The sequence below is a fragment of the Rhizobium phaseoli genome (assembly GCF_003985125.1).
GTDB lineage: Bacteria > Pseudomonadota > Alphaproteobacteria > Rhizobiales > Rhizobiaceae > Rhizobium > Rhizobium phaseoli.
This window is the reverse complement of record NZ_ML133567.1, coordinates 338,171-393,567: the sequence shown is the minus strand read 5'-3', so window position 1 is coordinate 393,567 and position 55,397 is coordinate 338,171. Positions and strand designations below refer to the sequence as shown.

The following is a 55,397-nucleotide window of genomic DNA, read 5'->3' as shown; positions in this document are numbered from 1 at the left end:
GGCGATCGACGATCTGATCCGTGCGCCCTGGATTGGTGAAGTCCGAGCTGTGCTTTCAGGCTATTTCGGCAATGCCGCCCAGGCGCGCTCCGTCGCCCGGCTGATCGCTGCGCTCCGGCAAAACAATCCCGAACTGCTCTATGTCTGCGATCCCGTGATGGGTGACCTCGGTGGCCTCTACGTGCCGGAAGCCACTGCCGAGGCCATTCGTGACCATCTCATCCCGCTCGCCTCGGTGGCGACGCCGAACCGCTACGAGCTCGCCTGGCTGTCGGGAGCAGCGCTCGACGACAACAGTGCGATCATGGAGGCGGCGCTGGCGCTCGGGCCGTCGCGCATGCTCGTCACCTCGGCGGTGCCGATGATGGCGGGTGGCACCGGCAACCTCTACCTTTCCGGCCGTCACGCGCTTCTTGCCGAGCACCGCGTCGTCGACAATCCGCCGAATGGTCTCGGCGACCTGCTGGCTGCGGTTTTCCTGTCGCGCCTGCTGTTCGGCCTCGAGGATGAAAAGGCCTTGCAGCTTGCCACTGCCAGCGTGTTCGAAGTGCTGGCGCGAGCCGTCAAGCGCGGCAGCAACGAGTTGATGCTGGCAAGCGACGCGTCCAGTCTTTCGACGCCGATGGCCATGGTGCAGATGCGCCGGCTCGTGCATCCGGCGCAGCGACGGAAAAAATGATGCATCTACCAGGATGCTCATTTTGCGGTGCAGCAGTTGATCTTGTCTTCGGCCCGCGCTAATCCAGAAGCATGCAGCGTTTTCCAAACACCCTTCTGGACGGTTATCGCAACTTTATGAACGGGCGTTATGCCGATGCCCGCGACCGGTATCGGCAACTCGCCGAAAACGGCCAGAGCCCGAGCACGTTGGTGATTGCCTGTTCGGATTCACGTGCGGCTCCCGAGCTGATTTTCGATGCCGGTCCGGGCGAGCTGTTCGTTATCCGCAACGTCGCCAATATGGTGCCGCCCTACGAGCCGGACGGTCACTTCCATTCGACATCGGCGGCGCTTGAATTTGCGGTACAGGCACTGAAGGTCACGGATATCGTCGTGATGGGTCACGGCCGCTGCGGCGGCATCCGTGCCGCACTCGATCCCAATGCCGAGCCATTGTCACCGGGCGATTTCATCGGCCGGTGGATGTCGCTGGTCAAGCCGGCCGCCGAGCAGATCCAGAGCAATGACGTGATGACGGCGGCCGAGCGGCAGACGGCGCTGGAACGTGTTTCTATCCGCAACTCGATCGACAATCTCAGAAGCTTTCCCAATATCAAGGCGCAAGAGGAAGCGGGAGATCTTCATCTCCACGGCGCCTGGTTCGACATATCGACGGGTGAACTCTGGGTTATGGACGCCGAGACGCGTGACTTCATTCGTCCCGAGATCTGAGGACCGACGGGTTTATCAGTTTTTTAAGGATTGTTGTTAAGCTGCCGGAATTGGTCGCGCACGACCGACGTCTTGATCACCGTGGCGATTGGCGATGAAGTTCGAAACCATCAAAAAGGTTATCCTGGCGGCTATCATGCTGCCCTTCGTGTTCATGCTGATCGAAGGCGTCGTCGTCATCCGGACTTCGCTGACGCAATACAGGAACCTCGAGAAAGACCGACAATTCGCTGACGTGCTTGCCCGCGGTGGGTCCATCGCCGCAACCGAGATCCTCAGCGAAATTGGTGCCACGCGCGAATATCTGGCTTATCCCAGCAGCCGGACTGTAATCGACATGCAGCGAAGCCGGGCGACACTCGATGACGAACGTCGGGCCTTCTATGCCAGCCTGCCTGCCCGCAATGTGCTCGACGAAGGGCTCGTCGACGAATTATCTGCTCTCAGCCTCGCCTATAGCCGCATCGTCGCCGCCCGAAGTGCGGTCGACCAAGGCCGATATAATAACGGCAGCGATCCGGGTTCCATCTATTGGTACGCGGCCCTCAAGCAGCTTGCCGTCGTCGATGCTCTCTCCCCGCTGATCAACGATCCTGTGCTGCTCGAGAAATCGAACCAGCTGATGGGCATCATGCTGACCTACTACGGCGAAAGGCTGATCACCGGCATCGGCACCCGTTACCTCGACCGCGGCCCTTTGGCCAGATTTCCGGTGGAGTTGTTCGTGCAGGGAAAAGTGATGATCGGCGAGGGCATGGATCACATGGTCTTCCACTCCGCGACGCCGATCGAGCGCGATATCGTCAGCTATCTCGGTCGCAGCAGCCAGGTGAAGGCGAATGCCATCACCGATGCGATCCTCGCCGGATCGCGGCCGACGCGCGCAGTACATGACGTCTGGGCCGCGGCGCAGAACGAGCGCATGAGTTTCCTGCAGCAGAAGATGATCGAGGCCGCCAGAGACATTCATGACACCGGCGAGAACTTTTCGACGCGTTCGCACCTGCACCTGACGCGGATTCTGGCGCTGTGTGCTGGTCTGCTGATCCTCGCCACTTTGGTGTTGGTGCTGGCGGCACGCGGTCTGCGCCTGATCGACCGGCTGACGCAAGATCGCGAGGCGCTGGTAGGGGAGTTGCGCAACGCTGCCCAGACCGACCTCTTGACCGGCCTGTACAACAGGCGCGGCTTCGAGGTCGCCGCGTCGGCGCTTCTTACCCAGGCCGAACACGGATCGCGCTGGATATCCGTCGTGCTGTTCGATCTCGATCATTTCAAGAAGATCAACGATCTCAACGGTCATGACGCCGGCGACGCCGTGCTTCGCCATGTCGCGGGCGTCGCGCGCGAGAATTTCCGTTCCTTCGATTTGCTGGTGCGTCACGGCGGCGAGGAGTTCCTGGCGCTTCTGCCGGATTCGACGCCAGACGACGCTGCAGTCGTCGCCGAGCGAGTGCGGCTGGCGATCGAGCTGGCGGAAATCGCTTTACCGAGCGGCGAGCGGCTCAAGGTCACGGCGAGTTTCGGATGTGCCGGCCGGGCAAACGACGGCGCAAGCCGGAACTTCGAGGATCTTGTCAAACGCGCAGATCTGGCGCTTTACGCCGCCAAGGCCTCCGGCCGCAACTGCGTCGTTTCGGGGCCGGTCGTCCCGGCTCCGCCGCAGGAGGAGCGCCGCAAGGCGGCTTCTGGCGGTGGTTTCGATTCCCGCCTATGAAAAACGCCGCATATTGCAGCGGCGTTTCGCTGGGCCGTTGTCTATGCAGGCTTATCTGCCGCCGTCGATCTGCTGGCCGATATAGGCAATCGCCTGCTGATAGACGCTGGCAGCGTTCCAGCCCTGGATGGCAACGAAATTCGGCTCTCCCGGCTGATAGCCGGCGCCGGCCCGCCAGCCATGGCCCTTGAGAAAATTGGCGGTCGAGGCCAGCGCATCGGCGCGGGAACCGACCATGTCGACACGACCGTCACCATCGCCGTCGGCGCCGAACCGCACGACGTTCCTCGGCAGGAACTGCGTCTGGCCGATTTCACCATGGGCGGCGCCCTTGGCCTGCGGGCTCAGATAACCTTCGGAGACGAGCTGGAGCGCGGCATAGAGCTGGTCGGTGAAATAATCCGAACGACGGCAGTCATAGGCAAGGGTCGAAACAGCCGACAGCGTGTGCTGATTACCCATATAGCTGCCAAAACCGGTCTCCATGCCCCAGATGGCGATCAGCGGGCCGGCGGGAACGCCGAAGCGACGCTCGATCGAGGCAAAAAGCGCCTGGTTGGCCGCCTTCATCGAACGGCCGCGGGAAATGACGGCGGCACCACCGCGCTTCTGCATGAAGGCGTCGAAGGACAGCTTGAAGCTTTTCTGGCCGCGGTCGGCGGCAATCGTCGGCTTGTTGTAGTTAACGTTGGCGAAGGCACGGTTGAGCACCGACTGGCTGACGCCGTTCGCGGCTGCCGTCTGTTTGAAATCGGCGACCCAGGCGTCGAAGCCGGCACTGGTATTGCCACATTGCGGTCCTTGCGCGAACGCCGGAACCGCATGGAGGACGCCGATTGCCGCAGCGGCCGCCAGAAACAACTTTGTCATGCGCATTGAGAAACCCCGCTCTCGATCTGCATAGCTTTTAGGCGGGCAAGAGAATGCCAGTCACCCGCGATTTTGTCACGATCACCTTTTAGCGAACGCTTACACAGCTGTATTTGCTTGGAAAAGCCCCGCTCATCGAGCAGGGGCTTTAACAGCTTATGGTTTACAAATGGTATCAGGCGGCCTGCTTGCGCGGCTTGACCAGGCCACGATTGACCAGCAGCTCGGCGATCTGAATGGCGTTCAGCGCCGCGCCCTTGCGCAGGTTGTCGGAAACCACCCACATATTGAGGCCGTTTTCGACCGTCGCATCCTCGCGGATGCGCGAAATATAGGTCGCGTCCTCGCCGGCGGATTCGTAGGGCGTGATGTAGCCGCCGTTCTCGCGCTTGTCGATGACGAGGCAGCCCGGTGCATCGCGCAGGATGTCGCGGGCCTGGTCGGCGGTGATTTCGTTTTCGAATTCGATGTTGACCGATTCCGAATGGCCGATGAAAACAGGTACGCGCACCGCGGTGCAGGTCACCTTGATCTTCGGGTCGAGCATCTTCTTGGTCTCGGCCAGCACCTTCCACTCTTCCTTGGTGTAGCCATCTTCCATGAAGCTGTCGATGTGCGGGATGACGTTGAAGGCGATGCGCTTGGTGAACTTCTTGTTCTCGATCGGATCGGCGACGAAGACGGCGCGGGTCTGGTTGAAGAGTTCGTCCATGCCGTCCTTGCCGGCGCCGGAGACCGACTGGTAGGTCGAGACGACGACGCGCTTGATCTTGGCGAAGTCATGCAGCGGCTTCAGCGCCACTACCAGCTGGGCGGTCGAGCAGTTCGGATTGGCGATGATGTTGCGCTTGGTGAACTGGCTGATGGCATCCGGGTTCACTTCCGGCACGATCAGCGGCACGTCGGCGTCGTAGCGCCAGGCCGAGGAATTGTCGATGACGACGCAGCCCTGCTGGCCGATCTTCGGCGAAAACTTCTTGGAAACCTCGCCGCCGGCCGACATCAGGCAGATGTCGGTGTCGGAGAAATCGTAGTTCTCCAAATTGGAGACCTTCAATGTCCGGTCACCGAACGACACCTCGGTGCCCTGCGAACGTGCCGAGGCGAGTGCCACGACCTCATCGGCGGGAAAGCCTCGTTCGGAGAGGATGTTGAGCATCTCCCGACCGACATTTCCGGTCGCTCCCGCAACTGCTACTTTGAAACCCATTTCTCAAGCTCTCTTTCTCTTCTCTCCTCTTGTCCGGTGAGGGGGAAAGGCGCGACGGATCGCGTCTTCCTGTCCCCAGCCGAGCCGGGGAGAGAGCGGCAGGCCAGAGACGTCAGACGGTTTTCGTCGTCGTTTTGGCCTTGGTTTTGGCAGAAACCGGAACGGCAATATCCACCCCGGCAACTCGTGCCCGGTCATTGCATGCGGCAATGGCGTGTTCGTCGTGAACCATGGAGATTCCTTTTCCGCTGTTGCTCTTAGAAGGTTTTCCACAGGAGTCAAGGTTTTTGCGTCGGCGCTCGCAGGCGGAAGGAGCGATGTCGTCCTGCGGCGTTTTGTCATGCCGCTGTCATCACCCGGGGGTATCCCGGCTCGGTTGTTAATATCTGCACCGAAAACGGGGGTTTTCCATGCGTATGCTTCTCGCCGCCTTTGCGGCCACCACCATTCTCGCCGGCGCCGCTCAGGCGACGACGGTCTACCCGCTTGATCGCGCGACGATCCTCGCCGGCTCGCCGTTCGACTTCAAGGTCGAGCTCGACAAGCAGGTTAAGCCGGAAGACGTGAAGATCACCGTCAACGGCCAGGATTACAAGACCGTCCTCGGTGGCGAAGCGCAGTTCATCGAATTGGAAAAGGGCAAGGAAGACAAGCCCCTCGGTTCCGCTCTGCTGCTGCGCGGCCTGAAGATTTCCGCTCCCGGCGCCTACAAGGTCGAGGTCGCTGCCGGTGACGCAACGAAGTCCGTCACCTGGAACGTTTACGAAACCGCCGGCCAGCCCAAGGCCAAGAACATCATCTTCCTGCTCGGCGACGGCCTTTCCGTCGCCCATCGCACTGCCGCCCGCATCATGTCCAAGGGCATGACCGAAGGCAAAGCGAATGGCCGTCTGAACATGGACGATCTCGATCATATGGCCTTCATCGGCGTGTCGTCGACGAACGCCGTTGCCACGGACTCGGCCAACACCATGTCGGCCTACATGACGGGCCACAAGACGGCCGTCAACGCGCTCGGCGTTTATGCGGACCGCACGCCGGCCTCGCTCGATGATCCGCGCGTCGAAACCATTGCAGAAGCCGTTCGCCGCATGACCAAGAAGTCGATCGGCATCGTCGCGACGGCTGAAGTCGAGGACGCCACGCCGGCTGCCGTTGTCTCTCACACCCGCAACCGCAACGACAAGGCGGACGTGGTCGGCATGCTGCTCGAGGTCAAGCCGGAAGTCCTGCTCGGCGGCGGCTCGGCCTATTTCCTCGGCAAGGAAGTCGCCGGTTCCAAGCGCAAGGACAACCAGGATTACATCAAGCTGTTCCAGGATGCCGGCTACAAACTTGCGACCGACAAGAACGAGCTTGCCGCCAATGCATCGGTTGATGGCAATCTGCTCGGCCTCTTCCACACCGGCAACATGGACGTCACGCTCGATCGCGAATTCCTGAAGAAAGGCACCGTCGACAAGTTCCCGAACCAGCCGGGTCTCGTCGACATGACCAAGGTTGCGCTCGAGCGCCTCGCGAAGAATCCGGATGGTTTCTTCCTGATGGTCGAAGGTTCCTCGATCGACAAGATGTCGCATCCGCTCGATTGGGATCGCGCCGTCTTTGAAACCATCGAATTCGACCAGGCGATCGGCGTTGCCCGTGAATTCCAGAAGGCGCATCCGGATACGCTGATCGTCGTCACAGGCGACCACACGCACGGCGTCTCCATCATCGGCACCGTCGATGACGAGAAGCCCGGCACGGAAATGCGCGAAAAGGTCGGGACCTATGCCGAAGCCGGCTTCCCGAACTACAAGGACGAAAACGGCGACGGTTACCCCGATAAGGTCGATGTCAGCCGCCGCCTCTTCCTCGCCGCCAATAACGGCCCGGATCATTACGAGACCTTCCGCCCGAAGCTCGACGGTCCGTTCGTTCCGGCCGTACAGAACGAGAAGAAGGAATATGTCGCCAACGAGCAGTATAAGGATGTTCCCGGCGCGGTCTTCGTTCAGGGTAATCTCCCGAAGAGCAGCGAGAGCGGCGTCCACGCCGTCGACGACGTCGTTCTGCAATCGGCCGGCCCGGGCGCTGAAGGCTTCCATGGCTACATGGAACAGAGCGATGTCTATCGCGTGCTTGCCGACACCTTCGCTCTCGGCGCCAAGCAGACGAACTAATCTCTAGATGCGGATGATCTTAGGCCGGATCGGCCTAAAATCTGAATCCGCATCTAATCAAAAAAATAGAGCATGATGTTGTCCGAAAACCGCTCACACTTTTCGGCATCATGCTCTGGCCGATCCCGCAAGACCGCTTGCCGGCCTTGCGTCTTTTGTCGATCATGGTCCCGGCCGTTCAGCGGCTGGGATTTGTTTCCCGGAGGTCGCCATGGACATATTAACTTCGCTGCATCTCAGCCGCCGCCGGCTGATCGGCGCTGCCGTTGCGCTTCCCTTCGCCGCTTCGATCGCTCGCGCCGCCGACGCTTCGCTGAGCTTCGACGAACTCTACGGCAAATTCGGCGTGCTCGGCCTCGAATTCTCCGACAAGGTGAAGCGTCTTGCCGGCCGGGAAATCAGTATGAGGGGTTTTATGGCGCCACCCCTCAAGGCCGAGGCGCAGTTCTTCGTGCTCACCGAAGTGCCGATGTCGCTCTGCCCCTTCTGCTCCTCGGACGCGGACTGGCCCGACAATATCGTCGTCGTCTATCTCGGCGAAAAGCAGACCTTCGTTCAGCCGCGCCAAACGATCGAAGTGCGCGGCACGCTGGAATATGGTTCCTGGACGGATCCGGAAACCGGCTTCGTCAGCCTGCTGCGCATCCGCCAGGCCGAATATTTCGCCGTGTGAATCCGACATGCTCGCGCTCGATATCGAAAACCTTGACGTTACCTTCCCGGGTCTCGCCTCGCCGGCGCTGGCGATCGGCCGCCTGTCGATCGATGCCGGCAGCAGGGTCGCGATCACCGGGGCGTCCGGCTCCGGGAAGAGCACCTTCGTCAATATCGTTGCCGGCCTGGAGCGGACGCGCCGGGGCCGCATCCGCTGGAACGGCGAGGATATCGCCGCTTTTTCGGAAAGCCGGCGCGACCGGTTCCGCGCCGCCAATATCGGCCTGGTGATGCAGGAGTTTCATCTTTTCTCGGGCCTGTCGGCACTTGAAAACGTGCTCCTGCCCGCCCGGCTTGCCGGCGCCGCCACGGCCGCTCTCATCGAGCGGGCGCATTCGCTTTTGAACACGGTCGGCCTGTCCCGCCCCGGCCAGACGATCGAGACCATGTCGCGTGGCGAAATGCAGCGCGTGGCGATCGCCCGTGCGCTGCTGCGCAAACCCGGCGTCATCATCGCCGACGAGCCGACCGCAAGTCTGGACGCCGAAAGCGGCGAGGCTGTGGGCGATCTCATCCTCGATCTTGCCGTTGCCGAAGGCAGCACGCTGATCATCGTTTCGCACGATCAGCGCCTCGCGGGCCGCCTCGACCGGCGCATCATCTTCGGCTCCGGCCGGATCAAAGAGGATTCCGCTGCGACGGCGGGGGAAGCTGCATGATCCGCTTCATCCTTGCCGATCTTCGCCGCCTCTGGGCGGGATCGCTGGTCGTCGTGCTGCTGGTGGCGCTTGCGACCGCGCTCGGCGTTTCCGTCGTCCTGCAGGAGCGGGCGCTTCGGCTCGGCAGCGCGCGCGCCGCCGACAAGTTCGACCTTGTCATCGGCGCCGGCGGCAGCGAGACGCAACTCGTGCTGTCCTCCGTTTTCCTGCAGCCCTCGCCCCTGCCGCTGATGCCGGGCGAGGTGCTGGCCAGGCTTGCCGCCGATCCGCGTGTCGATTGGGCGGCGCCGATCGGCTTCGGCGATTCTTTCTCCGGCTATCCGATCGTCGGCACGACGGTGATGCTGGCAGACAAATTGTCCGGCGGCTTTGCCGAGGGCAAGGTTTTCGCGCATGAGGGAGAGGCGGTGATCGGCTCCGCGGTCAGGCTCTCGCTCGGCGATGAAATCAAGCCGATGCATGGTTCGGCCGAAGAAGGGGGCGAGACCCATACCGAACTCGTCTATCATGTCGCCGGCCGCCTGCGGCCGACGGGCACGGCCTGGGACCGGGCCATTCTCGTTCCCATCCAGGCCGTCTGGCATATTCACGGGCTGGAGGCGAATGAGCGTTCGGAGGGCGCCGAGGCGGCCGGGCACGATCACGCTCGGGACGGCGTCGATCACGACGAGCACGAGCATCACGGCAAGCTCGACCCGGATGCCGCGCTCAACGAGACCTGGACGGCAGATACGCCGGGCCTTCCGGCCATTCTCGTCAAGCCGAAGACGATCGCCGCCGCCTATAAGCTCCGACAGGACTACCGCAGCGGCAATACTGTCGCCGTCTTTCCCGGCGAAGTGCTGACCAATCTCTATGCCACGCTCGGCGACGCCAAGCAGATTCTCGTGGCGGTCGCTTCCGGCGCGCAAGCGCTCGTCGCAGCCTCGCTGGTGCTCGTCACGGTCATCCACATCGGCCAGCGCCGCCGCCAAATCGGCGCGCTCAGAGCTTTCGGCGCGCCGCGCGGAGCGATCTTCGGCATCGTCTTCCTGGAATTCTTTTTCCTGGTGGCGGTCGGCATCGCACTTGGATTCGCACTCGGTTTTGCTGCAGCGCTGATCTTGTCCGGCCTATTCTCCGAGACGAGCGGCATCGCCATGCCGGTCGGATTTTCCGGCGAAGATGCTGGACTTGCGGCCGTGCTGCTTGCCTTTGCCGCCATTCTCGCCGCATTGCCGGCGGTGCTTGCCTATCGGCAATCGCCGGCCCAGGCGCTGAGAGCCTAGCAGTTCCACCGTCACGGCCTGAAGACCCTCTGAAATTCTATTGCCGGAAGAGGGGCCGGCCGGCAGCCGGACCGGCAAGACAAAGCCTGCCGTCATTAGACTAAAGTCATAATCCCAAAGCATCCCTCTTTTTGATCTGCCGTTTCTGGCACACTCTCGTCAGGCGTGTCGCGGCCAGGGGTATGCTTGAGGAGAGCAGGCCGCGCGCGTTGCTCATCACTCTGTGGAGGACAGACAATGGCAAATGTCGCAAGCATCGACGGCGCGAAGGCCGGTCCGATGACCGGCGAGGAGAAGAAGGTCATCTTCGCCTCTTCGCTCGGCACCGTTTTCGAATGGTATGATTTCTATCTCTACGGTTCGCTCGCCACCTATATCGGCGCGACCTACTTCACCCAATATCCCGAGGCGACGCGCAACATCTTCACGCTGCTCGCCTTTGCCGCCGGCTTTCTGGTGCGTCCCTTCGGTGCGCTGGTGTTCGGTCGTCTCGGTGATCTCGTCGGCCGCAAATACACCTTCCTGGTGACGATCCTGATCATGGGCATGTCGACCTTCCTCGTTGGTATCCTGCCGGGAGCCGCCAGCATCGGCATCGCCGCTCCGATCATCCTGATCGGTCTGCGCCTGCTGCAGGGATTGGCGCTCGGTGGTGAATATGGCGGTGCGGCAACCTATGTCGCCGAACATGCGCCGAACGGCCGGCGCGGCTATTTCACCTCCTGGATTCAGACGACGGCAACGCTCGGCCTGTTCCTGTCGCTGATCGTCATCATCCTGGTTCAGTCGCTGATGGGGCCGGTGCAATTCGCTGCCTGGGGCTGGCGCATCCCGTTCCTGGTGTCGGTCGTGCTGCTCGGTATTTCGGTCTGGATTCGCCTGAAGATGAACGAATCGCCGGCGTTCCAGCGCATGAAGGCAGAAGGCAAGGGCTCCAAGGCGCCGCTGACCGAAGCGTTCGGGCAGTGGAAGAACGCCAAGATCGCACTCATCGCGCTGCTCGGCGCCACCATGGGCCAGGCGGTCGTCTGGTATGGCGGCCAGTTCTATGCGCTGTTCTTCCTGCAGAACGTGCTGAAGGTCGACCTCTTCTCGGCCAATGTCATGGTCGCTATTGCGCTCTTCCTCGGCACGCCATTCTTCGTCATCTTCGGCGGCCTCTCCGATAGGATCGGCCGCAAGCCGATCATCATGGCGGGCCTTCTCATCGCGGCGGTGACCTATAATCCGCTGTTCAAGGCGATGACCTGGACGGCAAACCCGGCACTTGCCGAAGCGCAGGCCTCGATCCGCGCAACGGTCACGGCCGATCCGGCGGACTGCAAGTTCCAGTTCAACCCGACGGGCACGGCGAAATTCACCAGCTCCTGCGACGTGGCGACGGCGTTCCTGACCAAGAACTCGGTGCCTTATGACGTCGTGCCCGGCCCCGCCGGACAGCCGGCGACGGTGAAAGTCGGTAACGCGACGGTTTCGAGCTTCGACGCCGCTGCTGCGGGCGACAAAGCGAAGGGCATGACCGCCGCCTTCGAAAAGAGCATCAACATCGCTCTTCACGATGCCGGCTACCCGCTGAAGCGCGGCGTCGCCAAGGTGCCGGATGCCAAGCTCGATGCCTTTATCGCCGCCAATCCGGAACTGGCGCTCAATGCCGAGGCCGTGCGCGCCGGCGAGAAGGAAACCATGCCGGCAGCCAAGCTGGTCGAAGGCAAGCTGCTGACGGCGGATGAGGCCAATGGCGTCACCGACATGGCGGTCTACAACATCGCCAACGGCGGCACCTTCGCCATGGTTGCCGACCCGGCCCGCGTCAACTGGATCGGTACGATCGCCATCCTGTTCGTCCTGGTGATCTATGTGACGATGGTCTATGGCCCGATCGCGGCACTGCTGGTCGAGCTCTTCCCGACCCGCATCCGCTACACCGGCATGTCGCTGCCCTATCACATCGGCAACGGCTGGTTCGGCGGATTGCTGCCGGCGACGGCCTTTGCGATGAGCGCTGCGGCAGGCGATATCTATTACGGTCTCTGGTATCCGATCGTCTTTGCGGCGATCACCCTGGTGATCGGCCTGATCTTCCTGCCGGAAACGAAGAACAGGGATATCCACGCGATGGATTGATCCGCCGCAGGTGAGACGCTTGAATAAACAGCCCGGCGCTCACAAGGCGCCGGGCTTTTCCATGTCAGGGAAAAGCCGTTTTGCGATCGGCCAGCCGTCCGGCGCCAGCTTGAAGAGCAGGCCGCAACGGGCATAGACGATCGCCGTCAGCAACGAGAACCAGCCGCCGAACGCAAGACCGGCGATGACATCGCTCGGATAATGGGCGCCGACCATGACGCGCGTCATGCCGAGCCAGACGGCGCAGGCGATGAACAGGACGCGGTAACGCGGGAGCAGCAGGGCGGAGGCGGCGAAGAAGGCGCCAACCGTGGTGGAATGGCCGGAGGGAAAACTTTCGAAAGCGGCATGGCCTGAAAAAGGCGTGAAGGAAAACATGCCCAAATCGTGGAAATGATCGGGACGCGCCCTGCCGATCGCCCGCTTCAGCAGATTGGCGAGGAGACCTGAGAGGACCACGGTGGTGAAGAGATAGGCGCCGATCCAGCTGACATAGAGCGCCTGAGCCCTGGAGCGTGCCGTCTTCAAAAGTTTGTAGCCGGCCCTGCCCTGAAAGAAGAGCAGGATGCTGGTGTAGATAAGCCAGGCGGAATCGCCGAAACCGGTCAGAGTCTGGCCGAGCTGTTTCACCGGCGCGGGAAATTCGCTGGCGCCGATCGGCGCATCGAAGAGCAGCATGGAAAGGATCACGGCATTGAGCGTGATGAAGAGGCAGGCCTGCCAGCGCAAAGGCGGCATGCCGACGCCGTTGCGGCGCCAGCGCCTGTCCAGGGAAGCCCAAAATGCCCGCATTCCATCGTCCGTTCGAATGTGCATGGCCGAAAATCGATGCCAGTTCTCGGTCGTGCGCTCGTGAAATCCGGCGCAAAAATACACGAGATTGTGGCCGAGGATAGTCCGGTTCGGAGAATTCGACCAAGCGGTGCGGCCGCCGACCTCAGATAAAAAGGCCCTCCGCATGGAATGCGGAGGGCCGGTACTGTTTCACGTGAAATATATCAGGCGGAAAGCGTCTTGAACTCGGCAAGGATCGCATCGCCCATCTCGACGGTGCCGACCTGCCTTGCGCCTTCGGCCATGATGTCGCCGGTGCGGATGCCCTTGTCGAGCACGTTGGCGATGGCCTTTTCCAGGTCGTCGGCTTCCTTGACCAGATTGAAGGAGTAACGCAGGCACATGGCGAAGGAGGCGATCATGGCGATCGGATTGGCGATGCCCTTGCCGGCAATATCGGGGGCCGAGCCATGCACCGGCTCGTAGAGCGCCTTGCGCTTGCCGGTCTTGCCGTCCGGCGCGCCGAGCGAGGCCGACGGCAGCATGCCGAGCGAGCCGGTCAGCATGGCGGCGACGTCGGAGAGCATGTCGCCGAACAGATTGTCGGTGACGATCACGTCGAACTGCTTCGGCTGTCGCACCAGCTGCATGCCGCCGGCATCGGCGAGCATATGTTCGAGCTGGACGTCGGAATATTTCGCCTTGTGCGTCTCGGTCACCACTTGGTTCCAGAGCACGCCCGACTTCATGACGTTGCGCTTTTCCATGGAGCAGACGCGGTTCTGGCGCGTGCGGGCCATTTCGAAGGCGACACCGGCGATGCGTTCGATCTCGTAGGTATCGTAGACCTGCGTGTCGATGCCGCGCTTCTGGCCGTTGCCGAGATCGATGATTTCCTTCGGCTCGCCGAAATAGACGCCGCCGGTCAACTCGCGGATGATCAGGATATCGAGTCCTTCAACCAGTTCCGGCTTCAGCGACGAGGCTGAGGCCAGGGCCGGATAGCAGATGGCGGGGCGCAGGTTGGCAAAGAGCTGCAGATCCTTGCGCAGGCGAAGCAGACCGGCTTCCGGGCGCACCTCATAAGGCACGCTATCCCATTTCGGGCCGCCGACGGCGCCGAACAGAACGGCATCGGCGGCAAGTGCCTTCTGCATGTCGGCTTCCGAGATCGCCGCGCCATGGGCATCATAGGCGGAGCCGCCGACGAGGCCTTCGTCGGTGACGAAACCGGCATTCATCGCCTCGTTCATATAGGCGATGATCTTGCGGACCTCGCCCATCGCCTCGGGACCGATGCCGTCACCCGGCAGCAGGAAAAGATTGCGCGCTGTCATGGAGCCCTCCTGGAAAAACAAGCTGCGGCTTCTTAGACCCCGGAAATGGGCATTTCAAGCGAGAGAACGGGTGAATCGGTACGCTTCGCTCTCAGCCCCGACGGTTGCTCCGACCCCTTCAACTGGAATAGAACGGTAGGCTCCAGCATTTATTTCCGGAATGTTTCCATGCCTTCAGCGCCTCTTCATCTCGACACGCCTCTGGCTCGAACAGCGCCTGATTACAGCGCCAGCGGCAAGCCGCTCTGGCTGAAGCTCGATGCACTGCAGCCCTCCGGCAGCTTCAAGCTGCGCGGCGTCGGCCGGCTTTGCCGGCACGAGGTGGACAATGGCGCGCGCGAGATCTTCTGTGCTTCCGGCGGCAATGCCGGTATTGCCGCGGCCTATGCCGGCCGGGCGCTCGGCGTGCCGGTCACGATCGTCGTTCCGGAGACGACGGCGGCCGATGTCCGGCAGACGATTGCCGCAACCGGCGCCAATGTCCTCGTGCACGGAGCCGTTTTCGACGAAGCCAATGCCCACGCGGTCGAACTCGCCGGCAGCCGCAAGGCAAGTTATGTGCATCCTTTCGACCATCCGCTTCTGTGGGATGGCCATGCGACGCTGATCGACGAAGTGGTGGCGAAGGGTGCGAAATTTGACTGTGTCGTCACCAGCGTCGGCGGCGGCGGGCTGCTTGCCGGCATTGTCGAGGGGCTGAAGCGAAACGGGCTGCCCGACGTGCCTGTGATTGCCGTCGAAACCGAAGGGGCAGCTTCGCTGCATGAGAGCCTCAAGGCAAATGAGCGCATCGCCCTGCCCGCAATCACCTCGATCGCCACATCGCTCGGCGCGCGGCAGGTGGCCCCGCATGTCTTCGACCTGCCGAAACGGCATCCGATCGAAAGCGTTCTCGTCAGCGACGCCGACGCCGTTGCCGCCTGTCTGAAATTTGCCGATGCACAGCGCATCCTGGTCGAGCCGGCCTGCGGTGCTGCCCTTGCCGTTGCCGATGTGCATGCCGGGCTGCTGGCCCGCTTCGACAATCCGCTGATCGAAGTCTGCGGCGGCATCGGCGTGTCGCTGGAAAAGTTGAGGCTCTGGAAAGAGAAATTTCTCTGATCTCTAAAGCGCGTCGCGTTTTCTCAGATTCGGTCCTGGCGCTTTAGGTTCTGTGTTGCAGCATGTCGTTGCCGCAAAACCGCTGGGGACTTTTGCGCGGCATGCTTTCGAGCAAAGAAAAAGCCGGGCGAAAGCCCGGCTCGATCGATCGTCATCCGTTGGGTTTTTAAGCGGCCCAGGGGTGCGAAGCGGCGTTCTTCTTTTCGAATTCGTCGATCGCTTTGCCCTTTTCCATGGTCAGGCCGATATCGTCGAGGCCGTTCAGCAGGCAGTGGCGTTTGAACGCGTCGAGATCGAATTTGATCGAGCCACCGTCCGGACCGGTGATTTCGAGGTTCTCAAGATCGACGGTCAGGATGGCGTTGGAGCCGCGCGAAGCGTCGTCCATCAGCTTATCGAGATCTTCCTGGCTGACCTTGATCGGCAGGATGCCGTTCTTGAAGCAGTTGTTGTAGAAAATGTCGGCGAAGCTCGTGGAGATCACGCAACGGATGCCGAAATCGAGCAGCGCCCAGGGAGCGTGTTCGCGCGAGGAACCGCAGCCGAAATTGTCGCCGGCGACCAAGATCTTGGCATCGCGATAGGCCGGCTTGTTCAGCACGAAATCGGGATTTTCGGAGCCGTCTTCGTTGTAGCGGGCTTCGGCGAAAAGGCCCTTGCCGAGGCCGGTGCGCTTGATGGTCTTCAGATAGTCCTTCGGAATGATCATGTCGGTGTCGATGTTGACGACCGGCAAGGGCGCCGCAACGCCCGTCAGCTTCACGAATTTATCCATGACCATGCTCCATTTCAGCAAACGTAGTTTCCTGAATTTGCATCTAGTCCAGTTTTTCGCCGAAATGAAGGAGAATCTTTCGAAAGTGGCGGCCACGCGGCGTTTCGCGCGGCCCGCCCGTTGAATGCGGCCGTTATTTGCTGGGCGCGTTCAACCCCCAGAGGACGCCGAACGGATCGCGAAGCTGGCCGTAGCGGTCGCCCCAGAACATCAGTTCGATCGGCATGACGACTTCGGCGCCGGCCGCCACCCCGCGCTCCCACCAGAAATCGATATCGTCGATGACCAGCTGGATGGCGAAGCCTTCATGGCCTTTGAAAGGATGGCCGTATTCGGGATAGGCATCCGACAGCATCAAGGAGCTGCCGTTGATGTAGAGATGAATATGCATTGTCCGGCCGCTCTCATCGACCGGCACGATATAGGCTTCTTCGGCGCCGAAAGCCTTCTTGTAGAATTCCGCGGCTTTCACCGCGCCGTCGACCGTCAGATAGGGCAGCAAGCCATTCTTGACCGGCGGCAGCTTGGCCGGATTGGTTTCCGTCGTCGTATCCATGCTCATCCTCCATCGTGTTCAAGCGCCGGCTGAATGCCTGGCTGCTTCAAAGACGTATCATGGACGCATGATGCGACAATGTCGGTCGGTTTTTTTGAGTGAAGCTGCTTAGAGATCGATGATCGTGCCGCGACCGTCGTTCCAGATGCGCATCTCGCGTTGGCCGTTGTTTGCCTTGGCACGGACCGGAGCGGGCTTCATCTTCATCGAAAGGGCGCGGCCGACCATGAGCACGGTCAGGATGCCGCCGACAGCGAGCGTCACCGAAAAGGTGAAAAGCAGCATGGCGACAAAAACAGTGGCGCCGGCAAGCATGAAGAAGATGGAGCGAATGTTCTGCATGGGTTTGATACCTTTCTACAGAAAGGAATGTGGTCCTTCTTTTTTCTCTCTGCAAGGCAAGCATGGCTTTTTGTTGTCTTGCCGGGCTTTGCGAAGCTTGGCACTAATGATTGATGAGCCGAACAACCCCTCTCCGTTCCTTCAATCTGCGCCGCTCGGTGCTGAGCGTGCCCGCGATCAACCTGCGGGCGCTTGAAAAAAGCCATTCCCTTGATTGCGATGCGGTTATTTTCGACCTGGAGGATTCCGTGGCGCCCGAGAAAAAGGGGCAGGCGCGGGAAAATCTGCGGGCCTTTTTTGCCGGGCCGCCGCTTGAAGGCAAGGAAAGGATTATCCGCATCAATTCTTTGTCATCCGAATTCGGAGCGGCGGATCTCGATCTGGTCAAGGCGCTTTTGCCCGACGCCGTGCTGCTGCCGAAGGTGGACGAGCCTCAAGATGTCACTGACGTCAGCGATCTGCTTGCCGATGCGGATGCGCCGGAGGAGCTGCGCATCTGGGCGATGATCGAGACACCGCGCGGCGTGCTGAATGTCGGGTCGATCGCCGGATCCGGCCGCACGGCGGGTTCAAGGCTCGATTGTCTCGTCGTCGGGCTCAATGACCTGCGCAAGGAAACGGGCGTGCTTCCCCAGCCGGGGCGGACCTATCTCGTGCCCTGGCTGATGCAGGTCATTCTGGCGGTCAAGGCCTATGGGCTCGATGCGCTCGACAGCGTCTTCAATGATTTCCGAGATGGCGAAGGTTTCGACGCCGAATGCGAACAGGGCCGCGCCATGGGTTTTGCCGGCAAGATGCTGATCCATCCCGCGCAGATCGAAGTGGCCAACCGGCATTTCGGGCCAAGCCTGGAAGAGATTGCGGAAGCCGAGGCAATCATATCGGCCTTTGCCGATCCTGACGCCAGAGGCCTCAATGTCATCAATGTGAACGGGCGAATGATCGAACGGCTGCATCTTGTCCAAGCCGAAGCTCTGGTTCATAAAGCTCGCCTGATGTCTGCAAGAAAGCCCGCCTGATGAAACTCTACCGCTTCCTGACCGGTCCCGACGACGCCTCGTTCTGCCACAAGGTCACTGCCGCCCTCAACAAGGGCTGGTTGCTGGAGGGTTCGCCGACCTATGCTTTCAATGCCGCAACCGGCGCGATGCAGTGCGGCCAGGCCGTCGTCAAGACCGTCGAAGGCAAGGATTACGATCCGGAGATGAAACTCTCCGAGCAGTGAGTCCTACTTCCTTGAAAGTGATGGAGCGTCCTTAGCCCTGCCGAGGCGCGGTGCTTCAGCTCTTTGTTTTATGCATGTCATTATCCCCGACCGCTGCACACGTGCGGGCGACATGCATTAGCGCTCGGTGGCTTCCTCAGCGCTGGCCTCGATCCGCTCCATGTCCTCGTCGCTCAGCCCGAAATGGTGGCCGATCTCGTGGATCAGGACATGGGTGATAATATCGCCGAGCGTCTCGTCGTTCTCGGCCCAGTAGTCGAGGATAGGTCGCCGGTAGAGGCGGATGCGGTTCGGCATCTCGCCGGTTTCCAGCGTGAAGCGTTCGGAAATGCCCCTGCCCTCAAAAAGGCCGAGCAGGTCGAAAGGGGTTTCCAGCGCCATGTCCTCGAAAACGTCGTCATCGGGGAAATCCTCGATCTCGATCGTGAGGTTGGTCGTCAGCTGGCGGAATTCATCCGGAAGATGGCTGTAGGCCTCCATGGCCAGCGACTCGAAAGTGCTGATCGTCGGCGCATGGCGGTCCCGCCAATCATCGCTCTGGTCTATGCGGGCCATGAATATTCCTTCCTTTGCGGGCCCATATAGAACCTTTATCGCCGATTTTCGAGTGCGGAATCAAAGGCAGGAATAAATTCATAGAAAATGGTTGTTGACTCTTCTTCCGCTCTCTGGAATCCATAAGAACATAACAGGAACAAGACGGATCGGAGTAAACGCCATGGCGCAGAACGCCCTGGCGCGCGAGCGGCTTTTTGCGCTCCGCGAAACCATCGCCAGACTGGAGGGAAAGCCCGCGCCGGCACTTGCAGCGGCGGAGCAGGAAGCCTTGGCGCAAGGGCGCAAGACCCGCCAGGAACGCGTTCTGCCCCTCTTGCCGTTTGGGGTGGAGTTTGTCGATCGGGCGCTGGAAGGCGGCTTGCCCCTCGATGGGATTACCGAATTCCGCTCCGCGCTGTCTCGCGATGCCGGCGCGACAAGCGGGCTGGCGATGGCTGTTGCCGCGCGGCTGCAGAAACAGGAATCAGCTGCCGGCAGGCTTATGCCGTTGCTCTGGATCGGCGATGCAGTCGGCACGCTGGAGGCCGGCCGTCCCTATGCTCCCGGACTTCGGGATTTCGGGTTGAGCCCGGAACGATTTCTTCATGCCGCGCCGCGCAAGCTGGACGAAGCGCTCTGGCTCGCGGAGGCGGCGGTGGAAAGCGCTGCTTTCTCGGCCGTCATCCTCGAAGTGCGAGGCAACCCTGCGCATTTCGGCCTGACCGAAAGCCGCAGGCTCAGTCTCAGGGCACATGCTGCCCGCCGTCCGCTCTTTCTTCTGCGGCAGGCAGGAATGGAGGAGGCCAGCAGTGCGGCCTTGCGCCTGCATGTCGAACCGGGACCGTCAGGTCTGCGGCCGTTGCCGGATGGATCGAAGCTTGCCGGCAGTATCGGCAATCCGATTTTCCGTCTCACACTGGAGAAGAGCCGCAATCCGGCCCCGCTCTCCTTTCTCCTGGAGTGGAACCCCCATGAACACGAATTTTTCCCTGTCACCGAACCAAACCTCCTTCGTCCTCCAGGCGAACAGTCAGCGCATTCTGGCGCTCAGCTTCCCGCATCTGTCAACCGATCGTATCGCCCGCAGGCGATGGGGGCCCTCCTGGCGTTCGAAAGGGCGTCCTGAGGCGCCGTCCATCGTCTGTTCGGGCAAGCTCAACAATGCCATGCGGCTGACGGCACTGGACGAATTGGCCGAGCGGCTGGGGCTGAAGAAGGAACAGGGCGTCGCCGAAGCGCGCGCCATGTATCCGACGCTCGATGTGGTGGAAGAGGATCCGGCGGCCGACCGCCGGCTACTGGAAGCCATTTCCGACTGGTGCGACCGGTATACGCCTTTGGTGGCGTTCGACGGCAGGGACGGCCTGTTTCTCGACATTACCGGCTGCACGCATCTCTTCGGCGGCGAAAAGGCGCTTCTCAAGGATGTTCTGTCGCGGCTGTTTCATATGGGGATCGATGCGCGGGGCGCGATCTCATCGTCGCCGGGTCTTTCCTGGGCGGTGTCGCGCTTCGGACAAAGCGGCGTGATCGAGAATGAGGAGGCGGAGCAAGTGCTGATGTCCTTGCCGATCGCAGCTTTGCGGCTGCAGGGGCAAACCGTCGATGCGCTGAAGAAGCTCGGCCTGAAATATATCGGCGACGTCATCAATGCGCCGCGAGCGCCATTGACCCGCCGGTTCGGGCCGGAATTGCTTCTGCGTCTCGACCAGGCGCTGGGACATGAAGAGGAAGCGGTTTCGCCCCGTCGTCCCGTCGCCAGCCTTTCGGCCGAAAGCCGCCTGATCGAGCCGATCGGAACGGAAGAACAGATCCTTGCCGTCACCCGGCAGGTCGCTGTGTCGCTGCAGCCGTCGCTGGAGGCACGCGGCGCCGGCGGGCGAGTGTTCGAATTGGTGCTCTTCCGCGTCGACGGCAGGGTCTTCCGTATTTCCGTCGGCGCTTCGCAGCCGCTTCGCGAACCGAAATTTATCGCCGGGCTTTTTTCCGAGCGCCTGCAGGCGGTCTATGACGATCTCGATGCCGGTTATGGCTTCGAGATCGTGCGGCTGAATGTGGTGCGGCATGATCCCTTCAATGAAGCGCAGGCTGATTTCGAAGGCGATCGTCAGGGAGAAATCTCCCTTTCGGCTTTCGTCGACCGTGTCTCCGCCCGGCTGGGTGAGGATTGTCTGCAAAGTTTCCAACTTCGGGAGAGCCATGTGCCGGAACGCGCCGTCATCGCGGTTCCGGCGATGGACAATCTTTCCAGACGGGGGAAAGCCGAGCCGAAGGGGGTTCTTCCTTTCCGCCAAGAGCGCCCGTTGCGGCTGTTTGCAACGCCGGAGCCTGTCGAGACTGTGCTCGCCGAAGTGCCCGATGGTCCGCCGCAAATCTTTCGCTGGCGGCGCATGCAGCATCAAGTGGCAAAAAGCGAAGGTCCGGAGCGGATTGCCATGGAATGGTGGATCGACGGAAGTGACGCGGAGGCGCGCGATTATTTCCGCATCGAGGACGAGAGCGGCCATCGCTTCTGGATCTATCGTCGAGGTTTCTATGGCCGGGAACTCGATCCCCGCTGGTTCATGCACGGGGTGTTTGCATGAAGGGCGAGCGCGCATTTTTCGAGATCGGCGCGAGGACGAATTTCTCCTTCCTCGAAGGCGCCTCCAGCCCGGAAGAGATGGTCTTGCAGGCCGCTCATCTCCGGCTCGGCGGTCTGGGAATCGCGGACCGGAATTCGGTTGCCGGCGTCGTGCGTGCGCATGCGCAGGCGGAACAGATCGAGGAGAGATACAAGAACAGAGATGCGATCCTGGCCGAAGCGGAGAAGACCGGAAAAAAGGAAAGGATTTTCCATCCAATCCGGATACAGCCGGGCGCCCGTCTCGTCTTTTCCGACGACACGCCGGATATCCTCGCCTACCCATGCAATCGGCGAGGCTGGGCAAACCTCTGCCGCCTTCTCAGCGCCGGCAATCTGAAGGAGGAAGCGGTCAAGGGAAGCTGCATCCTGACGGAAGCGGAGCTCATGGAATGGGGGGACGAGATGATGCTTGCCCTCGTTGCCGATCGTACCCTTGTCGAGAGCCAGGCGGGCCAGACTGCGCTGGAGGATTATCTGGAGCGGTTTCGCAGACGTTTCCGCAAGGCTTTTTTTATGGTGCTGGCGCCGGCCTATGACGGTCGCGACAGGCAGGTGTTTGCAGTGCTTGCCATGCTTGCCGCCCGAAATCGCGTGCCGTTAATTGCGACCAACCAGCCGCTTTACCACCATCCCGAACGCCGGCCGCTTTCAGATGTCGTGATCGCGATCCGGGAGCATGTGCAGATATCACAAGCCGGATTCCTGCTGGCGCCGAATGCCGAGCGCTACCTCAAGGATTCACGTGAAATGGTCCGGATCTTCGGCGATTATCCCGATGCGGTCGAAAATACGCAGGTCTTTTTTGGCAAGCTGAGCTTTTCGCTGAAGGAGCTGCAGCACAATTACCCGTCTGAAAACGATCCCGGCGAAACGCCGCAGGAGACCCTCGAGAGGCTGACGAGGGCGGGAGCCGCAAAGCGCTATCCGCAGGGTGTCCCATCCAAGGTGGCGAAGCAGATCGATTATGAACTGAAACTCATCGGCGATAAGAACTACGCCTCCTACTTCCTGACGGTTCACAGGATCATTCAGCACGCCCGTTATGACCTCAAGGTTTTGTGCCAGGGACGCGGATCGGCGGCCAATTCGGTCATCTGCTATTGCCTTGAAATCACGGAAGTCGACCCTCAAAAGAGCACACTTCTCTTCGACCGTTTCATTTCGATGGACCGGGACGAGCCGCCGGATATCGACGTCGATTTCGAGCACGACCGGCGTGAGGAAGTCATCCAGTTCATCTACCGACGATATGGCATCGACCATGCCGGGCTGACGGCGGGAGTGACCACCTATCGCACCCGTTCGGCCGGCCGCGAGGTCGCCAAGGCTTTCGGCCTGTCGGAGGATGTTCAGTCGGCGATCAGCAGCCTCGTCTGGGGTTGGTCGGAGGACAATCTCTCCGATCGGGATGCCAAGGCGGCCGGTCTCGATGTCAAGGATCCAGTGACCCAGAACGTGTTGCAATATGCTTCCGAGCTTCTCGGCTTCCCGCGCCACCTCACCCAGCATGTCGGCGGCTTCGTCATCACGCGGGACCGGCTCGACGAGGTCGTGCCGATCATGAAGACGGCGATGCCGGATCGCTACATGATCGAATGGGATAAAGACGATCTCGACAACGTCAAGATCCTCAAAGTGGATGTGCTGGCGCTCGGCATGCTGACCTGTCTGCGGAAGGCCTTTTCGCTGCTTGAACTGCATTATGATGTCAAGAAGACGCTCGCAGACCTCGGCAACAGGGAGCATGGGGACGAGGGCAAGCCGGTCTATGAGATGATGGGCCGGGCCGATACGCTTGGCGTCTTCCAGATCGAAAGCCGAGCGCAGATGAGCATGCTGCCGCGCCTGAAGCCGAAGATTTTCTACGACCTCGTCATCGAGGTGGCGATCGTCCGGCCGGGGCCGATCCAGGGCGATATGGTCCATCCCTATCTGAAACGCCGGGAGCAGCGGGCCAGGAATATTCCAGTGGAATATCCAAGCAAGGAACTGGAAGCGGTCCTCGAAAGAACCCTCGGCGTCCCCTTGTTTCAGGAGCAGGCGATGCAGATCGCAATCACCGCTGCAGGCTTCAGGCCGGCAGAAGCCGACAAGCTTCGCAGAGCAATGGCGACATTCAAGCGGACCGGTACGATCGGCGATTTCGAGAAGCGGTTCATCGAGGGAATGGTCTCAAAGAATTACGATCCCGAGTTCGCAAAGCAATGCTTCAATCAGATCAAAGGCTTCGGTGAATATGGCTTTCCGGAAAGCCATGCCGCGTCCTTTGCACTGCTTGTCTATGCCTCTTCATGGCTCAAGGCCTATTATCCCGATGTCTTCTGCGCGGCCATGCTGAATTCCCAGCCGATGGGATTCTACGCGCCGGCTCAGCTGGTGCGGGATGCACGCGAACATGGGGTGAGGATCCTGGCGGTCGACATCAATGAATCCGAATGGGACTGTACGTTGGAAGAGGCTGTCTTCGACCGAAAGACCGTCGATTTCCGGCATGGGCAAATGCGGGAGATCATCAAGACCCGGCATGCGGTGCGGCTGGGTTTCCGGCAGATCAAAGGTCTCTCGTCAGACGATATGAAACGGCTCGTCGGCAATCGAGGGCAAGGATATGGTTCGGTGCGCGATCTCTGGCTGCGATCCGGTCTGCCGAAATCCGTCATCGAGCGACTGGCGGACGCGGATGCATTCCGATCCATCCATCTGTCGCGCCGGGAAGCGCTTTGGGCTGTGCGGGCACTGGATGTGAAGAGTGCGGCCGAAGAACTGCCTCTTTTCGAACAGGTTCGTCATATCGACCTTCAGCCCGAACCCGCGGCGAAGTTGCCCGATATGCTACCGGGCGAACAGGTGATCGAGGACTATCGTTATCTTTCCCTGTCGCTGAAAGCGCATCCCGTCTCGTTTCTGCGGGAGGAATTGCGAAAGGCGGGCATCACCCGCAATGTCGATCTTCTCAGCGTGCCCAACGGCAAGAGGGTGACGATTGCCGGTCTGGTGCTGGTGCGGCAGCGCCCGGGTTCGGCCAAAGGCGTGATCTTCATGACGCTGGAGGATGAAACCGGCGTTGCCAATGCGATCGTCTGGAACGCAATGTTCGACAAATACCGGGCAGTCGTCATGGGAGCTAGGCTCGTGAAAATCCGCGGCAGGCTGCAAAGCCATAGCGGGGTGATCCATACCGTCGTCGAGCATATCGAGGACATGACGCCGGCGCTTGGCATCCTGCAACGCGAGGCCCGCCGTTTCGGCGCCTGCGAGCGGTCGGACGAGGTATTGAGACCGGGAGGCGACCCGCGGCAGGCGGCGGAGGTGCGCAAAGGGGCGGGATTGGAAAAACGCATGATTGCCGAAGGCCGTCATGCGGGCGTGGCGGAAACCGCCCAGGTCATGCCGCGCGGGCGCAATTTTCATTGAACTTGTCGCGCCGATCGAAATCATGCCGGCATGATGGGATCATGCCCGCACGATCGGATGAGCACGATCGGATCATGCGAGCACGATCGGGATCGTCTGGTCATCTTTCGTGACCATACAATTTGCAACAGATTACGCCCATCGCTGCTGCCGACGGAGCCGGACTCGAATTTTTTCTTGACAGCCACCGTCTTCTTTAGCAGAAAACACGATAGTCAGTGTCATGTTTGGAATGAAGACGTGCTTGTCTGCAGCTGCAATTATATAACCGACAAGGAAATCCGGGAGGTTATCACTAACCTTCTCGACGAAGATTGTTGGCAGCTTATCGTGCCTGCAAAGGTCTACCACGCGATGGAAAAACGCGGCCGTTGCTGTGGCTGCTTCCCTAATGTGGTCGATATCATCATTCAGACGACCGAGGAATATCACGCCCGTCGCCACTCGACTGAGACGGAAATATTTGATTTCATGTCACGCTTGAAGCAGTTCCATGAGGAAAACAGGAGAGCGGACATTGAAAGGCGACAAAAAGGTCATCGAGCGGCTTAACGAGGCACTGTTCCTCGAGCTCGGGGCGGTCAATCAATATTGGGTTCATTATCGGCTGCTCGAGGACTGGGGCTACACCAAGCTCGCCAAGAAGGAACGCGCCGAATCCATCGAAGAGATGCACCATGCCGACAGGCTTGTCGCGCGCATCATCTTCCTCGAAGGTCATCCCAACCTGCAGACACTCGCGCCCCTGCGCATCGGCCAGAATGTCAAGGAAGTGCTGGAAGCCGATCTGGCCGGCGAATATGACGCCCGCACCGCCTACAAGAAGTCGCGCGATATTTGTTCCGAGGCCGGCGACTACGTTTCCATGAAACTTTTCGAAGAACTGCTGGCGGATGAGGAAGGCCATATCGACTTCCTCGAAACGCAGCTCGACCTGCTCGAGAAAATCGGCGAGAGCAAATACGGCCAGCTCAACGCCGATTCCGCCGACGAAGCCGAATAATTCGGACGGGAATGCCGGCCGCTCCGCGCGGCCGGTTTTTTCAATCTATCTTGCGGCGGCAAGCAGCCGGGTCAGTCTTCCGACTGCAGCGTCGCCAGATGCCGGAACTCGGCGATTACCTGGTCATAGACGGCGCGCTTGAAAGGGACGATCAGGTCCGACAGTTCCTGCATCGGCTTCCATTCCCAGGCATCGAATTCCGGATCATGACCGCCCGGCGGCGGGTTGATGGCGATCTCGCTTTCGTCGCCCTCGAAGCGGAAGGCGAACCAGCGCTGCGTCTGGCCGCGGAATTTCCCTTTCAATCCGATGCCGATCAGCGCCGGCGGCAGATCATAGTTGATCCAGTCTCTTGCTTCCGCCAGCAGGGTCACCGTTCGGATGCCGGTTTCCTCGTAGAGCTCACGATAGGCGGCATCCAAGGGATCCTCGCCTTTGTCGATGCCGCCCTGCGGCATCTGCCACAGCTGCGGCGAGCCATCATATTCGGAATTGCCGTCCGGGATCCGCCGCCCGGCCCAGACCAGGCCATCGCGGTTCAGGATCACCACGCCGACGCAGGGACGGTAGGGCAGATCCTCGGCTTTCACGGTCGCCTGGCTCATCTTCTTCTCCGTTCAGAAATTGTCTCAGGGGCTTCGCGGGTCGTTGGAAAGCGCCGCGACGCCGACGATCTCGATGCCGCGCATGGACGCTTCCTCGCTCCATCTGGCGATGGCGTCGACGCTTTCGTCGAAAGCCGAGGCGATGCCGATCGCCTGGCCATTCTTGCGGGCGATGTGCTCGAGCTCGTCGAGCTTTTTCAGAATGGCATTGATATCGAGCTGGCCGTCCAGCTGCAGGTCGGCAAAGGCATAAGGCAGTTCGGTGCCCCTGGCGACCGTCGCCGTTTTCGACTGGGCCGACGTGCCGTCGTCAAGGAAGAGCAGGCCGCGCTTGCCGATATCGCGCATAACAGGTTCCATGGCGGCGGGGTCGGAGAGGAAACGGCCGCCGAGATAGTTCATCACGCCGGTATAATTGGTGATTTCGCCCATCGCCTTGTGCAGGTTCTCGATGTTGCGGGCGACTGGCTTCGACGTCAGTAGCGTCTCCGGACCCGGATCATTGGCCGGGTAATCAAATGGCTCGAGCGGCACCTGCAGCAGAATCTCGTGGCCGCCGCGGCGGGCCTCCTGCATCCAGCGCTGCAGGCTGTTGCCGCTTGCAGCAAAGGCGAGGGTGATTTCCTCCGGCAATTCGGCGATGGCGCGCTGCGTCCCCGTCTGGCTGAGCCCGAGGCCGCTGACCACGATGGCAATGCGGATGCCGCGTGCGCCGGACGAGGGACGAGCATATTGGTCCATCGGCCGCCTCCCGTCGGGGCCGACGATCGGCAGCCTGCCAAACGCGGTGTCTTCGAGCAGCGCTTCATTGGGCTGGGCTGCCATGCGCGGATCCTGGCCGATCTGCATGGCATCGACCAGCACCGGTCCGCTGCCGTCGCGCGGGTGGGGACTGTATTTGGTAACGACGGAGCCATCGCCGGTGATCATCTGTTCGACATTGGCGCCCGAGCGCGGATCGGCGCGTGGCATGCCGTTTGCCGCCTGGTCGGCAGTGGCCGTCGGCGGCTTGCTGAGAGTCTGGCTTGCGGCCTGTTCGGTCGCCGGCGGTTTGGCGCGCTCCAGCCCCTCGCCCCGAAAGGCGGTATAGAGAGAAAAGCCGCCTATCGCGAAAAGGCACAGACTGGCAGCAATACGCCCGAGGCGCAGCACACCAGGACGCCGGCTACCGGTTTTGCGGTTGCGCCCCAAAGGCGCATGCAGGTCCGTTCCCAATTTTCTCGCCCGCTCCAAAACCGGGAAACAGCAGAAAGGGTCAAGGCCGGGCGGGTGCCCGGCCTTGCGATGATCAATTACTTGGCGACGACGGCCTTATCGGGGTTCGGCGGAAAGGCCGGATCGGTCTTCTTGCCGCGCAGGAGGTCGAGCGCGTAGTTCAGCTGGACGTCATCCTTCGGATCCGGCGGCACATAGGCAACCGAGCCCGAACCTTCATCGGTTTCGCTCTGGCCCTTGATATGGCCGCGCAGGCTGGATTCACCTTCGGTCACCATCTTGCCCTGCAGTTCTTCCGGCAGCGGCTCTTCGACCTTGATGTCAGGGGTGATGCCGGTGCCCTGGATCGAGCGGCCCGACGGCGTGTAGTAGAGCGCCGTGGTCAGGCGTAGCGCGCCGTTTTCACCGAGCGGGATAATCGTCTGGACGGAACCCTTGCCGAAGGAGCGCGTGCCGAGAACGGTGGCGCGGCGCAGATCCTGAAGCGCGCCGGCTACGATTTCCGATGCGGAGGCCGAACCGCCGTTGATCAGCACGATGACCGGCTTGCCGTCGGTCAGGTCGCCCGGACCGGCATTGAAGCGGCGGGTTTCATCCGGGTTGCGGCCACGGGTCGACACGACCTCGCCACGCTGCAGCAGCGCGTCGGAGACATTGATCGCCTGGTCGAGCAGGCCGCCCGGGTTAAGGCGCAGGTCGAGGACGTAACCCTTCAGCTTGTCGGCCGGAACGGTGTCCTTGATCTTCTTGATCGCCTTTTCCATGTCGGGATAGGTCTTCTCGGTGAAGGAGATGATGCGGAGGTAACCGACATCGTCCTCGACGCGCGATTTGACCGCCTGGACGGCGACGACGTCACGGACGATCGTCAGCTCGATCGGCTTGTCGGCGCCCTTGCGGATCAGCGTCAGCTTGATCGGCGTGTTGACGGCGCCGCGCATCTTCTCGACCGCGTCTTCCAGCTTCAGGCCGCGCACGGACTGGCCGTCGATCTCGGAGATGTAGTCGCCGGCGAGAACGCCGGCCTTGGCGGCGGGCGTATCGTCGATCGGGGTGATGACCTTGACGAGCTCGTCTTCCATCGTGACTTCGATGCCGAGGCCGCCGAACTCACCCTTGGTCTGGGTGCGCATGTCCTCGGCGTCCTTCGCATTCATATAGCTCGAATGCGGATCGAGCGAGGAAAGCATGCCGTTGATGGCATTCTCGATCAGCTTGTCTTCGGCCGGCGGCGTGACGTACTGCGCACGCACGCGTTCGAAGACGTCGCCAAATACCGAGAGTTCCTTGTAGGTAGAGGATCCGGCCGCTTCTGCCGGCACACCTGCCGAGTAAATGACGCTCATCGCGGTCGCACCCATCAATGCGCCGACCAGAACAAGAGAAGCCCTACGAATCATTGCGTGCCTTTCCAGTGTCCTTGGCGGTCCACCACGGTCGGGAATCGACCGGTTTACCGTCTTTTCGAAATTCAATGTAAAGCGTTGGCCGGTCCGTTTCCAGCGCCAATGCAGTTGCGCTTGCCACTCTTTTCGCTCCCATCACGGCGAGCGGCTCGCCGGCGAAAACGAATTTTCCCTGGCGGGTATTGATCGTATCCATTCCCGAGAGAACCAGGTGATATCCGTCGCCCGCGTCAAGGATGATCATCTGGCCGTAACTGCGGAAAGCGCCGGCAAAAACCACCAGGCCGTCTGCAGGCGCCGTCACCACTGTCTCCGGGTTGGTGGCGACCGTCATTCCCATGGCTTCGTGCCCGGTGCCGTCGGCATCGCCGAACTGGCGCAGGATGTCGCCTGCCACGGGCAGCTCCAATTTGGCCCTCAATTCTCCGAACGGATATGCGGGCGCAATGCGGTTTTTATCGGGCACGCCGCTGTCGGCCAGAGCCTTGGCCTGCGCTCGCTGCTCGTCGGTCAGAAGCTTGCGGTTCTCCTCGGCCTGGCGGGCGGCGGCAGCCGCTTCGCGCACCGAAGCGATCTCGGATTCCATCGAAGCGACGAGGCCTTCGAGGCTGGTCGCCTTGCCCGCCAGCTCCTCCGAACGTTTCCTTTCGGCCTGCAGTTCGGCGGCGCTGCTGCGGCTGAGCTTGTCGTTTTCGGCAAGAAGCAGGTCCATGCGCCGCTCTTCCTCGATGCTATCGGTCATCGTCGCCGTCAGGCCGGCCTTTTCGGCCGCACTTGCCGTCTGCAGCGCGGCGAGGCTTGCGAGGTCTGCGGCGAGCTTGTCGGTTTCCTTGCGGATGCCGGGCACGACGGCGCCGAGCAGGATGGCGCTGCGCACCGAAGCGAGCGCGTCATCGGGAGTGACGAGCAAGGCGGGCGGCGGGTTGCGGCCCATGCGCTGGAGTGCGGCCAACACCTCGGCCAGCAGGCCGCGGCGCTCGTGCAGCGAACGGCGGATGCCATCCTGCTTGACGCCGAGATCGGCGAGTTTCTTCTCGCTTTCGAGGATCTGCTTCTCGAGCCCCTTGCGGCGGCCGGCAGAATCGATCAGCGCCTGGCGGATGCTCTCAGTGCTTTTTTCCAGATTGGCGATGCTTTGCTGGAGTTCACTCACCTTGTCCGAGGAAAGGCTGATCGATTTCGACAAGGTTTCGAGTTCGGCGCGGGTCTGATCGCGTTTGGCGGCCAGCTCAGCGGCCGGATCGGGTGGCGGCGGCTCGGCTGCCGGCGGCGGCGTTGCAGATTGTGCCGCTTCCGGCGCGGCTTCCTGAGCGCGGACGGTGACGGTGTTTGCGGACACGACGGTGACGGCGATACCAAAACCGGCCGCAAGTGCCGGCAGAATCATGCGGTGTCGCCTGGTTGGTGTGGTCGTCATGCGTGTCGGGGCACTCTCTCAAATCGCGCGGAGACTAAGCTGATTTGGCACGCTTTGCCAGAAAGTTTGCAAGCGATCGGCCGGCCACGCGAAACACGGCTGCGTGACAATGCGACGCATCGTCAAAGGCTTGAGTTCCACGTGGAACACGTCAAACGCGGTGGTAGGGATGGCCGGACAGGATGGTCACGGCGCGATAGAGTTGTTCGGCGATCAGCGTGCGGACGAGCTGGTGTGGCCAGGTCATTTTGCCGAGGCAAAGCGTGGCGTCGGCACGATCGTAGAGCGCGGGATCGAGGCCGTCGGCGCCGCCGATCGCGATCATCAGATCGCGTTTGCCCTGGTCGCGATAGGAGCCGAGCAGATTTGCGAAAGCTTCGCTGTCGAGCGTCTTGCCGCGTTCATCGAGAAGAATGAGGACGCTGCCTTCGGCAAGCGATTTCAACAGTATCGCTGCCTCCTCGCGTTTGCGGGTCTCTGCATTGGAGGCGCGGCTTTCGGCAGTTTCGGCAATACGGGCAAGTTCGAGGCCGACCGCAGGGCCGGCCTTGGCGAAACGATCAAAATAACGGGCCGCAAGATCCTTTTCGGGGCCGGATTTCAGCCGTCCCACCGCAAAAAGACCAACTCGCATTCACCCGCTCCCGCTTATCAGGCATTTGCGACGCGCAAAGCGCGCCTACCGGCCGGTTTTGATGTTTCCCGGCCAGCCAATGCCACTCTCAGGTGCCGGTCGGAATGCCGGCTCGCCTGTCAGTGCCGTGTTTCTTCATCCATGTCAGGAGCCGCCCACATCTTTTCGATGTTGTAGAACTCGCGGATTTCAGGACGGAACACATGCACGATAATGTCACCGGTGTCGATCAGGATCCAATCACCGCCCTCCTGACCTTCGACGCGGGCCGTACCGAAGCCTTCGTCCTTCAGATCGGTGAGCAGGTGGTCCGAGATCGCCATGACATGCCTGTTCGAACGACCGGAGACGACGACCATGTAGTCTCCGAGCGCCGATTTTCCGGCAATGTCGATGGTGACGATATCTTCAGCTTTGGAGTCCTCGAGGCTGGCGAGGACGGCTTCTAAGGCGCGGGCAGCGGCATCGGCGCCACGTTCTGCGCTCTTCGGGACAACGGCGAGCGTTTTTCCCTTGGCGTGTACTGTTGTCAGTGCTTTCCCTTTCCTGGAATGACAAACCATGCACAACACGAGATCCGATCACGACCGGATCATGGTTAAGATAGGCATCAAACCATTAATGTTTCAAGACGTGCTAACGTACGGAGCGGCGGAAAATCCGATCTGGCGACCGATTTGAACACTATTGCTGCCCTCGCTGCTTGTGCGGGCGGTGTACAGTTTTCAGGCCGGAGCGTAAAGTGCCGGAAATTCCACCATCTGCAGATTCGAATGACCGATCCAGCCGCAAAAACACTCGTTCCCATCTTGCGAATCAGCTTCCCGGATGAAGATCGGCTCGGACGCGGCAAGATGGAGTTGCTGGAACATATCAGCGCCACCGGATCGATTTCCGCGGCAGGGCGGGCAATGGACATGTCCTATCGCCGCGCTTGGCTGCTGGTCAGCGAGATGAATCGGATGTTCTGCGAACAGGTGGTCGAATCGCAACGCGGCGGCCAGAAGGGCGGCGGTGCGGCGTTGACGCCGTTCGGCGAGCAGTTGCTGGCGCGTTTTCGCCGGATGGAAAGCATTTTGAAAGCGAGCCTTGCCGAGGATCTTGCCTGGCTTGAAGCAAAGCGCAACCCGCGGCAGGACGGGCAGGGCTGATCAGGCCTCCAGGGCAACCGTCTTGATGACGGCGAAGACGGTCTTGCCGGGTCGAAGGTCGAGGCGCTCGCAGGAGAGCGCGGTGATGCGCGAAAGGATGGCATCGCCGCCGCAGTCGAGCTGGATTTCAACGGTTCCGTCCGCATCCCGCGATAGCTGTTCGATCTTGCCTTCGACAATGTTGAGGGCACTGAGCCCCTCCGGTCTTGCCGTCGCCAGCATGACGTCGCGCGACGGGATGCGGATGCGGACCGGTGTGCCGGGCGCGAGTGCGGCGCCGGGAATATGCAGCCGGCCGGATTTGAGGGCGACGGTCGAGAGATGGTGACGCGCGTCGAAGCTTTCGACGATGCCTTGCAGCAGCGCGCCCGTCTCCTTCCGGTCGAAGGCCGCAGAGGCGCGGCTTAAAATGTCGACGGCGGGGCCAACCGCCTCCACCCTGCCATCGCGCATGACCACCACTTTGTTTGCGAGCCGCGCCACCTCGGCGATCGAATGGCTGACATAGACGATCGGGGTTTCGGTCTGATCCCGCAATCGCTCGAGATAGGGCAGGATCTCGGCCTTGCGCGCCTCGTCGAGGGCGGCCAGCGGCTCATCCATCAACAGCAGCCGGGGCGAGCAGAGAAGGGCGCGGCCGATCGCGACCCGCTGCTTCTCGCCGCCGGAAAGTTTGGCGGGGCTGCGATCCAGCAGCGTTTCGATGCCGAGCAGGTCGACGACGTGATCGAAGCTCTCGCCGCCTGCAGCTCTTGGCGCGAACCAGCGGCCATAGGAAAGATTGGCGCGGACGCTGAGATGCGGGAACAGCCGCGCCTCCTGAAAGACATAACCGAAATGACGGCGGTGTTTCGGAACGAAGAGACGGGCTTTGGTTTCGGTCAGGGTTTCGCCGTCAAGGATAACGCGGCCCTCGTCCGGGCGGGCGAGGCCGGCGATGATGCGAATCAGTGAGGTCTTGCCGGAGCCGGAGCGTCCGAACAGCGCGGTCACACCGCCGTCGGATGTGAAGGCGGCGTCGAGAAAGAATCCGCCGAGCCTCTGTTTTGCCTCGACGATCAACGTCATTCCGGATCGATCCTTCGGCCGGCGAAACGCGCGAGGAATTCGGAGGCGAGCAGGGCGGTCATGGAAATGATGATGGCGACGAACGTCAGGCGCAGCGCGCCGGCATCGCCGCCGGGCACCTGGGTAAAGGTGTAGATCGCCGACGACAAGGTCTGGGTCTCGCCGGGAATGTTGGAGACGAAAGTGATCGTCGCGCCGAATTCGCCCATCGCCTTGGCGAAGGACAGGATCATGCCGGTGATGATGCCGGGCAGGGTCAGTGGCAGCGTCACCGTCAGGAAGACGAGGATCGGGCCGGCGCCCAACGTTCCCGCCGCCTCCTCGAGCTTGCGGTCGACCGCCTCGATCGACAGGCGGATGCTGCGCACCATCAGCGGAAAGGCCATGACGGCGCAGGCGAGTGCCGCACCCGTCCAGCGGAAGGAAAAGACAATGCCGAAATGCTGGTCGAGCAGGCTGCCGATCGGACCACGGCGGCCGAAGAGGATGAGGAGAAGAAAACCGGTCACAACAGGGGGCAGGATCAGCGGCAGGTGAACGATGCCGTTCAGCACCGACTTGCCCCAGAAGCGTCCGCGGGCAAGCAGCAGCGCGACGAGAATGCCAAGCGGCAGGCTCGCCAGCATGGCGACGACCGAGACGCGCAGGCTGAGCAGGATCGCGGTCCATTCTTCAGGGCTCAGGCCGAACATATCCAAACGCAGTTGTCTCCTTGGAAAATCCGGTGTCACTTGATGCCTGCCCCTCATCCGCCTGCCGGCACCTTCTCCCCGTAAACGGGGCGAAGGGGATATGCAGCACCCTCTCGGTCCCCACCAACGTCTCGCTGGGCACGTCCCCTCGCCCCGTTTACGGGGAGAGGGTTAGGGTGAGGGGCAGCTTCACGCTAAGCTGTCACCATCGATTCCGCAACCAATTCAGCCCATCATTTCAAGACAGTAAATCCCTGCGCCGTGAAGAAGGCGGCTGCCTTATCCGATTTCAGGAAGTCGAGATAGGCCGTTGCGTCAGGGTTCTTGCTCGCGGCAAGGATGGCGATCGGATAGATGATCGGCGGGTGGGATTCGGCCGGGAAGGTGCCGACGATGGCGACACCCTTATCGGCGGCGGCATCCGTCTGGTAGACGATGCCATAGGGCGCTTCGCCGCGGGAGACCAGCGCAAGGGCGGCGCGCACGCTTTCAGCCCCGGCGACCTTGGTTTCGACCGATTTCCAGACGCCGAGTTTGTCGAGCGCGGCCCTGGCGTATTTACCGGCAGGGACCGATTTCGGCTCACCCAGGGCCAGCTTGCCGTCACCGAGCAGACCGGCAAGATCGAAGCCCGGCTTGATCTCGACCGGCTTGGCCTTGTCCTTTTCGGCAACGAGCACGATCCGGTTTCCAAGCAGGTTGGCACGGCTATCGGCCTTGATCAGGTTCTTCTTGGCGACGTAATCCATCCAGTCGAGGTCGGCCGAAATGAAGATATCGGCATTGGCGGCGTTTTCGATCTGTTTGGCGAGCGCGCCGCTTGCCGCATAGGAGGCGACAGCTTCCTTGCCGCTCTCCTTGGACCAGGCGGCATTGGCGGCATCGAGCGCGTCCTTGAGGCTTGCCGCGGCAAAGACGGTGAGCTTTTCGGCGGCGTCTGCCGGTGTCGGCAGCGCTGCGCCAAGCCAGAGAGCCGCGATCGCGGTGGTTGCCTGTTTCATCCATTGGCGGCGGTTCTGCATGATTCTATCCCCGGGGTTCGAAATATTTTGACGAATATAACGACATTGCGGTTTTGGCCAGGGATATATCCAAGGAAATACAACCCTATCGGCCGGCGACGACGATCCAAGCTTTCCGTGAAGCGCATGGCTGTTCCGAGAATAGGAGATTCGGCGATACTGATATGCCTGGGAAAGTCGGCGACAAACCACCAGATCCGCCGTGACAATGGCCACTTTCGTTCGTCTTGCCGATAAAATCGGCAGCAGTCGAAGCCTCTCGCCTTTAGCGTTGCATCACCAGCATTGCTGCATTGCACAAATCGATATTCACCATCCTCAGAAATATGGTACAACACACTCATCGAAACGGCTTTCTCCTCCTCCCATAAGCCGTTCGACAGGATCGACAACACTCCTCCTCCCAGTTGTCGATCGAGTTTATAAGCCCGACGGATCTCCTCCCCCGTCGGGCTTTCTCGTTCCTGAGATTTCCCTGAAAATCAGCCTATTTGACTGCGCCCGGCACAGCGCCGTTGCGGATCGCCGTCGAGCTCAGGCCGGAGCGCGGTCCGTGGATGAAGGTCCAGGCCGGCGCCGGCTTCTTCCAGAGGACGCGGGCGTCATCCTCGTCGACGCGGGCAAAATCGAAGGTTCGTGTCATCTTCGAGGAGAGATAGGAGAGTGTCGCACCCGGCCGGTCGATTACGGCGATCGGGAAGGTGCGGGCAATCTCCTGCCACTTCTGCCATTTGTGAAAGGTCTGCAGGCTGTCGGCGCCCATGATCCAGATGAAATGCACATGCGGATTGCGGGCCTTGATGCGCGCCAACGTATTGGCGGTGTAGCTGACGCCGAGCGCCTGTTCGAAGGCGGTGACCTTGATGCGCGGATCGGCAGCCACACGCTCGCTTTCGGCAATGCGTTCGGCCAGCGGTGCAAGCTGGTTGCGGCTCTTCAGCGGATTGCCCGGGGTCACCATCCACCAGAGCTGGTCGAGGCCGAGGCGCTTGATGGCGATCTCTGCGACAAGCGCGTGGCCCTGATGCGGCGGATTGAACGAACCGCCGAACAGGCCGACGACCATGCCGCGTTCGCTATGCGGCATGCGGAGGTAGCGCCGCTCCAGATTTTCCGTCGTCACGTCAAGGTCGGGTCTGTCCGGCACCGCGCACCCGGTATTTGAAGGAGGTGAGCTGCTCGACGCCGACGGGGCCGCGCGCATGCATCTTGCCGGTAGCGATGCCGATCTCGGCGCCCATGCCGAACTCGCCGCCATCGGCAAATTGCGTCGAGGCATTGTGTAGCAGGATTGCCGAATCGACTTCGGTGAAGAAACGCTCGACCACCGCCGGGTCCTCGGCGATCACGGCCTCGGTGTGGTTCGACGAATAGGTCTGAATATGGGCGATCGCGCCCGATATGCCGTCGACGACGGCGACCGAAATGATCGCGTCGAGATATTCGGTCTTCCAGTCCTCCTCGGTCGCCGGCTTGATGCCGGGGGCGACCTTCAGCACCGTCGCGGAGCCGCGGATTTCGCAGCCGGCTTCGGTGAGAACCTCAAGCAGCGGCGTCAGATGTGTGCCGATCGCGGCACCGTCGACCAGCAGGGTTTCGGCCGCGCCGCAAATACCGGTGCGGCGCATCTTGGCATTGACGACGATCTTCTTTGCCATCTCGATATCGGCGGAGGCATCGACATAGATGTGGCAAAGGCCCTCGAGATGGGCAAAGACCGGCACGCGGGCCTCGCTCTGCACGCGGGCCACCAGGCTCTTGCCGCCACGCGGCACGATGACGTCGATCGCGCCGTCCAGACCGCGCAGCATGGCGCCGACGGCGGCGCGGTCGGTAACCGGAACAAGTTGGATACCATGCTCTGGAAGTCCTGCCGCCTTCAGGCCGTCGAGCATGCAGGCATGGATAGCCTGCGATGAACGGCGCGAATCCGAGCCGCAGCGCAGGATGACCGCATTGCCCGCCTTGAGGCAGAGGGCGCCGGCATCGGCCGTGACGTTCGGCCGGCTTTCGAAGATGACGCCGATGACGCCGAGCGGCGTGCGGACGCGCTCGATCTTCAGACCGTTCGGCCGGTCCCAGGCGGCGATGACTTCGCCGACCGGATCGGCAATGGCGGCAATGGCGCGGATCCCTTCGGCCATCTCGGCGATGCGTTTGTCGCTCAGGGTCAACCGATCAATGAAGGAGGCGAGCATCTCGCTGCCTTCGACGTCCTTCAGGTCCTTGGCATTTTCGGCCAGAATATGGGCGCTGTTGGCGAGGATCGCATCGGCCATGGCGTTCAACGCGCGGTTCTTCGCCGCGGTGGAGGCAAAGCCCAACGGTCGCGCGGCAGCCTTCGCCTTGCGGCCGATGTCGTTCATCAGCGCGTCAATGTCAGGGCTTAGCGCAACAGTATCAAGCATGGGCCGCGTCCTTCTTCTGCCTTTCCGATTTCTGTCTGAGCTGGGCGCTCATCACCATGTCGTCGCGATGGACCATCGCGGCGCGTCCGGCATAACCGAGGATGGGCTCGATCTCGGCCGACTTGCGGCCGGCGATCCGGCGGGCGTCCTCGGCATCGTAACTGGCAAGCCCGCGGGCGATCTCGCGGCCTTCAGGGCCGACGATCGCCACCGTATCGCCGCGGCTGAAGAGGCCGGACACGCTGCGCACGCCGGCCGGAAGCAGGCTCTTGCCGGCCCCGAGGGCGGTGACGGCGCCGTCATCGACATGCAGTTCGCCGGCCGGCTGCAGCTGTCCGGCGATCCAGATCTTGCGGGCGGTCACCGGCGTGCCCGACGGGGCGAACCAGGAGGAGCGGGCGCCGTTTTCGATTGCCGACAGCGGGCTGTCGGTCTTGCCGGAGGCGATGATCATGGCGCAGCCCGAGGTCGTGGCGATCTTGCCGGCATCGATCTTGGTGCGCATGCCGCCGCGTGAGAGTTCGGAGGCGGCACCGCCGGCCATCGCTTCGATGTCAGGGGTGATTTCGGCGATCGTCTCCAGGAAGGTGGCATTCGGATCGAGATGCGGCGGCGCCGTATAGAGGCCGTCGATATCGGAGAGAAGGATGAGCAGATCGGCGCCGGTCATCGTCGCGACGCGAGCAGCCAAACGGTCGTTGTCGCCATAGCGGATTTCGCTGGTCGCGACCGTATCGTTTTCGTTGATGATCGGCACGGCGCCGATCTTCAAAAGCTGGTTGATGGTGGCGCGCGCATTGAGATAGCGGCGGCGCTCTTCGGTATCGCCGAGCGTCAGCAGGATCTGGCCGGCGACGATCTCGTCGCGTGACAGGCTTTCCGACCAGGCACGCGCGAGCGCGATCTGGCCGACGGCGGCGGCCGCCTGGCTTTCCTCGAGCTTCAGCGCGCCGGAAGGCAGGTCGAGCACCGAGCGGCCGAGCGCGATCGCGCCCGAGGAGACGACGAGCACATCGATGCCTTTGGCCTTCAGTCCTGATATGTCGGCGCACATGGCGTCGAGCCAGGCCTTTTTCAGCCCGGCCTTGCGGTCGACGAGGAGGGCCGAGCCGATCTTGATGACGATGCGGCGGTAGCGGGCGAGTGGTTTACGGCTGGTCATCGGCCCCATCCTCGCCCTCGCCCTCTTCGGAGACGATCATGTCGCGATGCCTGAGCTTCGGCACCTTGGCCGGCTTTTCCTCGGCATTTTCTTCGACGATGATATCGCGCAGCGCCCGCAGGACCTCGGTCATGCCCTTGCCGGTGACGGCCGAAATCTGGAACGGCGTCTTGCCGCAGGCCTTGGCCAGTTCTTTCGTCTTCTTTTTCAGTTCGGCTTCGTCGAGCACGTCGATCTGCGACAGTGCGACGATCTCCGGCTTGTCGGTCAGATCGTTGCCATAGGCTTCAAGCTCGTGCTTGACCGTCTTATAGGCTTTGCCGACCTTTTCCTCCTGGGCGGAGACGAGATGGAGCAGCACGCGGGTGCGCTCGACATGGCCGAGGAACCGGTCGCCGATGCCGACACCTTCATGGGCGCCTTCGATCAGGCCGGGAATGTCGGCCAGAATGAATTCCCGTTCGTCGATGGTGGCGACGCCGAGATTGGGATGCAGCGTGGTGAAGGGGTAGTTGGCAATTTTCGGCCGGGCGCGGGTGACGGATGCCAGGAAGGTCGACTTGCCGGCATTGGGCAGGCCGACGAGGCCGGCATCGGCAATCAGCTTCAGGCGCAGCCAGATGGTCTTTTCCTCGCCGGGCAGGCCGGGATTAGCCCAGTCCGGCGCCTGATTGGTCGATGTCTTGAAATGGGCGTTGCCGAAGCCGCCATTGCCGCCATGGGCGAGGCAGTAACGCTGACCTTCGACGGTGAGGTCGCAGATCAGCGTTTCCCGATCTTCCTCGAAGATCTGGGTGCCGACGGGCACCTTGAGCGTCACGTCGCTGCCGTTGGCGCCGGTGCGGTTCCTGCCCATGCCATGGGTGCCGATCGTCGCCTTGAAATGCTGCTGATAGCGGAAATCGATCAGCGTGTTGAGGCCGTTGACGGTTTCCACCCAGACATCGCCGCCGCGTCCGCCATCACCGCCATCGGGGCCGCCGAACTCGATGAATTTCTCGCGCCGGAAGGAGACGCTGCCCGCGCCGCCGTCTCCGGATCGGATATAGACCTTTGCTTCGTCGAGAAATTTCATTTTACTTCCAGTATCCGGTGGCAGTTGGACGGCCCGTCTTGGCCCATTCGATATAGGCGGTTCCGACGGAGGTCAAAGATTATCGTGAATTTTGCGAGCTATAACATACAGTACGGCTTCGGTCTCGACGGCAGATACGATCTCCCGCGTATTGCCCGGAGCCTCGAAGGCGCCGATGTCATCGCGCTGCAGGAGGTGACCCGCGGCTTCTCGCGCAACGGTTTTGCCGACATGGTGGCCGATATTGCAGCGCTCTTTCCCGACTATTTCTGGGTGTATGGGCCGGCCTGCGACCTGCATGTCGAGGCGCCTGAGGGTGGGCTTTCGCCAGTGCGCGGCATCCGTTTCCAGTTCGGCAATATGGTGCTGTCGCGCTGGCCGATCGCCTCGACCCGGACACTGCTCCTGCCACGCAGCCGCACGCTCGGCAAGATCAACCCGCAGCGCGGCGCGACCGAGGCGGTCATCACAGGGCCCGGCGGCGCGATCCGCGTCTACTCCGTCCATCTCGACCATGTCTCTCCCGACGAGCGCATCCGCCAGCTGCAATTCCTGAACACGCAGATCAATGCTTTCGTCCAGGAGGGCGGGTCGCTGACGGGGGCGGCCGAATTCGATCTGCCGGAGCCGCCGTTGCCGGAGGATTACCTCATTCTGGGCGATTTCAACATGGAGCCGGAATCGCCGGAATATTGCGCGCTTGCCGGTGCTGCCGGCGGATATTACGGCCGGGTCGCCCGGATCGGCACGCCGGTCGACGCCTTTGCAGCGCTCGAAGCCTACCGGCCGGAGAGCTACAGCTGGATGAATCCCGAAAATCACCACGAACGCATGCATCTCGATTATTGCTTCGTCAGTTGCGGCCTCGTGAGCCGGTTGCAATCCGCCCGGATCGACACACAATCCCAGGGCTCCGATCATTTCCCGCTATGGGTCGAGATCGGCGATTGACGAAGACGCCGCCGGTGTCGGCGGCGTCTTCCTTCGGTTAAGCGACCTTCCGTGGCTGCAGCATGCCCGGCTGCAACACGGTTTCGATGTGCGAAACCATGGTGTTGCGGGCGAAACAATAGATTTCGCCGCAACCCGTCATGCGGAAACCGAGCTTCTCCTGCAGTCGCAGTGATGCCGGGTTGTCGGCGAAGACGCCGGAATGGATCGGCGTCTCCGGCATGCGGCGCGAGAAGCGCTCGACGATCGCCGCCACCGCCTCGCTCATATAGCCGCGCCGCCAGTAGTAGCGGTTCAGCCAGTAGCCGAGGTGCCAGCGGCCGTGGCGCAGCTCGATCGAGACGTTGCCGATATGGACATCGTCCTGACCGGTGATCGCGAGCGGCCAGTCGGGCAGGGTGCCCGAGGTGACCGGGATCAGCCAGTCCAGCGCATCCTGCCGGTCGAACGGCGCGGGAACGCGGGACAGCATGCGCGTGACCGCGAAATCGGAAAGCGATTCCGCGATCGCAGGCGCATCGCTCAGCCGGTGGGGGCGGAGCGTCAGCCGGGCGGTCGAGATGACAGGCGCGGGGCCGGGCATCATCGGCCTGGTATCCGGCCTTTGCAGCGCGGTCGTGCTCATGCGATGTTCCCCCAGCTTCTCAGCGACATCCAGGTCTTGCGGTCGAGCCTGTACCATTCCACAGGCACGTTGCTGCCGAGTGCCAGCGAGGCGGCAAGCCCCGAACCCTGGAACTGGAAGCCGCACTTCTGGATGACGCGCCGCGAAGCGACGTTCATCACCCGGCAGCGGGCGTCGATCTGGTCAACGTCCTGACGGGTCCTGAACACCATATCGACCAGCGCATGGCAGGCCTCGGTCGTATAGCCCTGGTTCCAATAGGGCTCGCCCAGCCAGTAGCCGATTTCGACGGTTCTGCCGTCGGCATGGGGTTCCACGCCGCAGCAGCCGATAAAGGCGCCGTTTTCGGCTTTGGTGATGGCATAGACGCACTTACCAATCTCGCCATTTCGCGTACGCCAAACAAAGTCGGCGGCATCATTGGCGGTATAGGGGTGCGGCATACGCGATACCATGGTGGCGACTTTGGCGTTGTTGGCGAGATGGGCAAGGGCGTCGATGTCTTCTTCGTGGGGCGCGCGCATGACGAGCCTTTCCGATAACAAGACAGGGCAATCGGTCCTTAACCGTTCCGGCCTCAGCCGTTCCATGGAAGACCGCTGGTCTTCCCGGGATGACCGTGATTGGTCAACCCTTATCAATTCGCCTTGCATGTTCGGTCTCCTGTTTGGACAAAGAAAAAGGGGAGATGGCGCCCCATCTCCCCTGTTTTCTGGACTGAACCTGGTACGGCCAGCCGGGTCGATGAGACGCCGGCTGTTTTAGAGCGCTACCGGCTTATTCCGCTGCTTCCGCTTTCGGCATGACAGACACGTAGACGCGACCGTTGGCCTTCGTTCGGTAGTCCACATTGCCGGCGGTAAGTGCAAAGATCGTATGATCCTTGCCGAGGCCGACGTTGGAACCGGGATGCCACTGCGTACCGCGCTGACGCACGATGATGTTGCCTGCGATGACGGCTTCGCCGCCGAACTTCTTCACGCCAAGGCGCTTGGATTCGGAATCGCGACCGTTGCGCGAGGAACCGCCAGCTTTTTTGTGTGCCATTGGAGTTCTCCTTTAAACCTTGTCCCGTTGATCTTACTTGGCAGCCACGATGTCCGTGATACGGACGACCGTGTGATGCTGACGATGGCCGCGCGAACGCTTCGAATTCTGACGGCGGCGCTTCTTGAAGGCGATGACCTTCTTGCCGCGGTTCTGTTCGACGACTTCTGCCTTGACAGAGGCGCCGGTGACGAAGGGCGCACCGATCGCAGCGTCGGCGCCTTCGCCGATCACGAGCACTTCGGTGAATTCAATGGAGTCGCCTGCGGCAGCTTCCAGCTTTTCGATGGTCAGCACGTCATTGGCTGCCACTCGGTACTGTTTACCGCCGGTCTTGATGACTGCGAACATTTTTTATCCTTTCATGTTCGTTCCGGCGCTCCCCGCATCTTAGCAGGTGGCCGTCTTTTTATCAGTCGAGGTTAAGCAGGGATTTCAGGGGTCTAGCCCGGAACTCTGGTCTGCCGGTGAAACCCCGCGCGAGCGCGGGGCGGGCAAGGGGCGGATTACTCCACTCCTATTGCGGATGCGGGATACGCGAGTGACAGAAAGGTGTCAAGGCAAAAGGATGGAAAAGCTTGAGATTTCGGCTTGCCAACCTGTCATAGGCTCGTTATGAGAACGCCCGCGCCGAACAAGCGCCGACCTGACCGCGGAGAGGTGGCAGAGTGGTCGAATGCACCGCACTCGAAATGCGGCATACCTGCAAGGGTATCGTGGGTTCAAATCCCACCCTCTCCGCCATGGCCTTCAGGCCCATACCGAAGACATAGGTAACAACACGTCCCTTTATGCGGCGCGGCAATTCAGAGAGCATCCCGCATCGCCGTGCCTGGGCGCTGATGTTCTTGTTCCAAAGCCGCGAGACCCGTGAGGACGAAATCTATGAACTCCTGTACATGCGCTTTATCCAGCGATGTCCGGTTCACCTTCAAATAATATCGCCGGTCCACCCGAAGCGGACTGTCGAACAACGGGCAGAGTGCGCCTTCATCCATCAGCGTCCTGACGAGATGATGCCAGCCCAGCACGATTCCCTCTCCTTTGACGGCGGCGTTCACGAGAAGCGGGTAATTGTTGCTGACCATGGCCGGCAACAGGTGCGGTACCCCAAGGCCGCTTGCCTGGAACCAATCGTCCCAGGTGACCGGATGCCAGCCAATGGCATCGGAAGTCCAGTGCTTGCGGTGCAGATCCAGCAAATCCGCGCGTTCCAAGCTTTGCGCATCCGGAAACGGTCCGTGGCGTTCGAGATAGTCGGGGCTGCAGACCGGCTGGACGATATCCGGAAAGAGATAATAGAGATTCTCCCCAACCTCGCAGCGCTCGTTTCCGCAAATCAGAGAAAGATCGACCTCATCAAAGTTCCGCAGCGTGTCGTCTTCGTCCGAGGCCAAGAGCACGAACCTGACATCCGGCCGATCGGAACGGAAGCGGTCCACGAGGGGCTTCAGCCAACAGGCGATCGCCGCATTGGTGCCCGAACAGGTGATGACGGGAGGGTCGGAGGGAGCATTGATATTGTTGATCCCGTCGCAAATTATGTCGAGCCCGCCACTGACTGCGGTCAGGAGCCGTTGACCGTCAGAGGTCAGTTCGAGGCTGTTGTGCTTTCGGATGAACAAGATGACACCCAGCGATTTTTCCAGACCGCGGATCTGCTGGCTGATGGCCGCCTGGGTGACGTTGAGTTCGTTCCCGGCAAGGGTAAAGCTCAAATGCTTCGCCGCGACTTCGAAAGTGGCGAACGAACCGAGCGAGGGGAGGTAACGGCGTTTGAGCAGCATGCGATAACATCATCGTCCGAGGGAACATCGACACAGGGTCGCACGTCTTTCAGTTGCGCAAAAGACCAGTCACATGATGCCGGACACGAGATCCGTAGGCCAAAGGGCTGAAGCGCGCCGCATGAATCACATCTCGTGCGACGCGTTTTGGCTTTAAAGCGCGTCGCGATCTTCAGATTCGCTTGCCGCGCTTTGTTTTTACGCATGTCGTTATCGCAAAACCGCTACGGGACATGCTTTAGTGCGAAAATCCGGCGGCGGTCTCGCTCAGGCTCTTCCCCTTCGTTTCCGGAGCCCACAATTGTGACACCAGAGCGCCGCTGAACACGACGGCCGCAGCGACTAGCATCGTGGTCGAAACGCCGAATTTCTCGACCCCGATCGGCAACAGGAAGGTGCCTAAACCAGCACCGACCCGGCTGACGGCGGCGGCAAAGCCGGTGCCGACCCCACGGACTTCGGTGGGAAACACCTCGCCGGGATAGATGCTCGTCAGAGTCCCGTTCATCGCGTTCAGGAACGAGAAGATGAGGAAGAGACCGAGCACGACGGCCGAGGGTGCTCCCGACCACAAGCCGATCACCAGGAAGACGACTGTGGTGATCCACTGCGGAGGTACCGTGAACAGACGCCGGCCGGCCTTGTCGATCAATGCCACGGTGACGGCGACCCCGGCCACCGCGACCATGGAAAGACCGACGCCGCCGGCAAGCCCGCCATTGAGGCCATATTGCTCCAACACGCTGTCGGCAAACGTGGCGATGGCAAAATACGGCAGGACATTGCAGAACCAGAACCACGAAACGAAGGCCGTCATCCGCCAATATTTCACGGAGAACAGGTCGGCGAACCGACCTTGACGCACTTCCGTGCTCTCGATGTCCGCCATCTCGTCGGCGCTCTCGAGATATTTGCGCGCGATCGCGCGCGCCTCGTCCTTGCGGCCCTTGCTCCACAGCCAGCGCGGCGATTCAGGCAGGCCGATCCGCGCGAAGAACAGAATGACCGAAATAAAGGTGCTGGTTCCGATAATGATCCGCCACGGCATCGGCTCCGGCAGGTTCAAGAGGTAGCCCACGGTGTAACCGATCATGAATCCGCCGTACCAGGCGAGGATCGTGACGCCCATCAGGCGCCCCCGCAGCCGGGCCGGTGCAAATTCCGACATCAGCGGCCAGCCGACGGAATACTCGGCGCCGATCGCGACGCCCATTAGTAGCCGCACTGCGAATAGCATCGTCACCGAGGCGATGAAGAACTGCATGGCCGACGCCAGCACGAACAGTCCCATGTCGATCATGAACAGCGGCTTGCGGCCGAATTTGTCGCCCGCCCACCCGCCGAGCGGCGAGCCGATGAGAATCCCGAACAGCGCAGCCGAGGCGATGAGGCCCATATCGACCGTCGTCATTCCCATTTCGGCCTTCATGACAGCGGTCACCGGGCCGATGACCCCGAGAATGTAGCCATCGAGCAGCATTCCGCCGGTGAGAACGGCAATCATCCTGATCATGAAGCGTCGTTTGAACGCAGCGGACGTCTCTTCCCTGACAATTGGACCTGAAATAACCGCTTCCGTCTCCAGTGACATAACTGCCTCCCTTGGTTAGCGATAAACACTTTTCCTGTTCCTGCGGCATCCAGCAGGGGCGGGGGTGCCGCATCGGCCCGCCCCGCATTCGTCAGGAGGCGTCTCCCGCACCTACCGGTTTGGCGGGCACGGCAAGGGCAAGGCTGACGGCCATGCCCACCGCAAGACGGTGTGTGATCATTTGACGCTCCTCCCGAACGGCGCAACTCCTGATGGAAGACAGGGTCGAGCACATTGCATCTTGCGTATTCGGGATCGAATTCGGCAAACGAGGATCTTCATCGGCGCGGCATAAGGCCCGCCTTATCCTGTCGGACCGACGCTACGTTGCGTCAGCCGGTTGCCATCGCGCCGGGGGAGGACGGCCGATGTGCCGGCAAAGATGCGAAGCCATTCGCTTGCGATGCGCCCGCACTTGGTGTCAAGATGACGCGTGAACACCAGAAGACGGCACTGGCCTCGACAGGCGAGGATCTGCCGGCACCGCCTACCTTCCCGATTGCTCCCAACATCATCTGAGGTTTCCCATGCGCATCGCCGTCGGTGGCATTCATATCGAGTGCAGCACATACAATCCGGTTCTGAACGAGGAGGGCGATTTTCGGGTGTTGCGCGGCGAGGGGCTGCTGGAGTCGCCCTACTTTGCCTTCCTAAGAGACTATGACGCGGAATTCCTGCCGACGATCCATGCCCGCGCCATTGCCGGCGGGCCGGTTTCGCGTGCCACCTATGAGGCGTTCAAGAGCGAATTCCTCGAGCGGCTGAAGCCGCTGCTGCCGCTCGACGGGCTCTATCTTGCCATGCACGGCGCCATGTATGTCGACGGCATGGAAGATGCCGAGGGCGACTGGATCGATGCCGCCCGCGCCCTGGTCGGCGAGGATTGCACGGTTTCGGCGAGCTATGACCTGCACGGCAACGTCACCCAACGCATCATCGACGCGCTCGATATCTATTCGACCTACCGCACGGCGCCGCATATCGATGTCGAGGAGACAATGCGCCGCTCGGTCGCCATGCTGGTGAAAAGCCTGAAAACAGGGGTGAGACCGCTTGTTCTCTGGGCGCCGATCCCGGTCGTGTTGCCCGGCGAGCGGACCAGCACCGTCGATGAGCCGGCCAAAAGCCTTTATGCCCTGCTGCCTGAGATCGACGCGATCGACGGCGTCTGGGATGCATCGCTGATGGTCGGCTACGTCTGGGCCGACGAGCCGCGCGCGACAGCCGCCGCCATCATGACCGGTACCGATCGCGCCGTGCTCGAGCGTGAGGCCAAGCGCCTCGCCCAGGCCTATTGGGATGCACGCGAGGACTTTGTCTTCGGTTGCGAGACGGGCTCCGTCGAAGAATGCATCGCGAGAGCCATCGCCAGCCCGACGGCTCCTGTCGTGCTCGCCGAATCCGGCGACAACCCGACCGGCGGCGGCGTCGGAGATCGAGCCGACGTCCTGGCCGAGCTGATGTCCAGAAACGCCACCGGCGTCGTCTTTGCCGGTATTGCCGACCTCGAAGCGACCGAGGCCTGTTATGCTGCGGGCGTCGGTCGCGAGCTGGAACTTAGCGTCGGCGCTTCGCTCGATAGCCAAGGCAGCAAGCCGGTCTTTGGCCGTTTCACCGTCAAGTTCCTGCACGAAACTTCCGACCCGTCAGACCGTCAGGCGGTGGTCTCGCTCGGCGGTATCGATCTGGCGCTTTCGGCCAAGCGGCGGCCCTATCACAATATAGCCGACTTCACCCGGCTCGGGCTCGACCCGCATGCGGCCAAAATCATCGTCGTCAAATCGGGCTATCTCTCGCCGGAACTGGCCCCGATTGCCAATCCGAACCTGATGGCCCTGTCGGAGGGCGTCGTCGATCAGTTCGTCGAGCGCCTGCCGCGGCTGCGCAAACAGCACCCGACCTATCCTTTCGACAGGGATTTTGCCTTCGAGCCGCAGGTCTTCCTCTCTGCGCGGTCACCGCAGGCTTGAGATTTCACCGACGCCGGAGAGATGATTTCCCGAGAGAATGTTCGGCGCAGACTCCCCGACCCTCAAGGACTTGCGACCGGGCCAGGCGATCGGTCGATAGGGGGCGCTTGCGGGATGCCGCAAGACGGCAAGTATTGCCTGAGATGAGCTGTGCCGCCGCGGCGCGGCGCCCTCATTTTGCTGCACCGCTTATATGACTTATGCTAGATATTATTTCACCGATAATTGTTAACGACCAATAGCCGCCGTTTGTGTTCTCTTATCCTTGCGAATCAAAAAGGTTTGATTTGCCCGGGGGACGGCCCTCATGTTCCAACCATGGGGCGATGCAACAGTTGGGTAGGAGCCTATGCTGCAACGGATTGAAGATATTGATGCAGCCCTGGTCGACAGGTTGCAGTTTTCGGCATTCAAGTACTTCCTGAAATATTCCAATCCCGAGAATGGCCTGGTGGCGGATACCTCGATCGGCGGCGTGCCGGCGAGCATCGCGGCCGTCGGCTTCGCGCTTTCCTCCTATCCCGTCGGTGTCGAACGTTGCTGGATCACCCGCAAGGAAGCGGCCGAACGCACGGTCAATACGCTGCGTTTCTTTGCCGAGGCGCGCCAGGGCGAGGAGCGCCATGCGACCGGTCACCGCGGCTTCTTCTACCATTTCCTGCACATGGATACCGGCAACCGCGCCTGGAACAGCGAGCTTTCGACGATCGACACCGCGCTACTCGTTGCCGGCATTCTGACCTCAGCCCAATATTTCGATCGCCCGGACGAGATCGAGACTGAAATCCGGCAACTTGCGACCTTCATCTACGAACGGGTCGACTGGCGCTGGGCGCTGAATAAGGGCGACACCATTTCCATGGGTTGGAAGCCTTCCTCCGGCTTTTTGCGCTGGCGTTATCACGGTTTCGACGAGGCGATCATCCTTTATGCGCTGGCGCTGGCATCGCCGACACATCCCATCCCGCAATCGTGCTACGACGCCTTCACGGCAAGCTATTCCTGGATGATGCACGGCGAACAATCCTATCTCTATGCCGGCCCGCTCTTCATCCATCTCTTCTCGCATGCCTGGATCGATTTCCGCGGCATTCGGGATAAGCCGATGGCGGAGCGCAACTGGGATTACTTCCGCAACACCCAGGTCGTCATCAACGTCCAGCGCGATTACGCTGAGCGCAATCCCGGCCAGTTTGTCGGCTATAACAGGAATATCTGGGGCTTTTCCGCCTGCGACGGCCCGCCGCCGACCCGGCGCATGCGCGGCGGCCGCCAGCCGAAGGTTCTGGGTTATGCCGCCCGCGGCGCCCCGCTTGGCCCGGATGACGGCACGATCGCGCCCTGGGCGGCCCTCGCCTGCCTGCCCTACGACCGGCAGGCGGCTCTCGATGGCACCAAGGCACTTTTGACCAGCTATCCGAACCTGCTCTTGGAAGGCGGTTTTCCCGGCGGCTTCAACCCGACTGTCAAGACCAAGCGACCGGAAGGCTGGGTCGACGACCGCACCGTCGGCATCGACCAGGGTCTTGTCGTCATGACCATCGAAAACGAGCGCTCCGACTTCATCTGGAAGCTGATGCGGCAATCGCCGACCATCCGCCTCGGCCTTGAGCGCGCCGGCTTCACCGGCGGCTGGCTGGAAGGCATCGAGCCGGAAGAGCTGGTGCGCAAGGTCGGCTGAGCAATGCATGTCGCCCGGAAGTGTGCAGCGGTTCCGGGGTAACGACATGCATAAAACAAAGAACTAAAGCGCGTCGCATGCATCAAATTCGATGCGACGCGCTTTATCGTTCGAATACATGCGCATTGCCTGAGATATCCAAGCGAACGAGATCGCCGCGCGAGGGAAGGGCGACGCTCGAGGTCTTGATCCGGATCGGCGGCAGGGCAACGCCGTCGAGCGAAACGGCAACGGTGCAGACCGCGCCGCCGAACTCCACCTCGACGACACGTCCGCCATAGCTGCGATCGCCATCGTCGGCAACGACGCGAATCTGCTCGGGCCGCAGCATGATCTCCGCCTTGCCCTGACGATTGCCCTCGACGGCGACGCGGCCGAGGGCGCAGTCGGCCAGCCCGTTTCGGATGATGGCGGGAAGCAGTACGGCATCGCCGAGGAACAGCGCCGTCTCTCGATCCTTGGGATGCAGATACAATGATTGCGGCGATCCGGCCTGGATCAGCCGCCCTTCCCTCAACACCGCCACCTGATCGGCAAAGCTCAGCGCCTCTTCCTGATCATGCGTGACCAGAACGGCGGTAATGCCGGCCGCCTGCAGCACGCGCGCCACCACCTTGCGCATGTTTTCACGCAAGCCGGTATCGAGCGCCGAGAATGGCTCGTCGAGCAGCATCAGCCGCGGCTTGCGGCCGAGCGCGCGGGCGAGCGCCACGCGCTGCTGCTGGCCGCCGGACAGCTGGTGCGGGCGCCGCGTCAGCATGCCGCGATCGAGCTCGACCATGTCGAGCAGGTCGACGATGCGCTGCTCGCGATCCACGGCCCCTTTCTCGAAACCGAAACCGATATTCTCGGCGACGCTTAGATGTGGAAACAGTGCTCCGTCCTGCGAGACGATGCCGATGCCGCGCTTGTGGGCCGGCACCGCAGCCGGACCGTCCGCCAGCACGCCGCCATCCAGGGTTACCCTGCCGATGTCGGCCTGCTCGAAACCGGCAATGATGCGCAGCAGTGTCGTTTTGCCCGAACCGGACGGCCCGACGACGGCGGTGCGGCTGCCCGCCTGCACTTCAAGCGAAATATCCTTCAGCGCCTGGACAGGGCCGTAACGCTTGCTGATGTTCTCGATCGTAAGCAGCGTCATTGGCCGGCGGTCCGTTTCGATTGCGTATAGAGCGTCAGAGTGAGCGGCAGCGACAGCACGATCATCATGAAGGCGTAAGGGGCGGCAGAGACATAATCGATTTCGCTGGTCAGCGACCAGAATTTCGTCGCCAGCGTGTCGACGCCGTTGGGCGAAAGCATCAGCGTCGCCGTGAGTTCATTGGTAATGCCGAGTGCGGCGAGCGCCACGCTGGCGGCGGCTCCGGGCGCTGCAAGCCGCATGGTGATCTGCAGCACCGCCTGGCCGGGGGTGCGGCCGAGACCCATCGCGGCGCGCTCCAGCTCCACCGGCGCCTGGGCGATGCTGGTGCGCAGCCCGACCATGGCGCGCGGCAGAAAAAGCATCACATAGGCGACGAGCAGGGTTGCGAAGGTCTGATAGAGCGGCAGCACTAGGCGCACGGTGATCGTCACCAGCGCCAGCGCGACGACGACACCCGGCAGCGAGCCGACATAATAGTGGCAGGCTTCGAGCAGGCGCTGCAAGCGCCCGGGTGCACGCACGGACAGCCATGCCATCGGAGCCGCGGCAACCGTCGCCAGCACGCCGCCGGCAAGGGCGAGCACGATCGTCTGCACGAAGGCGCTGGCGACGTCGATACGCCAGATCTCGCTGCCGCCGAGATAGAGCCAGCGGCCAAGCGTCACCAGCGGCACGCCGAGCGTCAGCACCGCCAGGACGACGGGCAGCGCGATGGCCGGCACCACGAACCAGCCGAGACGACGGCGATCGGCCGGACGCGGCGAGCCGGCGCCGACGCGGGCATAACGTTCGTTGCCGCGCAGCAGCACTTCGAGGCCAAGCAGGAAAAGACAGCAGGCGACGAGCACACCGCCGAGCATGTTGGAGGCCGGACTGTTGTAGGAAGACTGAAACTGGTCGACGATTGCCGTCGCGAAAGTGTCGAAGCGGATCATGACGAACAGGCCGTATTCCGAAAGCAGGTGCAGGGCGATCAGCAGCGAGCCGCCGCAGATGGCGAATCTCAGCTGCGGCAGCACGGCGCGGAAGAAGACGCGCCATGGACTGAGGCCGAGTGAAGCGGCGGCATCCTCGATGGCCGGATCGAGACGGCGCAAGGCTGCGGCGACCGGCAGGTAGAGGAAGGGGTAATAAGCGATCACCGAAACGAAGACGCCGCTCTGCAGGCCGCGCATGCCGGGAAGGAGGCTGACCCAGGCATAGCTGTGCACGAAGGCCGGCACGGCAAGCGGCGCGATGGCGAGCCAGGCCCAAAGCCTGGCGAAAGGAACATCCGTGCGCTCGGTCAGCCAGGCAAGCGTCACGGCGAGTGCGATCGACAGCGGAATGGTAATCGATTCCAGGAGAATCGTATTGATGAGGAGGTCGCCGACGCGCGACCGGAAGACGAGCGCCTTCACGGTCTCCCAGCCGACATCATAGGTGATCCAGCCGATAAAGCCGAGCGGCACGAGACTGAACAGCGCGACCGCGGTTGCGAGGAGCACGACGGAGGCGTGCGGCATGCGCCCGCGCGGCAATACCATTCGCATGGTCCCCGGCGCGGCCGGCGCCTCGGTACCGGATGCGAGCAATCTGTTGTCCTGCAGCAAGGCCGATGCCTTCACACGCTGAAAAAGGAAGGCAACCGCCCTTGAAGGACGGTTGCCGGATTTCGTCATGCCCTAAGGTTTTCTTGAGCCAAAAGCAATAGTTTTGGCTGCTGCAAGCCTGCGGCAGAAGTGTCAGATCAGGCCGGCGGCGGTCATCAGTTCCACGACCTTCTTGCTGTCCAGCGTCGAAGCCTCGACTTTCGGCGCGTTGAGATCGGCGAGCGGCGTCAGCTTGTCGTTGGAGGCTGCATTCTTGCCGACGGCATATTCATAGGACGTGCCATTCTTCAGAACCGCCTGGCCGGCCTTGCCGGTGACGAATTTCAGGAAGGCCTGGGCTTCCTTCATATGCTGCGTGGACTTCAGGACGCCGCCGCCCGAGACGCTGACGAAAGCGCCCGGATCCTGGGTCTTGAAATAGTGCAGCCCGACATTCTTGCTGTTCTCACCTGTTTTGGCCTGATCGCCGAACCAGTAATAGTGATAGATGATCGCGCCTTCGACCTCGCCCGCGTTGACCGCCTTCATGGCGACACTGTTGCCCTTGTAGGGGGTAGCGTTGTCCTTGAGGCCCTTCAGCCATGCCTTGGTGGCATCTTCGCCCTTGAGTTGCAGCAGGGAGGCGACGATGGCCTGGAAGTCGGCGCCGGCGGGCGCTGCACCCCAGCGGCCCTTCCAGGCGGGATCGGCGAGGTCGAGCATCGACTTCGGCAGCTTGTCCTCGGTAAGCTTCGTCTTGTCATAGGCGAAAACCGTCGTGCGGGCGGCAATGCCGGTCCACATGCCGTCGGCCGGGCGATACTGATCGGGAACCTGATCCAGCGTTTCCTTTTCGACCGGCGCGAAGAGGCCTGCACCGTCGACCAGCGCCATCGCCGGCGAATTTTCCGTCAGGAAGACATCGGCAGGAGAGGCGTCGCCTTCCTGGATGATCTGGTTGGCAAACTGCATGTCGCCACCCTGGCGCATGGTGACCTTGATGCCCGTCTCCTTGGTGAAGGCATCGATCCATTCGCGGCCCAGGCTTTCGTGCTGGGCATTATAGACGACGAGGCCTTCATCCTGCGCATTGGCGCTGCTGACGAGCGCCGTGGCGGAGAGAAGCGAAGCGGCAAGCGCCAGCAGGTGGGAGAAACGGTTAAGAGCAATAGTCAAGCTGACCTCCATGGCAATGTCACCCGGGCTTCCCCGGTGGTAAGAGGCGTATATTTTTCTTGACTAGCTATTTCAAGTTTGATCGTGACGAAAAAAGCATCACAATATCTTGACTAATTTTTTTCAGGGAACAGATCTCAATGCAGTGAAAAGGCGGCGCCACGCGAACGCCGCCTTTCTCGTCACCGCGCCTATTCGACGTCGAATTTGACGCCCTGCGCAAGCGGCAGCGTGCTGCCGTAATTGATCGTGTTGGTGGCGCGGCGCATATAGGCTTTCCAGGCATCGGAGCCGGATTCACGTCCGCCACCGGTCTCCTTCTCGCCGCCGAAGGCGCCACCGATCTCGGCGCCCGAAGGCCCGAGGTTGACGTTGGCGATGCCACAGTCCGAGCCGCGTGCCGAGACGAAGGTTTCCGCCTCGCGCATGTCGTTGGTGAAGATCGACGAGGACAACCCCTGCGGCACGGCGTTATGCAGGGCCAGCACCGCGTCGAAATCGCTGTATTTCATCACGTAAAGAATGGGCGCGAAGGTCTCGTGCTCGACCGGTCCGGTCTGATCGGGCATTTCGACAAGCGCGGGGCGAACATAGAAGGCATCGGCCGAACCGTTGTCGACGCGCCCGCCGCCGGTCACCTTGCCGCCCGCCGATTTCGCCTCGCCAAGCGCTGCCTGCATCTTCTCAAAGGCCTGGCCGTCGATCAGCGGCCCGACTAGCGTGCCCGTTTCGAGCGGATTGCCGATGGTGACGGAGCCGTAGGCTTTCTGCAGGCGCGGCACCAGCTGGTCGTAGACGCTTTCATGCACGAAGAGACGGCGCAGCGTCGTGCAGCGCTGGCCGGCCGTGCCCATGGCGGAGAAGGCGACGCCGCGCAGCGTCAGGTCGAGATCGGCGCTCGGGCAGACGATCGCGGCATTGTTGCCGCCGAGCTCGAGGATGGCGCGGGCAAAACGCTGCGACAGGCGTGGGCCGACGGCGCGGCCCATGGCGGTCGAGCCGGTGGCGGATACGAGCGGGATCTTCGGATGATCGACCAGCACCTCGCCGACCTCACGGCCGCCGATGATCAAGGTCGACAGATTGGCCGGCGCCGTGCCGCCCTCGGCAACAAAGCGCTTCAGCGCTTTCTCGAACAGCGCTTGCACGGCAAGCGCGGTCAATGGCGTCTTTTCCGAGGGCTTCCAGACGGTGGAATTGCCGCAGACCATCGCGAGTGCTGCATTCCATGACCAGACGGCGACGGGGAAGTTGAAGGCGGAGATGATGCCGACCACGCCGAGCGGATGCCAGCTTTCCATCATCCGGTGCTCGGAGCGCTCGGTGGCGATCGTCAGGCCGTAGAGCTGGCGGGACAGGCCGACGGCGAAATCGCAGATATCGATCATCTCCTGCACCTCGCCGAGGCCTTCCGAGGTGATCTTGCCGACCTCGATCGAGACGAGACGGCCGAGCGCCGTCTTGGCGGCGCGCAGTTCCTCACCGAGCAGGCGGACCAGCTCGCCGCGCTTCGGCGCCGGCACCGAACGCCATTCGAGGAAAGCCTTGTGCGCCGCTTCGATCGCCGCCTTCGTCTCGGAAACGGTGTGCTCTTTGAGTTTGCCGATTTCCTTGCCCGTCACCGGCGAGGTGACGGAAAGCGTGCCGCCGTGATAGCGGCTGGCGTCGACTCCGAGTTCGGCGAGCAGCTTGGCGGTTTCGGTGGCGAGATCGAGGACGGCGATGTTCATTGTCGTGGTTCCAATCTTGTTATTCCAGAAGCGAGTTCGCTTCTCAGAAGCGCTTGTCGGTTCTCAGAAGCGGGCATCGGCGAAGTGGGCAACCTGAGCGCCGGCTTCGTACCATAATTCCTTGAGCGCCCGGAAGCTCGGTTCGGTGGGCGAGGTCAGTGGCAGCGGCAGATCGGCTTCCGAAAGCCGGCCGAGAATATGCTCGGCCAGTGTCCGGCCGAAAACCGTGCCGGGGGCAATGCCGCGGCCATTGTAACCCGAAAAACCGATGACACCGGGGGCGAATTTATGAAAGCGCGGCAGCGCATTGTCGGTCATGCCGATCTGGCCGTACCATTCGCATTCGAATTCGACATCGCCGATCATGGGGAAGAGCCGCTTCAGGGCGCGCTTGGCCCAGCCCTTGTGCACGGCAAGCCCGGTATTGCGCAGCGCCCCGACACTGCCGAAAACGAGACGA

The 55,397-nt window shown here is 61.7% G+C and carries 54 protein-coding genes and 1 tRNA gene (2 of these 55 running past the window's edge); 21 read left to right on the top strand and 34 right to left on the bottom strand.

Features of this window, described 5'->3' with window-relative positions:
• From pdxY to EFD56_RS07460, 3 genes are all read left to right on the top strand, one after another.
• Nucleotides 1–679: the 3' portion of a pyridoxal kinase PdxY gene (pdxY, locus tag EFD56_RS07470; RefSeq protein WP_085743522.1), read on the top strand. It extends 197 nt beyond the left edge of the window; 679 of the gene's 876 nt are visible here — the last part of the coding sequence; the start codon falls outside the window, past its left edge; its stop codon occupies nucleotides 677–679.
• Between the two features lie 71 nt (nucleotides 680–750).
• Nucleotides 751–1,392, top strand: a complete 642-nt coding sequence (locus EFD56_RS07465; protein WP_010009019.1) for a carbonic anhydrase — start codon at nucleotides 751–753, stop codon at nucleotides 1,390–1,392.
• A gap of 94 nt (nucleotides 1,393–1,486) precedes the next feature.
• Nucleotides 1,487–3,109, top strand: coding sequence for a GGDEF domain-containing protein (locus EFD56_RS07460; RefSeq protein ID WP_085743521.1), 1,623 nt, complete (start codon nucleotides 1,487–1,489; stop codon nucleotides 3,107–3,109).
• A 51-nt stretch (nucleotides 3,110–3,160) separates the two neighbouring features.
• Here EFD56_RS07460 and EFD56_RS07455 read toward each other — a convergent pair whose 3' ends face one another.
• The 3 genes from EFD56_RS07455 to EFD56_RS07445 all read right to left on the bottom strand — a co-directional run bounded on the left by EFD56_RS07455 (nucleotide 3,161) and on the right by EFD56_RS07445 (nucleotide 5,508).
• Complete coding sequence (locus tag EFD56_RS07455) at nucleotides 3,161–3,985, bottom strand: lytic murein transglycosylase (RefSeq protein ID WP_126905002.1); 825 nt, start codon at nucleotides 3,983–3,985, stop codon at nucleotides 3,161–3,163.
• A 169-nt stretch (nucleotides 3,986–4,154) separates the two neighbouring features.
• Nucleotides 4,155–5,189, bottom strand: coding sequence for an aspartate-semialdehyde dehydrogenase (locus EFD56_RS07450; protein WP_012485662.1), 1,035 nt, complete (start codon nucleotides 5,187–5,189; stop codon nucleotides 4,155–4,157).
• Nucleotides 5,190–5,301: 112 nt separating this feature from the next.
• Nucleotides 5,302–5,508 (bottom strand): hypothetical protein, encoded by a 207-nt coding sequence (locus tag EFD56_RS07445; RefSeq protein WP_064828762.1) that lies wholly within the window; start codon nucleotides 5,506–5,508, stop codon nucleotides 5,302–5,304.
• 91 nt (nucleotides 5,509–5,599) lie between these two features.
• Between EFD56_RS07445 and EFD56_RS07440 the strand changes: the two genes are divergently transcribed.
• The 5 genes from EFD56_RS07440 to EFD56_RS07420 all read left to right on the top strand — a co-directional run bounded on the left by EFD56_RS07440 (nucleotide 5,600) and on the right by EFD56_RS07420 (nucleotide 12,119).
• Nucleotides 5,600–7,354 carry an alkaline phosphatase gene (locus tag EFD56_RS07440; protein ID WP_085743520.1) on the top strand — a complete coding sequence of 585 codons (1,755 nt, stop codon included), beginning with the start codon at nucleotides 5,600–5,602 and terminating at the stop codon, nucleotides 7,352–7,354.
• A 211-nt stretch (nucleotides 7,355–7,565) separates the two neighbouring features.
• Nucleotides 7,566–8,027, top strand: a complete 462-nt coding sequence (locus EFD56_RS07435; protein WP_085743519.1) for a hypothetical protein — start codon at nucleotides 7,566–7,568, stop codon at nucleotides 8,025–8,027.
• Between the two features lie 7 nt (nucleotides 8,028–8,034).
• Nucleotides 8,035–8,727: an ABC transporter ATP-binding protein gene (locus EFD56_RS07430; protein ID WP_010002209.1), complete on the top strand. Its 693-nt coding sequence runs from the start codon at nucleotides 8,035–8,037 to the stop codon at nucleotides 8,725–8,727.
• Entirely contained in the window at nucleotides 8,724–9,995 is a 1,272-nt protein-coding gene (locus tag EFD56_RS07425) for an ABC transporter permease (RefSeq protein ID WP_085743518.1), read from the top strand. The genes EFD56_RS07430 and EFD56_RS07425 overlap by 4 nt, the downstream gene beginning before the upstream one ends.
• Nucleotides 9,996–10,232: 237 nt before the next feature.
• Nucleotides 10,233–12,119, top strand: coding sequence for an MFS transporter (locus EFD56_RS07420; protein ID WP_085743517.1), 1,887 nt, complete (start codon nucleotides 10,233–10,235; stop codon nucleotides 12,117–12,119).
• Between the two features lie 39 nt (nucleotides 12,120–12,158).
• Here EFD56_RS07420 and lpxE read toward each other — a convergent pair whose 3' ends face one another.
• Both lpxE and leuB read right to left on the bottom strand, forming a co-directional pair.
• Nucleotides 12,159–12,911 (bottom strand): lipid A 1-phosphatase LpxE, encoded by a 753-nt coding sequence (gene lpxE, locus EFD56_RS07415; protein ID WP_184330876.1) that lies wholly within the window; start codon nucleotides 12,909–12,911, stop codon nucleotides 12,159–12,161.
• 206 nt (nucleotides 12,912–13,117) lie between these two features.
• The gene (gene leuB / locus EFD56_RS07410; RefSeq protein ID WP_010024973.1) at nucleotides 13,118–14,230 is read right to left on the bottom strand and encodes a 3-isopropylmalate dehydrogenase; all 1,113 of its coding nucleotides are present in this window, start codon (nucleotides 14,228–14,230) and stop codon (nucleotides 13,118–13,120) included.
• A gap of 168 nt (nucleotides 14,231–14,398) precedes the next feature.
• Between leuB and EFD56_RS07405 the strand changes: the two genes are divergently transcribed.
• Nucleotides 14,399–15,331 carry a pyridoxal-phosphate dependent enzyme gene (locus EFD56_RS07405; protein ID WP_037115952.1) on the top strand — a complete coding sequence of 311 codons (933 nt, stop codon included), beginning with the start codon at nucleotides 14,399–14,401 and terminating at the stop codon, nucleotides 15,329–15,331.
• A gap of 166 nt (nucleotides 15,332–15,497) precedes the next feature.
• Here the strand turns inward: EFD56_RS07405 and leuD are convergent, their stop codons facing one another.
• From leuD to EFD56_RS07390, 3 genes are all read right to left on the bottom strand, one after another.
• Complete coding sequence (leuD, locus tag EFD56_RS07400) at nucleotides 15,498–16,106, bottom strand: 3-isopropylmalate dehydratase small subunit (RefSeq protein ID WP_010009214.1); 609 nt, start codon at nucleotides 16,104–16,106, stop codon at nucleotides 15,498–15,500.
• A gap of 133 nt (nucleotides 16,107–16,239) precedes the next feature.
• The gene (locus EFD56_RS07395; RefSeq protein ID WP_010009215.1) at nucleotides 16,240–16,662 is read right to left on the bottom strand and encodes a VOC family protein; all 423 of its coding nucleotides are present in this window, start codon (nucleotides 16,660–16,662) and stop codon (nucleotides 16,240–16,242) included.
• A gap of 108 nt (nucleotides 16,663–16,770) precedes the next feature.
• Entirely contained in the window at nucleotides 16,771–17,004 is a 234-nt protein-coding gene (locus tag EFD56_RS07390; protein WP_003589579.1) for a hypothetical protein, read from the bottom strand.
• A 113-nt stretch (nucleotides 17,005–17,117) separates the two neighbouring features.
• Here EFD56_RS07390 and EFD56_RS07385 point away from each other — a divergent pair, with 113 nt between their 5' ends.
• Nucleotides 17,118–18,023, top strand: a complete 906-nt coding sequence (locus tag EFD56_RS07385) for an HpcH/HpaI aldolase/citrate lyase family protein (RefSeq protein WP_064828755.1) — start codon at nucleotides 17,118–17,120, stop codon at nucleotides 18,021–18,023.
• A complete protein-coding gene (locus EFD56_RS07380; RefSeq protein ID WP_010023100.1) occupies nucleotides 18,023–18,229 on the top strand; it encodes a DUF1737 domain-containing protein in 207 nt (68 codons plus the stop codon). Before EFD56_RS07385 ends, EFD56_RS07380 begins: the two co-directional genes overlap by 1 nt.
• Before the next feature lie 117 nt (nucleotides 18,230–18,346).
• Here EFD56_RS07380 and EFD56_RS07375 read toward each other — a convergent pair whose 3' ends face one another.
• Nucleotides 18,347–18,784, bottom strand: coding sequence for a metallopeptidase family protein (locus EFD56_RS07375; protein ID WP_004675276.1), 438 nt, complete (start codon nucleotides 18,782–18,784; stop codon nucleotides 18,347–18,349).
• Between the two features lie 163 nt (nucleotides 18,785–18,947).
• On the opposite strand from EFD56_RS07375, the gene EFD56_RS33125 reads away from it, so the two are divergent.
• From EFD56_RS33125 to bfr, 5 genes are read left to right on the top strand one after another with little or no spacing between them, the layout of a single operon-like run.
• Nucleotides 18,948–19,892, top strand: a complete 945-nt coding sequence (locus EFD56_RS33125; RefSeq protein WP_064828754.1) for an ImuA family protein — start codon at nucleotides 18,948–18,950, stop codon at nucleotides 19,890–19,892.
• Nucleotides 19,804–21,351 (top strand): Y-family DNA polymerase, encoded by a 1,548-nt coding sequence (locus EFD56_RS07370; RefSeq protein ID WP_281040032.1) that lies wholly within the window; start codon nucleotides 19,804–19,806, stop codon nucleotides 21,349–21,351. Before EFD56_RS33125 ends, EFD56_RS07370 begins: the two co-directional genes overlap by 89 nt.
• On the top strand, nucleotides 21,348–24,806 hold the full coding sequence (locus tag EFD56_RS07365) for an error-prone DNA polymerase (protein ID WP_085743515.1): 3,459 nt from the start codon (nucleotides 21,348–21,350) through the stop codon (nucleotides 24,804–24,806). The genes EFD56_RS07370 and EFD56_RS07365 overlap by 4 nt, the downstream gene beginning before the upstream one ends.
• A gap of 57 nt (nucleotides 24,807–24,863) precedes the next feature.
• Nucleotides 24,864–25,358 carry a (2Fe-2S)-binding protein gene (locus EFD56_RS32915; protein ID WP_237351500.1) on the top strand — a complete coding sequence of 165 codons (495 nt, stop codon included), beginning with the start codon at nucleotides 24,864–24,866 and terminating at the stop codon, nucleotides 25,356–25,358.
• The gene (bfr, locus tag EFD56_RS07355) at nucleotides 25,324–25,809 is read left to right on the top strand and encodes a bacterioferritin (protein ID WP_041683812.1); all 486 of its coding nucleotides are present in this window, start codon (nucleotides 25,324–25,326) and stop codon (nucleotides 25,807–25,809) included. Before EFD56_RS32915 ends, bfr begins: the two co-directional genes overlap by 35 nt.
• A gap of 71 nt (nucleotides 25,810–25,880) precedes the next feature.
• Here the strand turns inward: bfr and EFD56_RS07350 are convergent, their stop codons facing one another.
• The 6 genes from EFD56_RS07350 to rsfS form a co-directional block, all read right to left on the bottom strand.
• On the bottom strand, nucleotides 25,881–26,414 hold the full coding sequence (locus tag EFD56_RS07350; RefSeq protein WP_085743514.1) for an RNA pyrophosphohydrolase: 534 nt from the start codon (nucleotides 26,412–26,414) through the stop codon (nucleotides 25,881–25,883).
• A 24-nt stretch (nucleotides 26,415–26,438) separates the two neighbouring features.
• On the bottom strand, nucleotides 26,439–27,629 hold the full coding sequence (locus EFD56_RS07345; protein WP_085743513.1) for a divergent polysaccharide deacetylase family protein: 1,191 nt from the start codon (nucleotides 27,627–27,629) through the stop codon (nucleotides 26,439–26,441).
• Nucleotides 27,630–27,706: 77 nt separating this feature from the next.
• The gene (locus tag EFD56_RS07340) at nucleotides 27,707–29,029 is read right to left on the bottom strand and encodes a S41 family peptidase (protein WP_003543943.1); all 1,323 of its coding nucleotides are present in this window, start codon (nucleotides 29,027–29,029) and stop codon (nucleotides 27,707–27,709) included.
• The gene (locus EFD56_RS07335; RefSeq protein ID WP_085743512.1) at nucleotides 29,019–30,422 is read right to left on the bottom strand and encodes a murein hydrolase activator EnvC family protein; all 1,404 of its coding nucleotides are present in this window, start codon (nucleotides 30,420–30,422) and stop codon (nucleotides 29,019–29,021) included. The genes EFD56_RS07340 and EFD56_RS07335 overlap by 11 nt, the downstream gene beginning before the upstream one ends.
• 181 nt (nucleotides 30,423–30,603) lie before the next feature.
• Nucleotides 30,604–31,086 carry a 23S rRNA (pseudouridine(1915)-N(3))-methyltransferase RlmH gene (rlmH, locus tag EFD56_RS07330; RefSeq protein WP_010005696.1) on the bottom strand — a complete coding sequence of 161 codons (483 nt, stop codon included), beginning with the start codon at nucleotides 31,084–31,086 and terminating at the stop codon, nucleotides 30,604–30,606.
• Nucleotides 31,087–31,205: 119 nt separating this feature from the next.
• Nucleotides 31,206–31,649: a ribosome silencing factor gene (rsfS, locus tag EFD56_RS07325; protein ID WP_010005695.1), complete on the bottom strand. Its 444-nt coding sequence runs from the start codon at nucleotides 31,647–31,649 to the stop codon at nucleotides 31,206–31,208.
• Between the two features lie 210 nt (nucleotides 31,650–31,859).
• Here rsfS and EFD56_RS07320 point away from each other — a divergent pair, with 210 nt between their 5' ends.
• Complete coding sequence (locus EFD56_RS07320; protein WP_010005693.1) at nucleotides 31,860–32,237, top strand: winged helix-turn-helix domain-containing protein; 378 nt, start codon at nucleotides 31,860–31,862, stop codon at nucleotides 32,235–32,237.
• Here the strand turns inward: EFD56_RS07320 and modC are convergent, their stop codons facing one another.
• The 8 genes from modC to obgE all read right to left on the bottom strand — a co-directional run bounded on the left by modC (nucleotide 32,238) and on the right by obgE (nucleotide 39,664).
• Entirely contained in the window at nucleotides 32,238–33,305 is a 1,068-nt protein-coding gene (gene modC, locus EFD56_RS07315; protein WP_085743511.1) for a molybdenum ABC transporter ATP-binding protein, read from the bottom strand. It lies immediately after the preceding gene.
• The gene (gene modB / locus EFD56_RS07310; RefSeq protein WP_184330874.1) at nucleotides 33,302–34,003 is read right to left on the bottom strand and encodes a molybdate ABC transporter permease subunit; all 702 of its coding nucleotides are present in this window, start codon (nucleotides 34,001–34,003) and stop codon (nucleotides 33,302–33,304) included. Before modB ends, modC begins: the two co-directional genes overlap by 4 nt.
• A 227-nt stretch (nucleotides 34,004–34,230) precedes the next feature.
• On the bottom strand, nucleotides 34,231–35,019 hold the full coding sequence (modA, locus tag EFD56_RS07305; protein ID WP_085743509.1) for a molybdate ABC transporter substrate-binding protein: 789 nt from the start codon (nucleotides 35,017–35,019) through the stop codon (nucleotides 34,231–34,233).
• Nucleotides 34,995–35,411 carry a hypothetical protein gene (locus EFD56_RS07300; RefSeq protein WP_125461139.1) on the bottom strand — a complete coding sequence of 139 codons (417 nt, stop codon included), beginning with the start codon at nucleotides 35,409–35,411 and terminating at the stop codon, nucleotides 34,995–34,997. Before EFD56_RS07300 ends, modA begins: the two co-directional genes overlap by 25 nt.
• Nucleotides 35,412–35,506: 95 nt before the next feature.
• Nucleotides 35,507–36,106 carry a nicotinate-nucleotide adenylyltransferase gene (locus EFD56_RS07295; RefSeq protein WP_225881524.1) on the bottom strand — a complete coding sequence of 200 codons (600 nt, stop codon included), beginning with the start codon at nucleotides 36,104–36,106 and terminating at the stop codon, nucleotides 35,507–35,509.
• A 37-nt stretch (nucleotides 36,107–36,143) separates the two neighbouring features.
• A complete protein-coding gene (locus tag EFD56_RS07290; RefSeq protein WP_085743507.1) occupies nucleotides 36,144–37,427 on the bottom strand; it encodes a glutamate-5-semialdehyde dehydrogenase in 1,284 nt (427 codons plus the stop codon).
• Complete coding sequence (proB, locus tag EFD56_RS07285; protein WP_010007010.1) at nucleotides 37,420–38,589, bottom strand: glutamate 5-kinase; 1,170 nt, start codon at nucleotides 38,587–38,589, stop codon at nucleotides 37,420–37,422. The genes EFD56_RS07290 and proB overlap by 8 nt, the downstream gene beginning before the upstream one ends.
• Nucleotides 38,576–39,664, bottom strand: a complete 1,089-nt coding sequence (obgE, locus tag EFD56_RS07280) for a GTPase ObgE (protein WP_085743506.1) — start codon at nucleotides 39,662–39,664, stop codon at nucleotides 38,576–38,578. The genes proB and obgE overlap by 14 nt, the downstream gene beginning before the upstream one ends.
• An 84-nt stretch (nucleotides 39,665–39,748) precedes the next feature.
• On the opposite strand from obgE, the gene EFD56_RS07275 reads away from it, so the two are divergent.
• On the top strand, nucleotides 39,749–40,615 hold the full coding sequence (locus EFD56_RS07275; RefSeq protein WP_085743505.1) for an endonuclease/exonuclease/phosphatase family protein: 867 nt from the start codon (nucleotides 39,749–39,751) through the stop codon (nucleotides 40,613–40,615).
• Between the two features lie 37 nt (nucleotides 40,616–40,652).
• On the opposite strand, the gene EFD56_RS07270 is transcribed toward EFD56_RS07275, so the two are convergent.
• The 4 genes from EFD56_RS07270 to rplU all read right to left on the bottom strand — a co-directional run bounded on the left by EFD56_RS07270 (nucleotide 40,653) and on the right by rplU (nucleotide 42,638).
• Nucleotides 40,653–41,240, bottom strand: a complete 588-nt coding sequence (locus EFD56_RS07270; RefSeq protein ID WP_037142274.1) for a GNAT family N-acetyltransferase — start codon at nucleotides 41,238–41,240, stop codon at nucleotides 40,653–40,655.
• Entirely contained in the window at nucleotides 41,237–41,893 is a 657-nt protein-coding gene (locus EFD56_RS07265) for a GNAT family N-acetyltransferase (RefSeq protein ID WP_012485632.1), read from the bottom strand. The genes EFD56_RS07270 and EFD56_RS07265 overlap by 4 nt, the downstream gene beginning before the upstream one ends.
• A gap of 124 nt (nucleotides 41,894–42,017) precedes the next feature.
• Nucleotides 42,018–42,287: a 50S ribosomal protein L27 gene (rpmA, locus tag EFD56_RS07260; RefSeq protein WP_004676172.1), complete on the bottom strand. Its 270-nt coding sequence runs from the start codon at nucleotides 42,285–42,287 to the stop codon at nucleotides 42,018–42,020.
• 33 nt (nucleotides 42,288–42,320) lie between these two features.
• The gene (rplU, locus tag EFD56_RS07255; RefSeq protein ID WP_004676173.1) at nucleotides 42,321–42,638 is read right to left on the bottom strand and encodes a 50S ribosomal protein L21; all 318 of its coding nucleotides are present in this window, start codon (nucleotides 42,636–42,638) and stop codon (nucleotides 42,321–42,323) included.
• Nucleotides 42,639–42,941: 303 nt separating this feature from the next.
• Between rplU and EFD56_RS07250 the strand changes: the two genes are divergently transcribed.
• Nucleotides 42,942–43,031 (top strand) — tRNA-Ser (locus EFD56_RS07250).
• A 62-nt stretch (nucleotides 43,032–43,093) separates the two neighbouring features.
• On the opposite strand, the gene EFD56_RS07245 is transcribed toward EFD56_RS07250, so the two are convergent.
• Entirely contained in the window at nucleotides 43,094–44,074 is a 981-nt protein-coding gene (locus EFD56_RS07245) for a LysR substrate-binding domain-containing protein (RefSeq protein ID WP_126905001.1), read from the bottom strand.
• Nucleotides 44,075–44,312: 238 nt separating this feature from the next.
• A complete protein-coding gene (locus tag EFD56_RS07240; RefSeq protein WP_225881523.1) occupies nucleotides 44,313–45,665 on the bottom strand; it encodes an MFS transporter in 1,353 nt (450 codons plus the stop codon).
• 527 nt (nucleotides 45,666–46,192) lie between these two features.
• On the opposite strand from EFD56_RS07240, the gene EFD56_RS07235 reads away from it, so the two are divergent.
• The gene (locus tag EFD56_RS07235) at nucleotides 46,193–47,635 is read left to right on the top strand and encodes a M81 family metallopeptidase (RefSeq protein WP_085743501.1); all 1,443 of its coding nucleotides are present in this window, start codon (nucleotides 46,193–46,195) and stop codon (nucleotides 47,633–47,635) included.
• 349 nt (nucleotides 47,636–47,984) lie between these two features.
• Nucleotides 47,985–49,316, top strand: a complete 1,332-nt coding sequence (locus tag EFD56_RS07230; RefSeq protein WP_010006250.1) for a glucoamylase family protein — start codon at nucleotides 47,985–47,987, stop codon at nucleotides 49,314–49,316.
• A gap of 103 nt (nucleotides 49,317–49,419) precedes the next feature.
• On the opposite strand, the gene EFD56_RS07225 is transcribed toward EFD56_RS07230, so the two are convergent.
• The 5 genes from EFD56_RS07225 to EFD56_RS07205 all read right to left on the bottom strand — a co-directional run.
• Complete coding sequence (locus tag EFD56_RS07225) at nucleotides 49,420–50,457, bottom strand: ABC transporter ATP-binding protein (RefSeq protein WP_010018133.1); 1,038 nt, start codon at nucleotides 50,455–50,457, stop codon at nucleotides 49,420–49,422.
• Nucleotides 50,454–52,121: an ABC transporter permease gene (locus EFD56_RS07220; RefSeq protein WP_085743500.1), complete on the bottom strand. Its 1,668-nt coding sequence runs from the start codon at nucleotides 52,119–52,121 to the stop codon at nucleotides 50,454–50,456. The genes EFD56_RS07225 and EFD56_RS07220 overlap by 4 nt, the downstream gene beginning before the upstream one ends.
• 63 nt (nucleotides 52,122–52,184) lie before the next feature.
• Nucleotides 52,185–53,207 (bottom strand): iron ABC transporter substrate-binding protein, encoded by a 1,023-nt coding sequence (locus EFD56_RS07215; RefSeq protein WP_126905000.1) that lies wholly within the window; start codon nucleotides 53,205–53,207, stop codon nucleotides 52,185–52,187.
• A 191-nt stretch (nucleotides 53,208–53,398) separates the two neighbouring features.
• On the bottom strand, nucleotides 53,399–54,937 hold the full coding sequence (amaB, locus tag EFD56_RS07210; protein ID WP_085743498.1) for an L-piperidine-6-carboxylate dehydrogenase: 1,539 nt from the start codon (nucleotides 54,935–54,937) through the stop codon (nucleotides 53,399–53,401).
• A gap of 63 nt (nucleotides 54,938–55,000) precedes the next feature.
• Nucleotides 55,001–55,397: the 3' end of an NAD(P)/FAD-dependent oxidoreductase gene (locus EFD56_RS07205; protein ID WP_085743497.1), read on the bottom strand. The gene runs 887 nt beyond the window's last position; only the last 397 of its 1,284 coding nucleotides appear in the window; its start codon lies off the right edge, out of view; it ends in the stop codon at nucleotides 55,001–55,003.

Bases quoted from the DNA above. Each gene is read 5' to 3' on its own strand.
- EFD56_RS07265 (WP_012485632.1), bottom strand. From the start codon at position 41,893: ATGCAAGGCGAATTGATAAGGGTTGACCAATCACGGTCATCCCGGGAA.
- EFD56_RS07420 (WP_085743517.1), top strand. From the start codon at position 10,233: ATGGCAAATGTCGCAAGCATCGACGGCGCGAAGGCCGGTCCGATGACC.
- EFD56_RS07435 (WP_085743519.1), top strand. From the start codon at position 7,566: ATGGACATATTAACTTCGCTGCATCTCAGCCGCCGCCGGCTGATCGGC.
- EFD56_RS07375 (WP_004675276.1), bottom strand. From the start codon at position 18,784: ATGGCCCGCATAGACCAGAGCGATGATTGGCGGGACCGCCATGCGCCG.
- EFD56_RS32915 (WP_237351500.1), top strand. From the start codon at position 24,864: ATGAGCACGATCGGATCATGCGAGCACGATCGGGATCGTCTGGTCATC.
- proB (WP_010007010.1), bottom strand. From the start codon at position 38,589: ATGACCAGCCGTAAACCACTCGCCCGCTACCGCCGCATCGTCATCAAG.
- EFD56_RS07425 (WP_085743518.1), top strand. From the start codon at position 8,724: ATGATCCGCTTCATCCTTGCCGATCTTCGCCGCCTCTGGGCGGGATCG.
- EFD56_RS33125 (WP_064828754.1), top strand. From the start codon at position 18,948: ATGGCGCAGAACGCCCTGGCGCGCGAGCGGCTTTTTGCGCTCCGCGAA.
- EFD56_RS07430 (WP_010002209.1), top strand. From the start codon at position 8,035: ATGCTCGCGCTCGATATCGAAAACCTTGACGTTACCTTCCCGGGTCTC.
- EFD56_RS07350 (WP_085743514.1), bottom strand. From the start codon at position 26,414: ATGAGCCAGGCGACCGTGAAAGCCGAGGATCTGCCCTACCGTCCCTGC.
- modC (WP_085743511.1), bottom strand. From the start codon at position 33,305: ATGACGTTGATCGTCGAGGCAAAACAGAGGCTCGGCGGATTCTTTCTC.
- EFD56_RS07245 (WP_126905001.1), bottom strand. From the start codon at position 44,074: ATGCTGCTCAAACGCCGTTACCTCCCCTCGCTCGGTTCGTTCGCCACT.
- EFD56_RS07240 (WP_225881523.1), bottom strand. From the start codon at position 45,665: ATGTCACTGGAGACGGAAGCGGTTATTTCAGGTCCAATTGTCAGGGAA.
- rplU (WP_004676173.1), bottom strand. From the start codon at position 42,638: ATGTTCGCAGTCATCAAGACCGGCGGTAAACAGTACCGAGTGGCAGCC.
- amaB (WP_085743498.1), bottom strand. From the start codon at position 54,937: ATGAACATCGCCGTCCTCGATCTCGCCACCGAAACCGCCAAGCTGCTC.
- EFD56_RS07405 (WP_037115952.1), top strand. From the start codon at position 14,399: ATGCCTTCAGCGCCTCTTCATCTCGACACGCCTCTGGCTCGAACAGCG.
- EFD56_RS07455 (WP_126905002.1), bottom strand. From the start codon at position 3,985: ATGCGCATGACAAAGTTGTTTCTGGCGGCCGCTGCGGCAATCGGCGTC.
- EFD56_RS07450 (WP_012485662.1), bottom strand. From the start codon at position 5,189: ATGGGTTTCAAAGTAGCAGTTGCGGGAGCGACCGGAAATGTCGGTCGG.
- EFD56_RS07440 (WP_085743520.1), top strand. From the start codon at position 5,600: ATGCGTATGCTTCTCGCCGCCTTTGCGGCCACCACCATTCTCGCCGGC.
- obgE (WP_085743506.1), bottom strand. From the start codon at position 39,664: ATGAAATTTCTCGACGAAGCAAAGGTCTATATCCGATCCGGAGACGGC.
- EFD56_RS07220 (WP_085743500.1), bottom strand. From the start codon at position 52,121: ATGACGAAATCCGGCAACCGTCCTTCAAGGGCGGTTGCCTTCCTTTTT.
- rlmH (WP_010005696.1), bottom strand. From the start codon at position 31,086: ATGCGAGTTGGTCTTTTTGCGGTGGGACGGCTGAAATCCGGCCCCGAA.
- leuD (WP_010009214.1), bottom strand. From the start codon at position 16,106: ATGGATAAATTCGTGAAGCTGACGGGCGTTGCGGCGCCCTTGCCGGTC.
- EFD56_RS07390 (WP_003589579.1), bottom strand. From the start codon at position 17,004: ATGCAGAACATTCGCTCCATCTTCTTCATGCTTGCCGGCGCCACTGTT.
- EFD56_RS07235 (WP_085743501.1), top strand. From the start codon at position 46,193: ATGCGCATCGCCGTCGGTGGCATTCATATCGAGTGCAGCACATACAAT.
- EFD56_RS07295 (WP_225881524.1), bottom strand. From the start codon at position 36,106: ATGCCGCATAGCGAACGCGGCATGGTCGTCGGCCTGTTCGGCGGTTCG.
- EFD56_RS07395 (WP_010009215.1), bottom strand. From the start codon at position 16,662: ATGGATACGACGACGGAAACCAATCCGGCCAAGCTGCCGCCGGTCAAG.
- rpmA (WP_004676172.1), bottom strand. From the start codon at position 42,287: ATGGCACACAAAAAAGCTGGCGGTTCCTCGCGCAACGGTCGCGATTCC.
- EFD56_RS07225 (WP_010018133.1), bottom strand. From the start codon at position 50,457: ATGACGCTGCTTACGATCGAGAACATCAGCAAGCGTTACGGCCCTGTC.
- EFD56_RS07365 (WP_085743515.1), top strand. From the start codon at position 21,348: ATGAAGGGCGAGCGCGCATTTTTCGAGATCGGCGCGAGGACGAATTTC.
- modA (WP_085743509.1), bottom strand. From the start codon at position 35,019: ATGCAGAACCGCCGCCAATGGATGAAACAGGCAACCACCGCGATCGCG.
- EFD56_RS07460 (WP_085743521.1), top strand. From the start codon at position 1,487: ATGAAGTTCGAAACCATCAAAAAGGTTATCCTGGCGGCTATCATGCTG.
- EFD56_RS07290 (WP_085743507.1), bottom strand. From the start codon at position 37,427: ATGCTTGATACTGTTGCGCTAAGCCCTGACATTGACGCGCTGATGAAC.
- EFD56_RS07465 (WP_010009019.1), top strand. From the start codon at position 751: ATGCAGCGTTTTCCAAACACCCTTCTGGACGGTTATCGCAACTTTATG.
- EFD56_RS07230 (WP_010006250.1), top strand. From the start codon at position 47,985: ATGCTGCAACGGATTGAAGATATTGATGCAGCCCTGGTCGACAGGTTG.
- EFD56_RS07380 (WP_010023100.1), top strand. From the start codon at position 18,023: ATGAAACTCTACCGCTTCCTGACCGGTCCCGACGACGCCTCGTTCTGC.
- rsfS (WP_010005695.1), bottom strand. From the start codon at position 31,649: ATGGTTTGTCATTCCAGGAAAGGGAAAGCACTGACAACAGTACACGCC.
- EFD56_RS07340 (WP_003543943.1), bottom strand. From the start codon at position 29,029: ATGATTCGTAGGGCTTCTCTTGTTCTGGTCGGCGCATTGATGGGTGCG.
- EFD56_RS07270 (WP_037142274.1), bottom strand. From the start codon at position 41,240: ATGAGCACGACCGCGCTGCAAAGGCCGGATACCAGGCCGATGATGCCC.
- EFD56_RS07335 (WP_085743512.1), bottom strand. From the start codon at position 30,422: ATGATTCTGCCGGCACTTGCGGCCGGTTTTGGTATCGCCGTCACCGTC.
- EFD56_RS07385 (WP_064828755.1), top strand. From the start codon at position 17,118: ATGAGCCGAACAACCCCTCTCCGTTCCTTCAATCTGCGCCGCTCGGTG.
- lpxE (WP_184330876.1), bottom strand. From the start codon at position 12,911: ATGCGGGCATTTTGGGCTTCCCTGGACAGGCGCTGGCGCCGCAACGGC.
- EFD56_RS07320 (WP_010005693.1), top strand. From the start codon at position 31,860: ATGACCGATCCAGCCGCAAAAACACTCGTTCCCATCTTGCGAATCAGC.
- leuB (WP_010024973.1), bottom strand. From the start codon at position 14,230: ATGACAGCGCGCAATCTTTTCCTGCTGCCGGGTGACGGCATCGGTCCC.